This is a genomic window from Martinezella calliandrae (genome assembly GCF_030272695.1).
Classification (GTDB): domain Bacteria; phylum Pseudomonadota; class Alphaproteobacteria; order Rhizobiales; family Rhizobiaceae; genus Rhizobium; species Rhizobium calliandrae.
This window is the reverse complement of sequence record NZ_JARFYN010000006.1, coordinates 1-56582: the sequence shown is the minus strand read 5'-3', so window position 1 is coordinate 56582 and position 56582 is coordinate 1. Positions and strand designations below refer to the sequence as shown.

Below are 56582 nucleotides of genomic sequence, written 5' to 3'. Positions count from 1 at the left end.
CGTGATTATTATTGCCACATGCATACATTTTGATCTTTAAGCTTCAAGTACCTGCGGCAGAAAATCCGCATATATGGGCCACAACCAGATGTCGTTTTCGTCGGAAAATAGCGCATAAATAGCCTTTATTTTCCCGGAATTGCATGAGTTGGATAGGGTGGATGGCATGTGCCATTTTTGACCCTGAGGACACCGGCGGAATGCTTGCATTATCATATATTGTGACATAGGCTCGCCCTCATCCAGTCGCCGCTGCACAGCTTCGCGATGTGGGGAATCGCGCTGTTCGCTCGACGGTAACGGCCTTCGAACTCAATCGAAGATCCCAATAGGGTTTTTCGGACAGGGCCACGTCAAACCAAGGGGAACCCAACATGACCACCAATACTCTTGCCAGCCTAGCCACGGCCCTCGTTTCGGGCTCCATCAAGGTCGTCGACCTGACAGCGCCGCTCGGCCCCGAAACGCCAGTGCTCTACCTGCCGCCGCAATTCGGCAAGAACACGCCGTCGGTCAAAGTGCACCAGATTTCCGAATATAACCAGGACGGCCCCTTCTGGGCCTGGAACTGGCTGGAACTTGGCGAGCACACCGGCACACATTTCGATGCGCCCTGCCATTGGATCACCGGCAAGGACAATCCCAACAATACGACCGACACTATCCCGCCGCAGAACTTCGTCGCGCCGGTCAATGTTATCGACCGCTCGAAGGAAGCTGCCGCCAATCCCGACTATCTGTTGACGGTCGATAGCATCAAGGAATGGGAAGCCGAGCACGGCGCAATCGAAGCCGGCACCTGGGTGCTGCTGCGCACCGACTGGTACAAGCGCAACGGCTCAACCGAAACCTTCCTCAACGCCGACGAAACCGGCCCGCATTCGCCAGGTCCGACGGCTGAAGCGATCGAATATCTGCTGACCAAGGGCATCATCGGCTGGGGCTCGGAGACGATCGGCACCGACGCCGGCTCCGCCGGCGGCATGAACCCGCCCTTCCCGGCCCACAACCTGATGCACAAGAACAACCGCTACGGCCTCGCCAGCCTCTCCAACCTCGATCAGCTTCCGGCCAAGGGCGCGGTACTGATTGCCGCACCGCTGAAGTTCGTCAAGGGTACGGGCTCCCCGGTGCGCGCCCTGGCCTTGATTGCCTGACGAACTGAAAAGGGTCAAAGCGCGGGGACGCTTTGACCCTTTCTTGCATTCCTCTTTGCCCAGGGCGGCGGCATGAGCGACCATGACTACATTATCGTCGGCAGCGGCATCAACGCGCTCGTCGCGGCCGCCATGCTGGGCAAGAAGGGCCGCAAGGTGCTCGTCCTCGAGCGCAACGACTGCATCGGCGGTTGCCTGCGCAGTGAGGAGATCACCGAACCCGGCTTCATCCATGATGTCATGGCGACGACGATGGTGCTGTTCCTGACCTCGCCTACCTATAGTGCCATCGGCAAGGATCTGGAGGCCCGCGGCCTCGAATTCGCTCACGCGGTTCTGCCGACCGGCGTGCTGAGGCCGGACGGCTCGCACGTCATCTTCTCGAAAGACCGGCGCCGCAACATCGCCACCTTCGATGAGCTGTCGCTCGGGGACGGCCAGACGTTTCTGCGTGAGATGGATGCGCTCGGCGCCGATGCCCCCTTCCTGTTTTCGTTGCTCGGCGGCGCGCTGTGGTCGAGCCAGACCTTGAAGACACTCGCCAGGCAAGGGTGGAGCCGCGGCCTGCGCAAGCTCGCCGCTTGGTTCGGCAATGCCCTGACACCGGCCCGCGGCTACCTCGAAACCACCTATCGTTCCGAAGATATTCACGCGCTCTGGGCGCCCTGGGTGCTGCATTGCGGCCTTGGGCCAGAAAGCGCCTATTCAGCTGAGATGCTGAAGGTCATCGGCTTTGCTCTGGAACTCGCCGGTGCGCCCATTGTCAAAGGCGGCGCGGGTGCGCTGCTGACAGCCTTCGAACGGCTAATCACCGACAATGGCGGCGAGATCCGCATCGGCGCCGATGTCGAAAGCATCACCCCCGGTCCCGGCGGACGGGCCGGCGGCGTCAAGCTCGTCAATGGCGAAACGCTGAAGGCCAATGCCGGCGTTATCTGTTCGGTGACGCCGAATCAGCTCTACGAGCGGCTGATGAAGGACTGGCAGACGACGCTTCCGGCCGACATCAAGGCCAGCGTTGCCCGCTATCGTTATGGCAAGGGCAACATGCAGATCCACTACGCCCTGTCCGAACCGCCGCGCTGGAAGGCCGACGCGGAGCTTGGCAAGGTCGCGCTTCTTCATTTGACGCCCGGTCTCGACGGCGTTTCGCGCGCCGCCAATGAATGCGAACGAGGCCTGTTGCCGGCTGAACCGACGGTCTGCGTTGGCCAGCCCGCCTCTTTCGATCCTAGCCGTGCGCCAGAAGGCAAATCGATCCTCTGGCTACAGCTTCCCGAAGCGCCGCGGCATATCAAAGGCGATGCTGCGGACGAAATCGCAACACCGGCCGACGGCCGCTGGACGGAAGAGGTCCGCGAGCGCTACGCCGATCGCATAGAGTCGTTGCTCGCAAGCCATATCGAGAATTTCTCGGGAATAAAGCTCGCCCGGCGCTGCTACTCACCGGCCGATCTCGAAGCCATGAACGTGAACCTCGTCGGTGGCGACCCCTATGGCGGCTATTGCGGCATAGACCAGTTTTTCCTCTGGCGCCCCTTCAAGTCGTCTGTTAACCACCGCACCCATGTCGAAGGCTTATACCATATTGGTGCTTCGGTGCATCCCGGCCCGGGGCTCGGTGGAGGCTCGGGTTTCCTGCTTGCATCATCGTTAAAATAATAAGGTTCCACAGGGAGATATCGTCCAATGGAGGAGCGGTTTTCAGGCACGGTTTTAAGGCGGCGCAGCCAGGAGAACACCGAGACGCGTCCGACCATGGGCGAAATAGGGCTCAACCACTTCGCCCCCTATCTGATGAACCGGCTGATGGCCCGCTGGAACGTCAACATGTCGGAAGAGCTACGCGAATATGACATGACGACCGCGAAGATGCGCGCGCTCGCCGTCCTCAGCGTCTCTTCCTCGGTCACCATCAACGAGCTCTCCGTCTTTGCCGTCACCGAACAATCGACGATGAGCCGCACGCTGGATTCCCTGGAGCAGCAGGGCTTCATCCGCCGTCAGCCTCGCATCGAGGACATGCGCATCCGCGACGTCTCCATTACCGAAGAAGGCCGCGCCGCCTTCGAAAAGGTCTGGCCGACCATGTACGATCTGTTTCTGCAGATGTTCGATGGGGTCGAAGAGACGGAATACCGGGCGTTCATCTCGACGCTGCACAAGGTTCTGCACAATATCCGCAAGCATGAGATTTGAGGGATCGACGTCACTGAGGAGCAAATATCCGGATTGTCCTGTGCAATTTCACGCTTTCGCGCAGGCTACCAGAAAGCCGCAAGACTGTCCGCAATTGTCGCGTCCCGCAACGAGCGTCGAATGCGTCAGGCAGATATTTCCGGTTCGTCAAATGCCCTGAATGCCATGCTGCAAAGAGAATTCTATAATGTTGCAACCGTCTTTAGCGCCCCATCCAGCGCCATACCCTTCTCATCCAAAAGCGCCGCCTGTCTCAACCGACGCATCCATGCTGCCCCATCATCACGATCGCTCAGCATCGACAGCGCAGACATCACCCGATCGAACTTGGAAAGACCGCGTGCATATGTATCGGAATAGCCCTTGACCAGACGACGGTTGTTCAGCACCTCGACGGCGAGGCCGTAATTCGTACCGAGCAGGCTGGTCGCGGCAGCAAGCCAGGTTTCGCGATGCTCGACCTCACGCATATGGCGCAACGTGCCGCGGCGGGTCCGACGCAGAGCTGAGACGAAATATAGGCCGAGGAACCAGAAGAGCGTGCCCGTCTGCACCCGGCGGCCCTTGTTGACGATGCGATCGAGACGCTCGAAGAGCTTGGGCCGGCTCTCGATCCAGAGGCCGAAGCCTTTCGGCAACGTGCCGCAGACCTCTTCCATGCGCGGATGCATATATTCGGTCATATAGACGATCTGGTCGTCCTTGGCGCCGACTTCCTTACGCACACGCTCGAAGCGCGAGGCGCGCACCTTCAGATCGGCGACGCGGATGACATCATCATAGGCCATGGCGACTGCGGTATATTTCGCCGCCTGCACAGTAAAAGCAAAATCCTTGGCCGCGCCACCTGCTTTGCGATCGAGCGCGTGGAGTGCCGCAACGCGGGTCAGGTACTCATCGGCATAGGCCGGGTCCTGGTAATCCGTGAGCTTCTTGACGCCGGCAAACAGTAGCGGCCGTGCTTCCTCTGGAAACTCGGCGCGGATGCGTCGGACCAGACGATCAAGTGCCGGATGACCGGCCATTTCCGGCAGGGCATCGAAGTGTTTCGGTGGCGTAGCAGAAACAGCATCGCGCGGCTTGTCCTTGGCGCGATCGAAGGCGGCATTGAAAGCCCTGAGGCTGGGTTCGATGCCTTTGCCGCCGGCGCGAATCATCGCTTCAAAGGCCTGCTTGGCGAAAGGCAGCGCCCCCGAGGCCGCGAGTGCACCGAACATCGAGGCGGAAATCACACTGCCGTTCTTGACGGCCAATGTCTCCATGTCGAAGGCGATGGTGCGCTTGGCGGCAAAATCCGTAGCGTCGACCACCACTTCCGGATTGCCGATGCCATCTCCAGGCTTTTCCTTTTCGCCGACGGCGAAAGAACGGTGCGTCGAGGCGATCAGAACGGTCTTGTCGGGCGTCACCAGGCCGCGCAGCACAGATCGGCCGGCTTCCATCAGCTCGGCGGCCATAACGACATCGACATCGCCCGGCGTCGGCATCAGCGAGAAGATCGGCGCATGCCCATCGCGCGCCGGCAGCATCTCGATATAGTAAATCGTGGCGCCGGTGCGTTGCGCGACGCCGGGAACAGAGGTGGTCTGCGCCATCCAGCCTTCGGCTTCGGCAAGGCCGACGATCCAGTCGGCCAAGACACCGCCGCCCTGCCCACCCATCGCGAGGATGGCCAGTGACAGCGGCTTGTCGGTCGACAGACGTTGGGTGCCGATATCGGTCATGCTGACATGCTCGTTCATATCGATCCCTCAATCCGCAAAAACGATGCGGCCAGCTTGGCGGCGGGCCTGCAGCCAGCCGATGACGGCGGCGCGCGTGCGGGCAAGGAAGCGATCCCAGCCAGTGGGATTGTGGATGATATCGGCGCGATAGAAGGAGGGACAGAGAACCGCCGCCTCCGCTACCTCGCCGCAATTGCCGCAGCCGACGCAATTATTGTCGACCGCCGCCACCGGATCGTCCTTCAGCGGATCGTCGGTATGTTTGACCGACAGCGACGGACAGCCGGAAAGACGGATGCAGGCGTGATCGCCGGTGCACACATCCTCATCGACGCCGAAGCGCTCCTTGACCATGCGTTGGCCGTCCTTCACCGCCTTGGCGAACTGCGGCTTCACGCGCCGCTGCTTGTTCAGCATGCATTCCGAAGAGGCGACGATGATCTTGGGGCCGGACTCCTTCGAGGTCAGCGCCTCGCGCAAAGTGTCGCGCATCTTGCCGACATCATAGGTCCGATCGATCTGGCGAACCCAGGTGGCGCCGATGCCCTTGACGGCGTTGACAATGGAATTGTTGGTCTTGCGGCGCGGGTTCAATGCACGCGAGGACGGGATATCCTGCCCGCCGGTTGCAGCCGAGTAGTAATTGTCGACGACGAGGATGACGCCGTCTTGCTTGTTGAAGATGGCATTGCCGACTGAGGTCGCCAGCCCGTTATGCCAGAAGCCGCCATCGCCCATCACGGAGATGGCGCGCTTGTCGGCGGCGACATTGAAGGCGGAAGCGGCGGCGGGGCCGAGGCCATAGCCCATCGTCGTGCTACCGATGTTGAACGGTGGCAGGATCGAGAACAGGTGGCAGCCGATGTCGCCGGAGATGTGATGTTGGCCGAGTTCGTTTTCGACCAACTTCATCGCCGCAAAGATTGGTCTTTCGGGACAGCCGATGCAGAAGCCCGGCGGGCGCGGCGGCACGACTTCAGTCAGCGCCTTGACTTTCGGGTCGTCGAGAACAGGCGTCGGGTCCGGCAATGGCGGCTGGTTGCCGAGCAACACGCGCTGATGCGCCTCGAGGAAGGCCTTGATGCCCTTCGTCAGCACCGGCGGGGTATATTCGCCACCCATCGGCAGCACGTCTTTGCCCGAAACCTTGGTTTGGATGTCGCGGCGACGCAGGATGGTGTTGAGCGATTGCTCGATATATTCCGGCGCCCCCTCCTCGACCATCAGCACGGCCTTCTTGCTCGCGCAGAACTCAGCCATCTGATCGTCGACCAGCGGATAGGCGACATTGAGGATATAGAGCGGGACGACGGAGTTGCCGTAGACATCGGCAAGGCCGAGCTGCTGCAGGGCGCGCATGACGCCGTTATACATGCCGCCCAGCAGGATGACGCCGACGTCGCCTTCGGACGGACCGAAATATTCGTTGAGCTGGCGCTTCTTGATGAACTCGACGGCGGCCGGCCAGCGCTTCTCCAGCTTCTCCTTCTCATGAAGGAAGGAGGCCGGCGGCAGCACGATGCGGTTGACGTCGCGCACCGGATTTTCCAACGCCTGCTTGAGCGTGTATTTCGGCCGCTTGTTGTCCTTGGCCTCGAACTGGCCGTGAACATGGCAGCTGCGAATGCCTACCTGCAGCATGACCGGCGTATTGGAGGCTTCCGACAGTTCGAACCCCTCCTCGACCGCCTGCACGATCGACGGCAGGTTCGGACGCGGATTGAGCAGCCACATCTGCGATTTCATAGCATAGGCATGGCTGCGCTCCTGCATGATCGAGGAGCCTTCGCCATAGTCTTCGCCGATGATGATCAGCGCGCCGCCGGTAACGCCGCCGGAGGACAGGTTGGAGAGCGCATCGGAGGCAACGTTGGTGCCAGCCGTCGATTTCCAGGTGACGGCGCCGCGTACTGGATACATGACAGAGGCCGACAGCATGGCGGCAGCGGCTGCCTCCGAGGCCGAGGTCTCGAAATGGACGCCCAGGTCTTCCATGACATCCTTGGCATCGGCCAGTACGTCCATGAGATGGGAAATCGGCGATCCCTGATAACCGCCGACATAGGAAACGCCGGATTGCAACAACGCTTTGGTGATCGCGAGAATGCCCTCGCCGCGGAAGGTGTCGCCCTCCCCGAGCTTCAGATCCTCGACTTCGCGCGCAAACGACCGTTCGGCCATCGAAGTTACCCCTTTGCCCTGTCGGGCTTGTTCTTAAATCATTTGCAAAATCATATTTTGAACCTCGTCCGACTGTCAATGAACAAATCAGAAACTCCGCAATCCATATAAAAGCCCGAGACATATACAGGTTGAGGCCTGGGAAAATACCATCCTGGGTCATAAATGACGAACGTACATATATGCGTATGCATAAATTATAGGCGCCTTCCTCGGGACCGCCATCTGCAAGCTCGCCGCGAAATCTGCGAAATGCCCAGAGAAAGCGCTTGCCGGTTCAAAAGCCTTATTTTAAGATTAAAACATTCCGACAATAAATCGCCAGTGGTAGGCGGGCTTCATGCTTTTCTACCGCTTAACAGGGGAACGGAGTGACCATGACAACGCTTACTCGGCGCGAGGCATTGAGCTTCGGCGCAGCTGCTTTCATTACTGGGGTTCTCGCGGGCAGGACGAGCGTCGAAGCCGCTGAAGCCGGCACGCTAACCATCGCCTTCAACGTCAATTTGCCCTCTTTCGACCCGACCACCGGTCCATCGGCGGTCAATCCGACGATCCAGGCGATCTATCGCTCGGTCTTCGACCAATATATCGGCCAGGGCCCGGATCTGAAATTCCAACCGGGATTGCTTACCGCCTGGGGTTGGAATGACGACAAGACCAAGGTCTGGATGGATGTCCGCGAAGGCGTCACCTGGCACGATGGCTCCAAATTCACGCCAGACGACATCGTCTGGTCGCTGGAGCGCGCCGCCAAGCAGGAGACCGGCAACCCGATCCAGTTCATCTGGTCGACGGCCAACAATTATAAGGTGGAAGGCAATCGCATCACCGGCGATGTCGTCCGCTTCGAGCCGACTTACTTCAAGTGGATGGCCTTCTTGACGGGCTATGTCCTGCCGAAGGACTACTACAGCAAGGTCGGAGCGGAAGGTTTCGAAAAGAAGCCCGTCGGCACCGGCCCGTACATGGTCGACGCCTATGAGGGCAATTCCTACCTGCGGCTGAAGGCCAATCCCAAATATTTTGGCGGCAAGCCCGCCTTCGACACGGTCATCTTCAAATTCGTGCCGGATACCACGAGCCGGGTAGCGGAAATCGAATCGGGCTCGTCGGATGTGACGCTCGAAATTCCCTACGAGGATTTCGACCGCCTGAAGAAGAAATCCGGCCTTGCCGGCGTCGCCACGCCCATCTCCGATATCGGCATGATCTTCATCACCAACGTCGATCCGATGCTGGACAAGAACGTCCGCCTCGCCGCCAATATGGCGATCGACAAGGAAGCGATCATCAAGCGCCTGCTGCGTGGCTACGGCAAGCCGCTTTCGACGCTTGAAGCGCCGGAATACGAGGCATACGACGCCTCCATCAAAATCCCCTACGATCCGGAGCAGGCCAGAAAGCTCCTGGCCGCCAGCGGCTATTCGCCGGAAAAGCCGGTGAAGTTCAGCATCAAGACGACCCGCGGCTTCAAGCCGAAGGATTACGAGATGATCCAGGCGATCGTCGGCATGTGGCGCAAGGTCGGCATCGACGCGGACATCGAAGTCTACGAGATCGCCAAGCACTACGAGCTGCGCGCCGCCCATCAACTCGGCCCAGCCGCTTTCTACAACTGGGGCAATGCCATCGGCGATCCCACGACCTCCACCGGCTTCGCCATGTTCGGCCCTTCGCCGCACTCGGCCTGGAAGACCAAGGACGTCGACGACATGCTGGGACCGCTCTGGGTGGAAAAGGACGAGGCCAAGCGCATTGCCGGCTGGAAAGCGGCGATCAAATATATCGCAGAGCAGGGCTACGTGATCCCGCTGCTGCAATATGTCCAGCCGATCGTCTATAAGTCGAGCCTGAAGGTGACGCCGAACGTGTCGGGTGCGCTGCAGCCGACACTGGTGTCGAAGGCTTGATCTCGGCTCCGCACTTGAGGCTTTGCCCCTCACCCTAGCCCTCTCCCCTTTGCCGGGAAGAGGGAACGATCTTTGTTCCCTCGCGCGAACACGTCGTTAGGCGTAGGCTGTAACTGCCTCTTTACCCCTTCTCCCAGTCACTACGGGGAGAAGGTGGCCGACAGGCCGGATGAGGGCCTTGGGTTCTCCGCCGGCGGACGGCGAATGCGATCGGAATTCACAACGGATGTTAGCAGTCTCCATTCTCAATCGCCTGATCATGGCCGCAGTGACGCTGTTCGGCGTGGCGTTGATCGTCTTTGTGCTGCTGCGCGTCGTGCCGGGCGATCCGATTGCGATGATGATATCGCCGGGCGCAACGCCCGCCGACATCGCCGCGCTCCGTGCTCATTACGGCCTTGATGCCAGCCTTCCGGTGCAGTTCGGCATCTGGCTCAAATCGGTTCTATCAGGAGATTTTGGCACCTCGATCTCTTTGAAGCGCGAGGTCCTCTCCTTGCTCGGCGAGCGTCTGCCGGCAACGCTGGAGCTTGCCTTGGCGGCCCTCGTTCTTGCCGTTCTGCTCGGCGCTACAGTGGCGGTTATAGGCACGCTTGCCCGACGCACGCCGATCGAGCCGGTAATCGACAGCCTCAACGGTCTGTTTCTCGCCGTGCCGGATTTCGTCTGGGCGCTCGCCCTCGTGCTGGTCCTCGGCGTTCTCTTTCCACTCTTCCCGCTATCCGGCCGCATCGACCCAGCCGTCGACGCGCAATTTACGACGCCCTTCTTTCTCGTCGAAAGCCTGGTGACCCTCCGCTTCGAAATCTTCGCCGATATCGCCGCCCACATGGTCATGCCGGTGCTGGCGCTCGGCCTGCCGCTCGCCGCCATTATCGCCCGTGTGCTTAAGGCAACGCTTTCGGAAGCAATGGTGCAGGACTATATCTTGCTCGCCAAGCTCAAAGGCATGTCTGACCTGCGCCTGGTGCTGCAAGAAGCGCTCCGCAACGCCGTCGGCCCGACAATCGCGCTCACGGGCGTGCAATTCACCTTCCTGATAGGCGGCACCGTCATCGTCGAGCGCATCTTCGCCTATCCCGGCATTGGCAACATGGCGATCGACGCCGTCATCAATCGCGACCTGCCGCTGATCCAAGGCCTTGTGCTGGTCTTTGGCGCCCTTTTCATTCTCATCAATCTGGCTGTCGACCTACTCGTGGCCGCCTTCAACCCGAGGCTCGCCCATGGGTGATGTCGACGCGACTGCCTCCGCCAAACCACCGTCTCGCACCGCCAGACGGCGACACGCGCTGCTGTCGGAGCCGAAGGTGATCTTCGGCGGCGGCTTCATCCTGGTCCTGATCATTCTGGCGATCTTCGCTCCCTATATCGCGCCGAGAGATCCGCTGGAGCAAGACCTGATGTCCGGCACCCTGCCTCCTGTCTGGCTCGACGGTTCCAATCCGAGCTTTCTTCTTGGCACGGACGACCTCGGTCGCGATGTGCTGTCTCGCGCCATCTTCGGTACACGCATCGCTCTGACCGTCGCCTTCGTCGCGGCGGGGTTGGCAGCGCTGATCGGGACGCTGCTTGGCCTCTTGGCCGGCTGGTATGGCGGCTGGATCGACAAGCTGATCTCCCGCCTCGTCGATATCTGGATGGCCTTTCCACCGGTATTGCTGTCGATCCTGCTGGTCGCCGTTTTCGGTTCCGGCGTGCATTCGGTCATCGCGGCCATCGTCATCATCGACTGGACACGCTTCTGCCGGGTCATACGCTCTGAAACGCAGGCCCAGGCCCAGATGGACTATGTCACCGCCGCTCGCACGATCGGCTTCTCGCGCGCAAAAATCCTGTTCAGCGAAATCCTTCCGAATGTCGCACCGGTGCTGATCGCTCTCGTCAGCTTGGAAATGGGCATCGCCGTCATTGTCGAAGCAATCCTTTCCTTCGTTGGCCTGTCGGTTTCTTCGGATACGCCGACCTGGGGCGGCATGATCGCCCAAGGACGGCAGATCATCTATGACGGTTGGTGGGTACTTGTCGTGCCACTCATCGCCCTCTTCGCAACGGTGCTCGCCTTCAACCAACTCGGCGACGGCCTGCGTCGCGCCCTCGATCCGGTGATGCGCCGATGACCGAACCGCTTCTTTCCATCAAAGCGCTGAGCGCTGTATCTGACCGCGACAACGGCGCACCGATCCTGCGGGACATTGCGCTGGCATTGGAGCGCGGCGAAGTGCGCGGCCTAGTCGGGGAAAGCGGCGCGGGCAAATCCACGATCGCCAAGGCCCTGCTCGGCATCCTGCCGCACACCGTGCGCGTTACCAGCGGCTCCATTCTGTTCGAAAGCCGTGATCTGCTGAAGCTGCCCGCAAAGGACCTTCGCGACATCATGGGCAACGAGATTTCCCTGATCCCACAGGACCCGCAGACCGCGCTCAATCCCGGCCGCCGCATCGAAGCGCAATTGACTGACGGCTTGCGGCTGAAGCGCGGACTGTCCTGGCACGATGCCAGGCTGCGGGCTCTGAAATTGCTGGAGGAAGTCCATATCCACGATCCCGAACGCGTAATGCGCGCCTATCCGCACGAACTCTCCGGCGGCATGCGCCAGCGCATATTGATTGCCGCCGCCTTCGCGCTGGAGCCGAAGCTGGTGGTCGCCGACGAGCCGACCACGGCCCTCGACGTCACAGTGCAGAAACAGATCCTGCGGCTGATCCGCGGCCTGCAGGAGGCGCACCGCACCGCCGTCATATTCGTCACCCACGATCTCGGTGTCGTCGCGCAGATCTGCGATACCGTCACCCTGCTTTATGCCGGCAAAGTCATTGAGGAAGGCCGCACAGCCGACGTGCTCGGCAACCCCCAACACATTTATACGAAATCCCTCATCGCCGCCGGCCCGCGCTATGACCGGCCCGACGCCGGGCTGACGCCGGTGCCGCAAACGGTCTTTGAACAATTGCGCCGTGAAATCGGCATTCGGGAGGGCGGAAGATGAGTCAGTCCGACATCCTCCTTTCCGCAAAAGGCATCGACGTCACCTACGGCGCAAAACGCCATCTGTTTGGCCCGCCTGGCGTTGGCATTAAGGCGCTGCACAGCGTCGATATCGAAATCCGCCGCGGCGAAACCGTCGGCATCGTCGGCGAAAGCGGCTCCGGCAAGACGACGCTTGGGCGGGCGCTGCTGCGGCTGATCGACCTCTCGACCGGCACGATCCATTTCGATGGCAAGGACATCACCCATATGTCGGACACGGAGATGCGGCCGCTGCGCCGGCGCATGCAGATGATTTTCCAGGACCCGATGGCCTCGCTCAATCCGCGCCATACGATCCGCCGCATCCTGGTCGAACCGCTGCTGCTGCATGGGCTGGCAACAGACCGGCAGGCTGCCGAGCGCCGGATCGACGCGATCCTCGACCGGGTGACGCTGCCGCATGCCTGTCTCGACCGCAATCCGCATGAACTTTCCGGCGGCCAGCGCCAACGCATCGGCATCGCCCGCGCAGCCCTCCTGGAGCCGGACTTCGTGCTTGCCGACGAAATCGTCTCGGGCCTCGATGTCTCGACACAGGCGCAGGTGCTAAACTTGCTGAAGGAGCTTTCCCGCGATCTGGGCCTCTCCATGGCCTTCATCAGCCACGACCTCTCCGTCATTCGCGCCGTTTGCGACCGCGTCTATGTGATGCGCCAGGGCCGAGTAGTGGAAGAAGGCGACTGCGAGCGTGTCTTTGCGGCGCCCGCCGCCAGTTATACCCGCATGCTGCTAGACGCCATTCCGCTACCGGAAATCGACCCGAAGTGGCTCGGCCGCGAGAGCCTGATGGCGGAAGCGTCCGGAGCTTGAATCGTCACCCGAAGGGGGCGCAAAGCTGGCACCTGAGCCGCAGGTACCAGCGAGAGGGCAACAAGAGCGGCATAAAAAATGGAGAGTCACTATGAAATACCCTGTGTCAGCAGTGACTAAAATCGCCGGGCTGCCCGGTCTTCGTGGTCACGACCATACGGGGCTTACGGTGCCAGATATGAAGCAAGCGATCGATTTCTTCGAGAATGTACTCGGCTGCCAAGTCATAATGTCATTCGGACCGTTTGCTGGTGATAAGGGAACGTTCATGACCGATCTGCTCGGTGTCGACCCCAAAGCTGAAATAAAACAGATAACACAAGTGCGGTGCGGCTTCGGATCGAACATCGAATTGTTCGAATATTCAGCACCCGATCAGCGGGACCTCAAGCAGAAGAACAGCGACATCGGTGCGTTTCATATCTCGCTCTACGTTGACGATATTGATGCGGCCAAGGCTTATCTGGACAGCAAGAACATTGAAACGCGGCTAGGGATGTTGCCAATCACCGATGGCCCGGCAGCTGGCCATTCCATCCTTTACTTCCAGGCACCATGGGGTTTGCAATTCGAGGCCATCAGCTATCCCAAGGGCATGGCTTATGAAAAAGGTGCCGAAACGCTGCTTTGGAATCCGAAAGAGCCGGGCAAGTGAGACGAGGCAGGAAAACGTCGCCTGACGGTATCTTTAGCTACGCAGGCGGAAGCGCTGTATCTTGCCCGATTCAGTTTTCGGCAAAGCGTCCACGAAGAGGATCGACCGGGGATATTTGTAGGGCGCGATCACTGCTTTGACGTGATCCTGCAGCGTCTTTGCCAACAAATCCGAGCCCATGATGCCGGGCTTCAGTACCACATGCGCCTGAACGATATGGCCACGATCCTCGTCCGGCTTGCCGATGACGGCGCATTCCAGCACGTCGGCATGCGATAGAAGCGCCGCCTCCACTTCCGGCCCGGCAATATTGTATCCGGCCGACAGAATGATATCGTCGGAGCGCGCGGCGAAATGAAAATAGCCGTCTTCATCCTCGATGAAGCTGTCCCCGGTCAGGTTCCAGCCATCTCTCACATAATCGACCTGACGGTGATCGGCGAGATAGCGGCAACCGATCGGGCCGCGAACAGCAAGCTTGCCGATCGCGCCGCGCGGAACTTCGTTCATATCGTCGTCCACGACGCACGCCTCATAGCCGGCGAGCGGCTTGCCAGTGCAATTGGGCCTCGCGTCGTCAACCCGATTGGAGATGAAGATATGCAGCAGCTCGGTCGAGCCGATACCGTCTAGGATCGGCTTGCCGGTCTTTCGGGTCCACTCTTCGAAGATCGGCCCCGGCAGCGTCTCGCCGGCGGAAACTGCAATCCGCAGCGAGGAAAGATCTGCCCCCTCCTCCATCGCGGCCAGCATGGCGCGGTAGGCGGTCGGTGCGGTGAAACTGATCGTCGCGCCGTATTCCTGAATGATCTCGACCATGTTCTTCGGTGAGGCGTTTTCCAATAGCGCCGTCGATGCCCCGAAGCGCAGCGGGAAGACGACGAGGCCGCCAAGCCCGAAGGTAAAGGCGATCGGCGGCGAGCCGATGAAAACATCCTCCGGCGTCACCTGCAGGACTTCCTTGGCATAGGCATCGGCGATGATGAGGATATCCCGATGGAAATGCATCGTGGCCTTGGGAACGCCCGTCGACCCCGAGGTGAAGCCGAGCAGCGCCACATCGTCCCGCCCTGTCTTGGCTGCCTCGAAGCGCACCGGCTTGTTGAGGGCGATACGGTCAAGTTCGGCATCGTGATTGGCGGTGCCGTCAAAGCCGACGACCTGCCTCAGAAACCGGCTGTCCTTCGCAGCCGCAACCAGTTCTTCCAGCAGCCTTGTGTCGCAGAGCGCGAAGGAGATTTGCGCCTTGTCGATGATCTTAGAAAGCTCGCCCACTCTGAGCATCGGCATGGTATTGACCGCCACGGCGCCCACCTTGGTCACTGCCAGCCAGCAGGCGATCATCGCCGGATTATTGCCCGAGCGGATCAGAACGCGATTGCCGGGCTTGATACCGAAATTCTCGACGAGCGCATGAGCGATGCGATTGGTCCAGTCCGCCAGTTCCTTGTAAGTACGGCGGCGGCCATTGCCGATCAGCGCCACGTGATCGCCGAAACCGCGCTCGACCATGCGGTCACTGAGTTCGACACCCGCATTCAACCATTCGGGATAGTTGAACCCGTCCAGCAAAATTTCCGGCCATTCCCCCACCGACGGCAGGTTGTCGCGCGTGAATGTATCGGTATGACCGGTCGGTCCAAGCATAGTTCGCTCCCGCATTCCTCTCGACCCAATTCGCCAACCCACGCCGATCTCCCGGTGGCATGTGTAGCATTGCGGAAAATGATTGCACCGAAGATGCAAATCTTCAAGCAAGAAATTTTAAGCATAAAACAATATTCACTTCGCATTGATTTAAAAGCATATTTTGATCCCATCGCGCCATCGGGATCGTTTTCAGTGCCGAGACTTCCGCAAGACAACTCTTGACGAATAGCAGCGACAAGATATTTTAAACTTAAATAATTCGAGTGACCCCCACTTCGGTGTCACAGGAGGAATAAGCGATGAAAATCGTCTGCATCGGCGGCGGCCCCGCGGGGCTCTATTTCGGGCTTCTGATGAAGAAGCTGCATCCCGAGCATTCCATCAAGGTTGTCGAGCGCAACCGCCCCTATGACACTTTCGGCTGGGGCGTGGTCTTCTCCGATGCCACCATGGTGTCGATGCGCCAATGGGATCTTGAAAGCGCCGCCGAAATCGAAGATGCCTTCAACCATTGGGACGATATCGAAGTGTGGTTCAAGGGCACGCGCCAGCGCACTTCCGGTCACGGCTTCGTTGGCATTGGCCGCAAGAAACTCTTGAATATCCTGCAGAAGCGCTGCGAGGCTCTTGGCGTCGAACTGATTTTCGAAACCGATGTCACGTCCCATCTCGATTTTCCGGACGCGGACCTGATTATTGGCTCGGATGGCCTGAACTCACGGATTCGCAACCACTATCCCGAAGTCTTCCAGCCGGACATGATCACGCGGCCGAACCGTTATATCTGGCTCGGCACCAATAAGCTCTACGACGCCTTCACCTTCGATTTCCGCAAGAGCGAGCACGGCTGGTTCCAGGCGCATATCTACAAGTTCGACGACAAGACCTCGACCTTCATCGTCGAGACGACCGAGGAAGCCTACCTTGCCCACGGCCTCGACAAGATGGATCAGGACGGCTCGATCTCATTTTGCGAAAACCTGTTCTCGGAAGTGCTCGACGGCGCCGCACTGATGACCAATGCTCGCCATCTCCGCGGCTCGGCCTGGTTGAATTTCAACCGGCTGATCTGCGGCAAGTGGAGCCATTTCAACGGCAATTCGCACGTCGTGCTGATGGGCGATGCAGCCCACACCGCTCATTTTGCTATCGGTTCCGGCACCAAGCTCGCCATTGACGACGCCATCGAACTGACGCGGCAGTTCCAGCTTCACGGGCACAGCAAGGACAAGATACCGGCAGTCCTTGAGACCTATGAGGAGATCCGCCGCGTCGACGTCGCCCGTATCCAGAATGCGGCGCGCAACGCCATGGAATGGTTCGAAGTGGTCGGGCGGCGTTATGCCGACACGCTGGAACCCGAGCAGTTCATGTACTCGATGTTGACCCGCTCGCAGCGCATTAGCCACGAGAACCTTCGCCTGCGCGATAAAAACTGGCTCGAAGGCTACGAGCGCTGGTTCGCAAAGAAGTCCGGCCTTGCTGTCGGCAACGACCGCTGCCTGCCGCCGATGTTCACGCCCTATCAGTTGCGCGACGTGACGCTCGTCAACCGCATCGTCGTTTCTCCGATGGCGATGTATTCGGCGGAAAACGGCGTGATGAACGATTTCCACATCATCCATCTCGGTTCTCGCGCGCTCGGCGGTGCCGGCCTGGTATTTGCAGAAATGACCTGCGTCACGCCGGATGCCCGCATTACGCCCGGCTGCCTTGGTCTTTGGAACGAAGAACAGGCGGCACAATGGAGGCGGCTTGTCGAATTCGTACACACAAACAGCGCCGCCAAGGTCGGCATCCAGCTCGGTCATGCCGGCCGCAAGGGCGCGACGAAGGTCGCTTGGGAAGGCATCGATCAGCCGGTTGCCGAAGGCGAATGGCCGCTGATCTCAGCCTCCGCCGTCCCCTATCTCAAGGACAGTCAGGTCCCGAAGGCCATGGACCGTGCCGACATGGATCGCGTCAAGGCCGATTTCATCCGCGCGACCGAGCTCGCAATTACCACCGGTGCCGATTGGCTGGAGCTGCATTGCGCCCACGGCTATCTCCTGTCGAGCTTCTTGTCGCCGCTCACCAATTTGCGCGATGACGAATACGGCGGCAGCCACGAAAACCGCGCCCGTTACCCCTTGGAGGTCTTCCGGGCCATGCGTGCGATCTGGCCGGATTACAAGCCCATGTCCGTCCGTCTTTCCTGCCATGACTGGACGGACGGCGGCAACACGCCGGAGGATGCCGCAATCTTCGCGGCCATGTTCAAGGACGCCGGCGCCGACTTGATCGATTGCTCATCCGGACAGGTGTCGAAGGAGGAAAAGCCGGTCTATGGTCGCCTATTCCAGACGCCGTTCTCCGACAAGATCCGCAATGAGATCGGCATTCCGACCATAGCCGTCGGCGCGATCTCGGAGGCGGACCACGCCAATTCGATCATCGCCGCCGGCCGAGCCGATCTCTGCGCCGTCGCCCGCGCGCATCTGGCCGACCCTGCCTGGTCTCTGCACGAAGCCGCCAAGATCGGCCTGACCTCGATCCCCTGGCCGAAGCAATATCTCTCGGGCAAAACGCAATACGAAACCAATCTTGCCCGCGCGGCCGCTGCCGCGCCGGCAAAGTGAGGAACCGATGACGACGACCGGCAAACTCGCGGGCCGTCATGCCCTCGTCACCGGCGCCGGCAGTGGCATCGGGGCCGCAATCGCGCGCGCGCTCGCTGCCGAAGGTGCACGCGTGACGGTGGCTGGGCGGAAAAGAGAGAAACTGGAGGCCGTCGCCGCAGAGATCGGCGCGAATGCCATGATCGTTGATGATTTCGATGTCACCAGCGCCGAAGCGATTGCCCGCGGGCTGAACAGTGCCCGCGAAAAATTCGGCCCTGTCGATATTCTCGTCAACAACGCCGGCGAAGCGCCGAGCGCACCCTTTGAGAAGACCAGCCTGGACATGTGGAACCGCGTTTTGACGGTCGATCTCACCGGTGTTTTCCTGGTGACGCAAGCCACGCTGCCCGATCTCAAAGCCTATGGGGCCGGAGCTCGCATCATCAACATCGCCTCGACGGCGGGCCTGACCGGCTATGGTTATGTTTCGGCCTATGTCGCGGCCAAACATGGGGTCGTCGGCCTGACGCGCTCGCTGGCGCTGGAACTGGCAAAGACTGGCATCACGGTCAACGCCGTCTGCCCCGGTTTCACCGATACAGCGATCATCGAGCGCTCGATTGCGACGATCGTCGCCAAGACGGGACGTACGGCAGAACAGGCGCTTTCGGATTTCACCAAATTCAATCCGCAGGGACGGCTCGTCAAACCCGAGGAGGTTGCCGACACCGTTCTATGGCTCGCGTCGCCGGCGGCGGCATCGATCAATGGACAGGCAATCGCGGTTGCCGGTGGGGAGGTTTTATCGGGATGAGCGATCGGGATATGACGATGCAGGGCCATCTCAAGCCCTTCAAGGACTACAGGGCGCAACATTTCCTCTGGGAAGTCAGCGATGACGGCCGCCTCGCCACGATCCGGCTGAACCGGCCGGAACGCAAAAACCCGCTGACCTTCGACAGCTATGCGGAACTGCGCGATCTCTTCCGCGACCTCGCCTATGCCTGCGACGTTCGCACCGTGGTGCTGACTGGAGCTGGCGGCAATTTCTCTTCCGGCGGCGATGTCTTCGAGATCATCGAGCCGCTCACCCGCATGGCAATGCCTGAGCTTCTGGCCTTCACCCGCATGACCGGCGATGTGGTTAAGGCTATGCGCAAATGTCCGCAGCCGATCATATCTGCTGTCGACGGTATCTGCGCTGGCGCGGGCGCCATTCTGGCAATGGCCTCCGATATGCGTCTGGCAACGCCGGAAGCCAAGACGGCCTTCCTGTTCACCCGCGTCGGTCTTGCCGGCGCTGACATGGGCGCTTGCGGCATCCTGCCCCGCATCATCGGCCAGGGCCGCGCCGCCGAACTGCTGTTCACCGGCCGCTCGATGACATCAGCCGAAGGCCATGCCTGGGGCTTCTACAACGGCCTGCATGCCAGCGCCGATCTGGAAGAGGAAGCCGTCAAGCTTGCCCGTTCGCTGGCCGACGGACCATGGTTCGCGCATTCCATGACCAAGACCATGCTGAACCAGGAATGGGCGATGGGTATCGACGAGATGATTGAATCCGAGGCGCAGGCCCAGGCCGTCTGTATGGCGACCCAGGATTTCCGCCGCGCCTTCGAGGCCTTCGCCGCCAAGCGCAAACCTGAATTCCAGGGGAATTGAGGCGATGTCCGCTGCATCAAGCCTAAACGGTCCAACCCGGGACCATCTGGATTGGCCGTTCTTCGACGAACGCCACCGGGAATTTTTGGCTGACATGGACGCTTTCGCTAAGTCCTCAGCCATGGCCGATATCGATCATGGCGATGTAGACGGTGCCTGCCGCAGGCTGGTCAAGGCGCTTGGCGAAGCCGGCCTCATCGCCGCCGCGACCGGGACATCCGATAGCGAACCGCTGATCGATTCCCGCCTCGCCTGTCTCGCCCGAGAAACGCTCGCTTGGCACGACGGCCTCGCCGATTTCGCCTTCGCCATGCAGGGTCTCGGCACCGGTGCGATCGGACTTGCCGGCTCGGCGGAACTGCGTGCCGCCGTGCTGCCGAAAGTTCGCGCTGGCGAGTGGCTTTCCGCTTTTGCGTTGTCGGAGAGGGACGCCGGCTCGGATGTCGCGGCAATGACTTGCGCGGCACGTGCCGATGGCGACCACTATGTCCTCGACGGTGAAAAGACCTGGATTTCCAATGGCGGCATCGCCGATGTCTACACCGTCTTCGCTCGCACAGGCGAGGCGCCGGGCACGCGCGGCATTTCCGCCTTCATTATTTTCGCCGACGATCCGGGCTTCTCGATCGCCGAGCGCATCGAGGTGATCGCGCCGCATCCGCTGGCGACGATCCGTTTCGAGAATTGCCGCATACCGGCTTCGCGCCGCCTCGGCGCGCCGGGCCAAGGCTTCAAGATTGCCATGCGCACGCTCGATATTTTCCGAGCCTCCGTTGCCGCCGCAAGCCTTGGCTTTGCGCGGCGAGCGCTGGACGAGACGCTAGCGCATGTCCGCACGCGGCCAATGTTCGGCGCGACGCTCGGCGACCTTCAGTTGACGCAGGCCGCCCTCGGCGATATGGCGACCGGCATCGACGCGGCGGCCTTGCTCACCTATCGGGCGGCCTGGCGTCGCGACGTGCAGCACCTGCCGACGACGCGCGAGGCGGCCATGGCTAAGATGACGGCCACGGAAACCGCGCAAGCTGTCATCGACCGCGCCGTCCAGCTTTTTGGCGGGCGTGGTGTCAAGGTAGGAGAAATAGCGGAAAAACTCTATCGGGAGATACGCGCGCTTCGCATCTACGAAGGTGCGACGGAGGTTCAGAAACTCATCGTCGCGCGCGAACTTCTGAAAACAAATTGATGGGAGATACGAGCATGAGCCGCGAGATTTTCGATTGGGCCGATCCGTTCCGCCTGACGGAGCAGTTGAGCGATGACGAACGCATGGTGCTGGACACGGCTTACGCCTACGCGCAGGAGAAGCTCGCACCGCGCGTGCTCGAGGCCTTCCGACACGAAAAGACCGATCCGACGATCTTCCGCGAAATGGGCGAACTCGGCCTGCTTGGCCCGACGATTTCTCCAGAATACGGCGGCGCCGGCCTCGGCTATGTCGCCTATGGCCTGATTGCCCGCGAAGTCGAACGGGTCGACAGCGGCTATCGCTCGATGATGAGCGTGCAGTCCTCGCTCGTCATGGTACCGATCGATGCCTTTGGCTCAGAGGCACAGAAGCAGAAATATCTGCCGAAGCTTGCGACCGGCGAATGGATCGGCTGCTTCGGCCTGACCGAACCGAACCATGGCTCCGACCCCGGCTCGATGGTGACCCGCGCGAAGAAGGTCGATGGCGGCTACAGCTTGACCGGTGGCAAGACCTGGATCTCCAACGCTCCGATCGCAGACGTCTTCGTCGTCTGGGCCAAGACCGAAGACGGCGTTATCCGCGGTTTCATCCTGGAAAAGGGCTGGAAAGGCCTGTCCGCACCCGCCATCCATGGCAAGGTGGGCTTGCGAGCCTCCATCACCGGCGAAGTCGTTATGGACAATGTCTTCGTGCCGGAAGAAAACCTGATGCCGAACGTTTCCGGTCTCAAAGGCCCCTTCACCTGCCTTAACTCCGCGCGCTTCGGCATTGCCTGGGGTGCCTTGGGTGCGGCTGAGGATTGCTATGCCAAGGCACGGCAATACGTGCTTGATCGCAAGCAATTCGGCCGGCCGCTCGCCGCCAACCAGCTCATCCAGAAGAAGCTTGCCGACATGGTGACCGAGATTACGCTCGGCCTGCAGGGCTGCCTGCGCCTCGGCCGCATGAAGGAAGATGGCCATCCGCCGGTGGAACTGACCTCCATCCTGAAGCGCAACAGCTGCGGCAAGGCGCTCGATATCGCCCGCGCCGCCCGCGACATGCTCGGCGGCAACGGCATATCGGACGAGTTCGGCATCGCTCGCCATCTCGTCAACCTCGAGGTCGTCAATACCTACGAGGGCACCCACGACATTCACGCCCTCATCCTCGGCCGCGCCATCACCGGCATCGCCGCTTTTTCGAACTGAGGCCGGCCGTGGCGTTCAAAACCACCAGACCTCTGCGCTTCGGAGACTGCGATCCCTCGGGGATCGCCTACTTTCCATCGTATCTAAACATCCTCGTCGGGGTGCTGGAGGATTATTTCGCCTCGCTGGGTTTCCCTTGGAAGGTGCTGGTCGACGATCGTCGCATCGGCGTGCCAACCGTGCGGCTCGACGTGACCTTCGTTAGGCCCGGATTTCAGGGCGACGAGCTTGAATTCGTGCTGGCGGTGCTCGGTATCGGCCGTTCCTCGCTCGATTTGGAACATCAGGTCTCGGCGCATGGCCAAGTCCTGTGGACCGCCCGCCATCGGGTCGTTTCCACCTCTCTCGACACTCATCAATCGCTTGCATGGCCGGACGATATCCGTGCCGCACTGACCCCTCATCTGGAGACGACCAATGCACACCATCCTGCAACCTGAAGGCTGGGCCAAGCCGATCGGATATGCCAACGGCATGGCGGCGACTGGCCGCATGGTGTTCGTTGGCGGCCAGGTCGGCTGGAACGCCGCTTGCGAATTCGAAAGCGATGACTTTGTCGAACAGGTGCGTCAGACGCTGAAGAATGTCGTCGCCATCCTCGCCGAAGGCGGCGCCAAGCCGCAGCACATCACTTCGATGACCTGGTACTTCACTGACAAAAAGGAATATCTGGACAATCTAAAGGGTATCGGCCAGGTCTATCGCGAGATCATCGGCCGGCATTTCCCGGCCATGGCCGCTTTGCAAGTCGTCGCCCTCGTCGAGGATCGCGCCAAGATCGAGATCCAGGCGACCGCCGTCATTCCGGATTAGGAAGGGCTCGTCATGGCGGCATTGCGCTTTTCTGACACTATCTCGGCAACGCTTGCCGATGGCGTTCTCGTCGTCACCATCGACAATCCGCCCGTCAATGCGCTCTCGGTCGATGTCCGCGCCGGTCTGATGGCGGCGCTGGATCATGCCGAAAAGGACAATTCGATTGTTGCCCTTGTGTTGACAGGAGCTGGCAACACCTTCATCGGCGGCGCCGACATCAAGGAGTTCGGCAAGCCTCCCATCGAGCCGCTGCTGCCGCAAGTCATTGCCCGCATAGAAGATTTCTCCAAACCCGTCGCCGCTGCCATCAACGGTGTTGCCTTGGGTGGCGGCGTGGAAGTGGCGCTTGCCTGCCATAGGCGCGATGCCGGTCCCTCCGCCAAAATCGGCCTGCCGGAAGTCAAGCTCGGTATCGTTCCCGGCGCCGGTGGTACGCAGCGCCTACCACGCCTGATCGGCACCGCCGCAGCCACCGAACTGATCTCTAGTGGCCGCCTTGTCTCGGCCACGGAAGCACACAAACTTGGTATTATCGATAACCTGACAGAAAACCCGCTGATCGATGCCGCCATTGCCAGTGCCAAGAGCGCAGCCGATCTCTCCTTGCGCCGCACTGGCGCGCTGTCTGTTCCGCCTGAACCTGCGGAAGCGATCGACAAGGCAGCTACCGAAGCGCTTCGCAAGGCACGTGGTCAGCGTGCGCCCGCCGAAGCCGTCCGTCTCGTTCGCCTCGCCGCAGCGTCCTCTCTTGCAGAAGGGTTAGCTGAGGAACGCCGCACCTTCGTCGAACTGCGCGACAGCGAAGATGCCGCGGCACTGCGCCACGTCTTCTTCGCAGAGCGTGCCGCCGGCAAGGTCGAAGGCCTAGAAAAGGTCGCGCCGCACAAGATCGAAACCATCGGCATCGTCGGCACCGGCCTGATGGGCTCCGGCATCGCGGTCGCTGCGCTGAACGCCGACTATCGCGTCATTGGCATCGAACAAACCCAGGAAGGCGCCGACAAGGGCCGTGAGCGGATTACCGGCATCATGGACAAAGCCGTGCAATCGGGTCGCCTCGATATCAAAAGCCGGGACGATCGTCTTAGCCGATTGACGGTTGCCGCCAATGCGCAAGAGCTCGCGCCAGCCGATCTCGTCATCGAAGCTGTCTTCGATGATCTGTCCGTCAAGACCGAGCTGTTCCAACGCCTCGACGGCATTATTCGCGCCGACGCCATCCTTGCGACCAACACCAGCTACCTCGATCCGAATGTCATCGCAGCTGCAACTGCCCATCCCGAGCGGATCATTGGCTTGCACTTCTTCTCGCCCGCCAACATCATGCGACTGCTGGAAGTCGTGAATTGCGAAAACACGGCGCCGGATGTGCTGGCGAGCGCCCTCGCCTTCGCCAAGCGCCTCGGGAAGCTCGCCGTCGTCTGCGGCGTCACCGAGGGGTTCATTGGCAACCGTATCTTCTCCGCCTATCGCCGTGAGGCCGAATTCATGGTGGAGGACGGCGCGATGCCCCATGAGATCGACGCGGCACTGGAAGCCTACGGCTTCCCGATGGGCCTCTTTGCGGTCTACGACATGGCGGGACTCGAAATCGCCTGGGCGCGGCGCAAACGCCAAGCGTCAACTCGTGATCCCGCTGCCCGTTACGTCGTCATCGCCGATCGCCTCTGCGAAGCCGGCCGCTTCGGTCAAAAGGCCCGGCGCGGCTGGTATGCCTATTCCGATGGCAAGCGCACCGTCGACCCGGAAGTCACCGCCATAATCGAAACCGCCCGTGCTGAAAAGAACATTGCGCCGAAGAGCTTCACCGCAGACGAGATCGTCACACGCTTGCTGAAGGCCATGGCTGATGAGGGTGATGCGCTCCTTGCCGAGGGCATCGCCTCCCGCGCCAGCGACATCGATCTGGTGATGATCAACGGCTACGGTTTCCCGCCACACAAAGGCGGCCCGATGTTTTCGGCTGGGCGCCGGTGAAAGCCGTCAAGCAGCCGACGAAAGCAGCGTGAATAGCTCCTGCGGCCGCTTAACGCCGCGCAGCGCATAGCGGCCGACGGAGACGAGATCGTTGCTCTGGCTGGACGACAGCGCCTCAACGAAATTCGACGACATAAGGACGTTGCGGTCGGCCGAACGGCACATGGAGGCAATGCGGCTAACCTCGTTGACGGCCGGGCCGATGACGGTGAAGTCCAGCCGGTCCATGCTGCCGATATTGCCGTAGAAGACATCGCCGATATGCAGGCCGAGATAGACGTCCGTCACCGGCCTGCCCTCAATCTGCCGTTGGGAATTGAGATCGCGCAGCCGCTGGCGCAGCAGCGATTCAGCCATCAGTGCCGCAGCACAGGCGTCACCCGCATCGCGGGCCTTAAAGATCGCCAGCGTGCCATCGCCGATCAGTTTCAGCACATTGCCGCCGGCCTCATGGATCGAGGAAATCACAGCGTCGGCGTAGGCGTTCAGCATCGGAATGATTTCATCCGGCTCGGCCGTGTCGGAAATGCGGGTGTAGTTGGCGAGGTCGGAAAACCACAGCGCCGCCGAGATGCGCTCGGCCTTACCGCGCGTGATCTTGCCCTCGAGAACATGCCGGGCGGCATCTTCGCCCAGATAAACCTCGGCGATAGTGCGAGCAATGCGTCCCATGGCGGTGCATTTGATCGCCAAACCCAGGGCCGGTGTGAGCTTGCGCAACACATGCAGGTCCTCGTCGAGGAAACCCGCTTCGGCCGCGGTGGCGAAATGAGAATAGAAACAATCCATCTCGCCGATCGTGCCACCCTCTTCGAACCGGTGCACCATGGCGAGGTAATCAGTATGTCCATCAGTCTTCAGCGTATCAAGCCCGAAGAAATCGATCGGGTCACCAAAACCGATGCGGCGACGCACCTCGTCCCCGCCTGTCGTCAGCAAATGATAGAAGGAAGAGCGCAGCCAGTTCTCGGCGGCGATCCCCTGATGCGACGGGCCATATTCGAACTCGCGCTCGATCACCTGGTTGCCGTCCCAGCGGAAGGCACGACCTTCATAGACAGGATGGAGCGTATCCATCAGCGCCATGGCGCGATCGACATTGAGCCCGCGCTGGCGGCAGGCCTCGCAGAATCCCGCCAGGATGTCGGCTTCCCCCATGCCCTTGAGGCCGCTCTGCATGAGCCAGGAGGCGATTTCGCCAATGTCCTTGTCGTTCATGGATATCTCCGACCCCGGAATAGATTCGCTTTAATACGAAATAGGCGGCCTTGGAACGCAGCACAACGCAAATAGATGGTCCATCGAAACAAACGATCGCCGCCCCTGTGGCACAGAAGCGGCGATTTCAACCTTTAAAATGGTGCGGCGGGACAGATGGTTCAACCCTTCACATGTGGCTTCAGCAGATCTTCCAGCCCGATGCGGCGGAAAAGCTCGGCGCGAACGCGATCGGCAACGCCGTTGACGATTTCCGCGCCGTCCTCGGACGGATCGATATGGGTGCGAAACGGACGCGTGCCGAAAGGCATGTTGACGACATCGACGATAGCGACAGCGACCGCGGCGGCATCGGCGTCGGCGGGCTCCAGCGACGCCAGACCCTTCAGCGCCTGGTCCGGAACGCCGGCATAGGGACCAAGGTCATATTCGGCGGCACACGCCTTGTCGGCGGGCGAGCCGGAATGAGCAAAGTGGTTGGTGCCCTTGGTGAAGGCGCCGGGTACGATGATGGCGGTTTCGATGCCCCAACGGGTCAGTTCGGACGCGTATGAGACGGCGAGCGAATCCATGGCGGCCTTGGCTGCGAAATAGGGCGAGAGGTACGGCGGCGTGCCACCGCGGGTGCTGGAAGACGACACCCAGACCACCAAGCCCTTGCCCTTTTTGCGCAGATGGGGCAGCGCTGCGCGGTTGACGCGCTGGGTGCTCAGGACGTTGATGTCGTAGAGCTGGGCGAACTGTTCCGGCGTGAAGGCTTCCGCCGGGCCGAAGGACATATGGCCGGCATTGTGAACGATGACGTCGATATGTCCTTCCTGCCCGATGACCTTGGCGATGCCGGCTTTTACGGAAGCGTCCGACGCGACGTCGAGTTCGACGGCCTTGAGGTCCACGCCGTTCTCCTTGGCAAAGGCGGCGACCTCAGCGACCTGCGGCGCATTGCGGCCTTCCGTTTCGCGCATGCTGGCATAGACGGTGTGGCCGGCCTTAGCGAGCGCACGGGCAGTGAGAGCGCCGAAGCCGCTCGATGCACCGGTGATGACGATAATTTGTTTGCTCATGATCCTATTCCTTTTCGAAGTGGCTATGTTGCGGATGGGTCAAATGGGTTCAGAGCGGTATGAGGTGGTGGCGACGGGTCCTGTTGCGCCGCCACTTGAGAGCGCTCAGACCATGCCGCCATTGGCGCGCAACGTCTGGCCGTTGATCCAGCGGCCGTCGGGGCCTGCGAGGAAGGCGACGGCGGCGGCGATGTCTTCCGGCGTGCCCAGGCGTTCCAGCGGGTTCATCTTGGCCAGGCGGTCGATCAACTCGTCGCTCTTGCCGATGAGGAAGAGGTCGGTGGCCGTCGGGCCAGGAGCGACAGCATTGACCGTGATCGAGCGGCCGCGCATTTCCTTGGACATGATGCCGGTCAGCGTTTCGACGGCGGCCTTGGTGGCGGCGTAGACGCCATAGGTCTCAAGCTTGAGCCCGACGATGCTGGTGGACAAGTTGATGATCCGGCCGCCGTCGCGCAAGCGCTTGCCGGCTTCGCGCAGCGTATTGAAAGTGCCCTTCAGATTGATGGCCATGTGCCGGTCGAAATGGGCGTCGTCGGCATCGGCGATTTTGGCGAGCTGCATAATGCCGGCATTGTTGACCAGGACGTCGACGCCACCAAAAGCAGCTTCGGCTGTATCGAACATGCGGCGCACGGCTTCGGCGTCGGAAACGTCAGCCTTGGCTGTCAGCGCCTTGCCGCCCTTTTCCTCAATCTTGCGTGCCAGCTCCTCGGCCGCTGCTTCGCTGCCGGCATAATTGATGACGACGGTGAAGCCGTCCTTTGCGAGGCGTTCCGCAATCGCGGCGCCGATACCGCGGGACGCGCCTGTAACAATAGCTATTTTGTTGGAATTGTTGGTCATTGCCTTCATCCTTCGCTGCGATTGCGCCGTAGCGCGTTTCGATGAGAGGAAGATGCTCCTTTTCATGCGGCGGATAATCATGCATTATTTGACATCACTATCCGAAATTGACGAATAAAGAAAAGTGGACAGATTCGATGCCGTGGGGTGTTTTCGCGCATCGTGGAACGGCGCAGGATTGACGCAGGCCGCCGAAGACACCGGCCTGCCGCGCTGTCGGTGAGGGAGGCCGCTAAGCAGCTGGGGGCGCGCCTCAGCCTTGGCCTGCTGCAGCCAGCGACTAGGCATGTCAGTCTGACGCTGGATGGCGAGAGCTATTGGCGGCGCTGTCTGTGGAAACTATCCCTTGTGAGGATGCCGAGGGCGCCTTTGCGGGAGCCAAGCCGAAGGCATTCTGCGCTTTGATGTGCACTTCACTCTCGCCTGGCATTTCGTCTTGGCGAAACTTTCGTCTTTCCGGGGGACTTATCTGGAGATCGAGCTTTACATGACAGAGCGCCTGGGCCTGTTTCAGGTGCCGCGCTATCAGGCCGAATACGCCCTGAAATCCGACGAGCTCCCTCACGTCCCCAAGGGCTTTCGGCCGACGAAGACGCCCATCTCGACGCTTATCCCCATAGTCGCCAGCGCTCCCCTCGCGTGCTTGCCTTCATCGACCGGCTCGTCAAGGTTTTTGCCCGGCAAACCGCGGTGGAAAGCGTCGCTGGATGAATATTGCGTGGAACCGATCAAATAAATGAAATCGGCTCTTTGAATGCGTCGATAACGCTCCTACGTCGAAAGGAAATGTCTTGCCGGCGTTTGCCTGCACAGGCCGCCATGAACCAGTGATATCCGAGAGGGATGGACCCGTGAGTGAACAGAAGCAATTGAAGCTTGGGGCCTTCATGCGCCCTGTCAGCCTGCATACCGGCGCGTGGCGCTATCCCGGATCCTATCCGGATGCGAATTTCAATTTCAAGCATATCAAGAGTTTTGCGCAGGCGCTGGAACAGGCGAAATTTGATGCCTTCTTCATGGCGGATCATCTCGCCGTTCTTAACATGCCCATCGAGGCGCTAAAGCGCAGCCAGACCGTGACCTCGTTCGAGCCCTTCACGCTGCTCTCGGCGCTCGCGGCCGTAACCGAAAAGATCGGTCTCGTCGCCACGGCCTCCACCACCTTCGACCAGCCGTACCACATCGCCCGTCGCTTCGCCTCTCTCGACCATATCAGCGGCGGTCGCGCCGGCTGGAATATCGTCACCACATCCAATCCGGACGCGGCCCTGAATTTTGGCCTTGAAGAGCATATGGAGCACGGAGAACGCTATCATCGCGCACGCGAGTTCTACGATGTCGTCACCGGCCTCTGGGACAGCTTCGCTGACGACGCTTTCCTCCGCGATGCCGAAAGCGGCATCTTCTTCGACCCGGAAAGGATGCATGTGCTTGCCCACAAGGGCGAAGAGTTGAGCGTTCGCGGTCCGCTCAATATTGCTCGCCCGCCGCAGGGGTGGCCGGTGATCGTCCAGGCTGGGCAATCAGATGCCGGACGCCAGCTTGCCGCCGAAACTGCCGAAGCGGTCTTCGCCGCCCCTCGCAATCTCGCCGACGGCAAGGCGATCTTCGCCGACATCAAGGGCCGGATGCAGTTGATCGGCCGCAATCCGGATCACCTGAAGATCCTTCCGGCTGCCTTCATCGTCGTCGGCGATACCGTCGAGGAGGCGAAAGCCAAACGTGCCAAGCTCGATAGCCTCGTCCACTACGACAGCGCCATCGCCTCCCTGTCGATCGCGCTCGGTCATGATGCCTCCAGCTTCGATCCCGATGGGCCGCTGCCGGAAATCCCGGAAACCAATGCCAGCAAGAGCGGCAGGGAGCGCGTCATCGCGCTGGCCGAAGCGGAACAGCTTACCGTGCGCCAGCTTGCCCAGCGCCTCGGCGGCTATGCCGGCCTTGCCTTCGTCGGCACGCCACAGACAATAGCCGACGAGATGGAGCAATGGCTGTACGAGGAAGGCTCGGACGGCTTCAACGTCGTCTTCCCCTTCCTGCCGCAGGGCTTGCAAGACGTGACAACGCGCGTCGTTCCGGAACTGCAGCGCCGCGGCATTTTCCGACTCGAATACGAGGGCACGACCTTGCGCGAGCATCTCGGCCTTCCGCGCCCGCAGAACCGCTTCTTCCCACAGGTTTCCGAAGCGGCACAGTGAAAGACAAAAGCCGATGAGCCATATCACTCAGATCGATTACGACATCGCCTCCGACGCCGTCCGCGCCGAACATGATCGCGAAGTGCAGCTGCGCGGCCGCATGACCAATATGAAGCGGACGCTGCTGCATTCACCGGTGGCACACCGCGTCTATGCCGAATGGTTTACGCTGCGAGATGAACTGCGCCCGGCGCTGGACGACCGCGCCGTCTGGCTTTTCTGCCACGCGATTTCGCTGGAAAGCCGCGCGATCATCCCGGTCGGTTTCTTCCGCCGGGCACTGACCAACGCCGGCCTGACGCCGGAAACCATCGTGCCCACCGAAGACGAGGCGCTGCTGATCAATTTCGGCAAGGCCATCGTCAGGGATTCCAATGCCGTGCCGGAGGAATTATGGGACCGATTGAAGGCACGCTACGATGAACCGACACTCGCCAATCTCGTGGCTTTCGCCGGCATCATGATCGCCACGGCAATCTACAACAATGTAGTAAAGGTGGATGTCGATCCGGAGCTTGGGCCTTACCTCGAGGGCTTTGAGCTGCCGGCGTAATAATAAAAAGCCCCTCACCCCGTATTGACGGAGAGAGGGAGCGATACCGTCAAAACCCTTTGCCCCGCGTGCGGGCAGAAGGTGGAGCTGAACAATTGAAATTGAGCGAAGCGAACTGACAAAGAACGGATGAGGGGCTTTTCGGAATTGAATTACCCCGAAATCACCGTCTCGAATTTCGGATTTCCACGGATCGTATTGCTGACTGTGCAGATCTCGTCCTCGGCGGCGTGCGCGATGGCATTGCGGATCTCGTCGCCGAAATCACCTTTGATCGTGAAGGCAATGTTGAACTTTTCGACGCGCGACAGCCCTTCCGTCGCCTTCTCGCCAGTCACGACGGCAGTTACCTCCGTCAGCTTGTCGAGTACGCCGAGACTGCTCGCGGCCATGCGGGCGCTGAGCACGAGGCAGGCGGACAGCGAGGAATAAAGCAGGTCAAGCGGATTGAAGCCCGGTTGCGACGGCGAGGTGACGATATCGATCTCGCCGCCGGTCACGGACGTCACATGCGGAAGACCGGTGCGACCGACGGTTGCGGTCGCGCCGGTCTTTCTCGTCTTCACCTTCAACTCGGCCATATCGAAATCCCTCAGGTAAAAATATTGAAACTGCTCCGCAAAACATAGGGATTCATCTCACCCGACACAATCGCCCTTACCAGGCCTTGCGTGTTCGCGTCAGTTGCGCCACCACATGATCAGAAGCTCATCGCAGACAGGTAGATTTCGATATGACCGTTTCCGATCCCCGTGCCTTCCTCATCTCCCTCTTCGACGCAGCCGTTCGCGCCGCCGATCCGATGACCGGCATCCGAGCGCATCTGCCGGCAAAGCCGAAGGGGCGGACGATCGTCCTCGGCGCCGGCAAAGGATCAGCGCAGATGGCAGCAGCCTTGGAACAGTGCTGGGATGGCCCACTGGAAGGCCTGGTGGTGACGCGCTACGGTTTTGCCGCCCCTTGCCGCTATATCGAGATCATCGAAGCCGCCCATCCCGTTCCGGATGAGGCGGGCCTCGTCGCCTCCGGGCGGCTGCTGAAACTGGTCGAGGGACTGACGCAGGACGATCTGGTGATCGCTCTGATCTCCGGCGGAGGCTCGGCCCTGCTGCCCTCCCCGGCAGGCAGCCTTACCCTTGCCGACGAGATCGCCGTCAACAAGGCGCTGCTCGCCTCCGGCGCGCCGATTTCGGCGATGAACGTCATCCGCAAGCATCTGTCCACCATCAAGGGCGGCCGCCTCGCGACAGCAGCCTATCCCGCCAAGGTCGTCTCGCTGGTGGTATCAGACATTCCGGGCGATGATCCGGCCCTCGTCGCCTCCGGACCGACAGTACCGGGCGCCGGCACACGCGCCGAAGCGCTGGATCTCATCCGCCTTTACCGCATCGAACTGCCCGCCTTTGTCCTCGCGCATATCGAAAAGCCGGAAGCCGATGCACCCCGGCCGGACGACCCGCGCTTTGCGCGCAACGAAACGCATGTCATCGCATCGGCCGGTGTCTCTCTGGAGGCTGCGGCCGCTGCAGCGCGCGAGGCCGGCATCGAGGCGGCAATTCTTTCGGATGCGATCGAAGGCGAAGCCCGCGAAGCAGCCCACGTTCATGCTGCCATTGCCCGCGAGATTCTGAACCGCAATCGGCCCTTCGCCAAGCCGATTGTGTTGCTGTCCGGCGGGGAAACGACGGTAACGCTGACAGGCAAGGGCAAGGGCGGGCGAAACTCCGAATTCCTGCTGTCGCTGGCGATAGATATCGACAGCCACGTCGGCATTTACGCCATGGCTGCCGACACCGACGGCATCGATGGCAGCGAAGACAATGCTGGCGCCTTTGCCAACGCAGGCACGGTAGCCCGGCTGCGCAAGGCCGGGCTGGTGCCCGCCGAGATGCTGAGAAACAACGATGCTTGGTCGGCATTCAACGCAATCGGCGACCTGTTCGTGCCCGGCCCGACCGGGACGAATGTCAATGATTTCCGGGCCATCCTGATCGCTTAGGCACAGGAGCCGAACACATCACTGACCGGTTGAGCAATCCTCGCAGCGCCAATAAGCGGGCGCTGTCGATGCCCAGCGGAAAAAGTGACGGCGGCAATGTGTGCATTCGATTTCGACGACATGTGCCGTCCGAGCGATGACGAGCGCCTTCGGCTGGCTATTGCGTTCATTCTTCCATTGCTCGAGTTTCGTGACGATCATGTCAGTCCTCCACGCAATACTTCCGCCTGCGACAGGCACTTCCCTAAAGTAGACTGCACTGATGAAGAAAATATTGCGAGTGTGAAATGTTACTCATCCGAATTTTAAGCGGATCTAATAGGAAAGATGGATTGTGCGCCCCTCGCGTCTAATGCGCTTGGATTAACCCGACCGGCCAGACGACGACCCTGCTAATCTTTGGGGTGATGTGCCTTCTTCCATCAGCCCCCGATTCCAGGCATCCGGCTGCGACGGGCCGGGTAGCAGAAATTTCAACATTAGAACGCTCTTCAACACTGGACACAACGCCCGCGATAGGTTCCCTTAGCAAAATATTACCTCGGGAGGGACCATCCATGCGCCATTTCTACCAGCGGGCGATTTCCTCAGCCGCTGTCTTCGCCCTCGGGCTCTTTTCCATCACCACCGTTCAAGCGGCAGCGCCGCAGCCGGTCGAGGCCGAGCACGGTATGGTGGTCACTGCCCAACATCTGGCGACCGAAGTCGGCGTCGACGTACTGAAGAACGGCGGCAATGCCGTGGATGCTGCGGTTGCGGTTGGTTATGCCTTGGCCGTGGTTTATCCGACCGCCGGCAATATCGGCGGCGGCGGCTTCATGACCATCCGGCTGAAGGACGGCAAGACAACCTTCCTGGACTTCCGCGAACGCGCACCGCTTGCCTCGACCAAGACCATGTATCTCGACGACAAAGGCAATGTCGTCAAAGGCGCAAGCACGGACGGCTATCTTGCCGTCGGCGTGCCGGGATCAGTCATGGGATTCGAGACGGCGCGCGAGAAATATGGCACGAAATCCCGCCAGGAGCTGATGGCGCCGGCAATCCGTTACGCCAAGGAAGGGTTCACTCTGGACCAGGCGGATGCCGCCGAGCTGAATGAAGGCAAGCAATGGCTGGCACGCGATCCGGCTGCTGCCGCGATCTTCGTCAAAGAGGACGGCAAACCCTTCGCCACCGGCGACACGCTGACACAACCGCAGCTGGGCGCGGCCCTTTCCAGCATCTCGCAACAAGGTCCAGACGGCTTCTACAAAGGGGCGACCGCCGACGCCATCGTCAACGCCAGCCGCGACAAGGGCGGCATTCTGGCGAAGGAGGATTTCGACGCCTACAAGGTCCGCGAACTCGATCCGGTGAAATGCAATTACCGTGGCTATGAGATCATCTCCTCACCGCCGCCCTCTTCCGGCGGCGTGATCATCTGCGAAATCCTGAACGTGCTGGAAGGCTATCCGCTTTCCTATACCGGTTACGGCTCGGCAGACACCACGCATCTCATGGTCGAAGCCATGCGTCACGCCTATGTCGACCGCAATTCCGCACTGGGTGATCCTGATTTCGTCAACAATCCCGTCAGCAAGCTGCTGGATAAAGACTACGCCAAGAAAATTCGCGACAGTATCGATCCGTATCGCGCCGGCGTCTCGAAGGATCTGATGCCGAACGGCCTCGGCGAGAGCCACGAGACGACGCACTATTCGATCATCGACAACGACGGCAATGCGGTTGCCGTTACCTATACGCTGAACGGTTCCTTCGGCGCCGGCGTGGTGGCACCCGGCACCGGCATCCTGCTCAACAACGAGATGGACGATTTCACATCCAAGCCGGGCGTACCGAACCTCTACGGTCTGGTGCAGGGCGAGGCCAACGCAATCCAGCCGAAGAAGACGCCGCTTTCCTCGATGAGCCCGACCATCGTCGCCAAGGATGGCAAGCCCTTCATGGTGATCGGCAGCCCCGGCGGCGCGCGCATCATCACCATCACTCTCGAATCGATCGTCAATGTCATCGATTTCGGCATGGATATTCAGCAGGCGATCAACGCGCCGCGCATCCATCACCAGTGGCTGCCGGACAAAATCTATACCGAGCCCTACACGCTGTCTCCCGACACGATCAAATTGCTGACCGGCATGGGCTATAATGTCGAGGTCGGCGGCGATTGGCCGGTCTGGGGTCAGGCCGCCGGCATCCTTGTCGGCGGCAAAAGCCTTGGCGATATCGCCAAGGGTGACGGAGCCCGCTACAACGGCGCAATGGACAGCCGTGCCGGCTCGGGTCTCGCCGAAGGATACTGATCCTCAGGCGATCTTGGCGAGCTCGGCGAGCACGGTTTCAAAAGGCGTCGGCGCGACCAGGTGTTCGTTGACACCTGCGGGCTCGAAGTCGATCCAGCCGGAGTTGAAGCTTTCGATCATCTCGATGCGCGGCTCCGGCCATTCGGCGCCCTGCTCCCGGAAACGCGCTTCCCACTCAGCGCGCGCCACGGGTTTGGCGACGACGGTCCGACCGATGGCTTGGCCGATCAAGGTCGCGATTTCTGCCTGCGTGTAGCGCTTCGGTCCCTCAATCTCGATCACCCGGCGACCGGTCCAGCTCTCGGCCATCGTCCTTGCCGCAATGGCACCGATATCGACGGTGGCGATCATCGAATAGGGCTTGTCGAGGGGCGCCAGATAGCTCGGCATTTCCCCGGTTTCGCGCGCCGGCGCGATATCCCACAATGAATTCTCCATGAACCAGGTCGGTCGCAGAGTAGCGATGGGCATGGTTAACGGCGCAAGCGCTTCTTCCAGCATGTACACCTGGGTGATGAGCCCGAGACCGTAGTTGCGTTGACCGCCGATCGACGACAGCATCAAGACCTTACCCGGCTGCGCGCGCTGGATGGCGGCCGCTTGAGCCGTGGCGTCCCTGCGGGCCCCCGGGAAACCCGGCGCGGGCGTGAAATTCGGCGAAGCCATGACGAAGACGCCTCCGCAGCCCTCGAACGCCGTGCCAACGCATCGGCGTCATCGAAAGTGGCAACGGCGACCTCCGCGCCAAGCTCTTCCCATTCCGCGCCCTTGGCTCGGTCGCGAACGACAGCGCGGACCCTGTGGCCGGCTTTCAGGAGCGTACGAGCGGTCGTGCCACCGACCTTGCCGGTGACGGCCGTGATTGCAAACATGATCTTCTCCAATGCGACAGATGTGGTTAGGTGTTGGAAATCAGGCGGCTGGGACGGCGTCAATAATCGCCGGCATCCCCGCGGCGCAGGCGACGAATAGAACGCTTCCTGAGTGTGTTCATGGCGGGCCTTCGCTCTGGCTTCGGACACCTTTATGCAGCAGGATGGAACATGACTTAAGTGCGGATATGTCAGCTTATTCTTGACACAAAATCAGCAATCAAACACGCCATCTACCGCGGGAAAACAGGCTGTGGTCGATGCAACCAACGCTGATCGCTACCGTCTATTCATCTGGCATTCACCGGCTGTGTCATTCCTGCCCACCTGCGACGTTTTTTCCATTTTGATCAATGAGATTTGCCAATTTGGATATAGCCATTGCGTGCGAGCGGGAGTATACAACCCCCGTTCCAATCGGCCTTCGCGCTGTTACCAGACTTGCGGTTCTGTCTTTGGACCCCACCGCGCCATCGAGAGCGATCCCCGACAATGTCGGACCAGATTTTCCAGGCCGCCCCAACCCGGCGGGCCGCCCCTAGTTTTCGTTTTATCGCGCTTATCGTAGCAAGCGCCATGTTCATGGAGCAGCTTGACGCGACCGTGCTCGCGACAGCGCTGCCGACCATGGCGAGAGACTTCGGCGTCAGTGCGCCGGCGATGAGCATCGCGCTGACCTCCTACCTGCTCAGCCTCGCGATCTTCATTCCGGCGAGCGGCGCGATTGCCGATCGCTATGGCTCCCGCACGGTTTTCCGAACGGCCATCGCCGTTTTCGTCGTCGGTTCGCTCCTTTGTGCCCAGGCGCCGACATTGTTTTTTCTCGTGGTCGCCCGCCTGCTCCAAGGTCTCGGCGGCGCCATGATGATCCCGGTCGGCCGTCTCGTGCTGATGCGCAGCGTCGCGCGCAAGGATATGGTGTCCGCCATGTCCTGGCTGCTGATCCCCGCGCTCGTCGGCCCGATTCTCGGGCCCCCGATCGGCGGCATGTTCGTCACCTATCTCGATTGGCGCTGGATCTTCTACATCAACGTGCCGATCGGCATTATCGGTTTCGGCCTCGTCACGATGTTCATCGAAGATGTGAAAGGCCCGAGGAACGGCCGCTTCGATCTCTCAGGCTTCGTTCTCTCCGGTATCTCACTCGGCTCGCTGCTGTTCGGCTTCGAAATGTCGAGCCGCGAAGGCGAAGGCTATCTGGCCGTCTTCCTGATTTCCGTTGGCCTGCTGTTCGGCATCGCCTACCTTCGCCATGCCCGCAAACATCCATCGCCGATCATGGATTTCTCGCTGATGAGAGTGCCGACCTTTGGTGCATCGGTCATCGCCGGCTCGCTGACGCGCATCAGCCAGGGCGCGACACCCTTCCTCATTCCGCTGATGTTGCAGCTCGGTTTCGGCCTGTCGGCCGCCGCTGCCGGCCAGATCTCCATTGCGACAGCCCTTGGCTCCATGGCGATGAAGCCGCTGCAGCTCAAGATCCTGCGCAGGCTCGGCTTCCGCACCAGCCTGCTGATCTTCGGCGTGATCGGCACGCTCGGCTATGGGCTCTGCTCCATTTTCCGGCCAGACTGGCCACTGCCACTGATCTTCATCATCTTGTTCTTCTGCGGCTTCTTCATGTCGTTCCAGTTCACGGCCTATAACACCATTGCCTATGACGAGATCGAGCGCGACCGCATGAGCTCCGCGACGAGCTTCTATACGACGTTCCAGCAGTTGATGCTGTCGCTCGGCATTTGCGTCGCGGCTCTTGCTCTGCATGGCTCCATGTATGTGCGCGAACACGCGACCGCCGAAATGAGCGACTTCTCCGTCGCCTTCATCGTCGTCACCCTGATCGCGCTTCTCGCCATGGTCTGGAACGCTCGCTTCTCCAGCAACGCCGGTTCGGAAATCAGCGGACACCGCAAGAAGTCTCCAGAGGATGCTTTGAGCGGGCACTGAGTTGCCCACGCAAAGGCCCCGAAACGCTCGCTCGCAAGCGATTTGCGACTGGCTAACCGCAGCTCAATGCAGCCATCGAAGGTCAGAACTGTCGCCTGGAGCAAAAAACAAAAAAGGCCGGGCGAACCCGACCTCTTCCTCTCACCTTCTCCACGATCGATGCCAGTACATCCGTGGTCAAAGACCGGAAGTAAATGCCTTACAAGGATTGAAGCTGGTCAGCCGACATCTTGCCGGAACGCTTGTCCTGGACAAGTTCGTAGGAAATCTTCTGGCCGTCACGCAGGGTGCTCATTCCTGCGCGTTCAACCGCGGAAATGTGCACGAAGACATCCGTCGCGCCGTCGTCAGGCTGAATGAAGCCAAAACCCTTGGCAGCATTGAACCACTTTACAGTACCTGTGCTCATAGCGATGACCTTTCAATCACTCGAATAAAGATCGCATTCCAGGCAAATTGCCGGGGTGCTCCAGACCGATTTGAGAGGGAAGTTCGTCAGTGTCGCGCAGAGTGCGTCGAGGCAAAGTTCGTTCACCAATATCGATGCAGGATTTATAATGGTTGGCTGAATATGTCACAAGGAAAAAATCAGAAATATCGAAAATGACTAAATAATTCGCCCAAACCGCGCCATGCGGCATAAAATCATCGCTCATTGGCGATCAAAATAAGATAGTCTTTCCCCTGGTATTTTCGAGGAAATTTCGCCGCCCTATATAGGACTTGTACAAATCTATCTTTTTAATTCCCGCGTATCAGCGCGGTAATTACGTCTGATTTCTTGGAAACCGAAGGAATTCTATCGCCGTTACGAGCGCTATCCGGTACTGAATAGGACTTCCAGCCTTGCGGGCGCGGGTGATCTTCCGCCCAAAGCCCACAAGCAACGCCAACGCCGACACAAACCATGGAGGCCAAGATGGCGCCAACTAACAAAGACAACCTGTTCGGAGCCAAGAAGGCATCGCAGGCCAAGGCCAGCGGGCTCGACTCAACCGTCAAGGAAATCCTCGCCAACGAACAGATGATCCGCGAACGCAAAACGGCGCGCTTGCGGGAACTTCGCCTCGAAAAGGAGGCGCTGCAGCCGCCACCGGAGCCAAGGACCAAGACCAAACGAAAGGTCGTCAAGCCACCGGAATAGGCGCTTTCGGTGAACACAGCCTCAACGGAAGCCGCATTGAATTGAAAGCAGGTTCCGCTCTAAATATCGGCCAATTGCACAATCCATTCTGGAGCATCACATGGTCGCCGGCATTCACCACATCACGCTGATCACCCGCAAGGTGCAGGCGAATGTCGATTTCTATGTGGGTTTTCTTGGTCTGCGGCTGGTCAAGCGCACGGGAGGCTTCGAGGACGCGACACAATTGCATCTCTTTTACGGCGACGCGACGGGATCGCCGGGATCTCTGGTGAGCTTCCTTGTGTGGGAGGACGGCTCCCCGGGTCGCCCCGGCATCGGCCAGGTCGGCGAGATCTCGCTCGCCATCGACCCCGCTAGCATCGGATTCTGGCTGACGCGCGCCTTAAGCGCAGGACTGAAACCGGAAGGCCCTTCGGACGAATTCGGCGAACCGGTGCTGCGGTTGAAAGACCCGGATGGCGTCATCGTCAAATTGGTGGGCGCCAAGGATCTGCAATCGGCCGCGCCTTGGGCAAGCGATAAGATCCCGCAGGAACACGCTGTCAGACGCATTCGAGGCGCGACCCTGTTCAGCGAGACGCCTGAGGCGACAGAAAACCTTCTCGTGGAGCACCTCGGCTACCGGCCTCAGATGATCAAGGGCGCGATCAGCCGTCTCGTTTCCGAACCCGGCGATATCATCGACATCCGCGATGCGCGCGGTTTCTGGACAAGCGCACCGGGAACCGGCACGGTCGACCACGTGGCGTTTCGTGCTTCCGACGGTTCGGAGCTGCAGTCGGTGCGTACGGCGCTGCAGGCGGTCAATTCCTGGCCGACAGCGATGCACGACCGCAAATATTTCCGCTCGCTCTATGTCCGCGAGCCGGGTCGCATCCTGTTCGAGCTTGCGACCGATGCGCCGGGGATGCTGGTCGATGAAGACGAGGCGACACTCGGTACGCACCTGTTTGCACCCGATGACAAGCCGGAGCGGCTGGCAGAACTGAACGTCATTCTGCCGCAATTCTCGATGCCCGGCGAACCGCGCGTCATCTATCGCGACCTGCCCTTCGTTCACCGCTTCTTCACGCCGCCGGAGCCGGACGGTACCGTGTTCATTCTGCTTCATGGCTCCGGCGCCAGCGAAACGACACTCATGCCCATCGCCCATAAGATCGACGAGCAGGCGACATTGCTCGGCGTGCGTGGCCGGGCCCTGGAAGAAGGCGCGCCGCGTTGGTTCCGCCGTCTAACGCCGTTTACCTTCGATCAGGCCGATATCGCCAACGAAGCAGAGGCCTTTGCTGCTTTCATCGACGGCGTGACCCATGCTTACGGGCTCGACCCCGAGCGCATCGTCTATATCGGCTATTCGAACGGCGCGAACCTGATCAACGCCATGCTATCGTTGCATCCGCATCTCATCCGCCGCGCTGTGCTGCTGCGCTCCATGGCCGTTCTCGCAGAACCGCCGCCGGTGGACATGTCGGACGCCGATGTACTGATCATCGCCGGCGCGAACGACGAATACGGACCCTACGCGCAACCGCTTGCCGAACGGCTCCGCGCCGACGGCGCGACCGTGAACCTTCAAACCATCCCGCACGGCCACGAGCTGACCGACGCCGATGTGCCGATCATCCAGGCGTGGCTGAAGGTAAAACCGCTTCTCCCCGTTGGCGCGAAGGCATCGTTACAAGGATGACGGTTTACCCCTTGAACGTATAGGCAGCAATCGACTGAGATTTCATCTCGATCGAGAAGCCCGGCAAGCTCGGCGGCATATAGGCGGCGTCGCGGATGATGCAGGGGTCTTTGAAATGCTCGTGCAGGTGATCGACATATTCGATCACGCGGCCGTCCTTGGTGCCGGAGACGGCGACATAGTCGATCATCGACAGATGCTGCACATATTCGCACAAGCCAACGCCGCCGGCATGCGGCCAGACCGGCAGGCCGTATTTCGCGGCCACAAGCAGCACGGCCAGGACTTCGTTCAGCCCGCCCATACGGCAGGAATCGATCTGCACGATGTCGATCGCGCCTTCGGCGATGAACTGCTTGAACATGATCCGGTTCTGGCACATCTCGCCGGTCGCGACCTTTACCGGCCCTATCGCCTGGCGGATCTTGCGATGGCCGGCAACGTCGTCTGGGCTGGTAGGCTCCTCGATGAAGAAGGGTTTCGCGAAGGCAAGCTTTTGCACCCAGTCGATCGCCTGGCCGACTTCCCAAACCTGGTTGGCATCGATCATCAGATAGCGATCCGGGCCTATCACCTCACGGGCGATGGTGAGACGACGGATATCGTCCGCGAGATCACGGCCGACTTTCATCTTCACATGATTGAAGCCGGCATCAATCGCCTCCTGGCATAGACGGCGCAGCTTGGCGTCATCATAGCCGAGCCAGCCGGCCGAGGTCGTGTAGCAGGCATAGCCTTCACGCTCGAGAACGCCGATGCGCTCCGCCTTGCCGGTTTCGGACTTCTTTAGGATGGCCACGGCCTCGTCGCGGGTCAAAACGTCGGTCAGGTAGCGGTAATCGACGATATCGGCGATGCGCTCGGCATCCATCTCGGCGACCAGCCGCCAGACCGGCTTGCCGGCCTCCTTGGCGAGCAAGTCCCACACAGCGTTGACAACGGCGCCGGTGGCGAGATGCATCGCACCCTTCTCCGGGCCGATCCATCGGAGCTGGCTGTCGCTGGTCAGATGCCGCCAATATTTGCCGGGGTTTTCCAATACAATGGCAAGCTCGGTGCCGACGACCAGATGGCGCATCGCCTCGATCGCCATGCAGCAGATGTCGTTGCCGCGGCCGATGGTAAAGGTCAGGCCATGACCCTCGAGGCCTGGCTTGTCGGTATCGAGAATGACGTAGGCGGCGGAATAATCCGGATCGGGATTCATCGCATCGGAGCCGTCCAGACTCTGCGAGGTCGGAAAGCGTAGGTCGAATACGCGGAGATTGGTGATGCGCGTCATGGGAAAACTCCTTCTAATCCTGTCGGGCGATCTCTCGGATAGTCACCCGAGGCCGAACTCTTCCCAGATCGCCGCATTATGCTCGCCGACATGCGGGGCCGCACGTTCGAATTTCGGTCGTTGCCCGTCGATGCGAACCGGCGAGCGCGTCGTAAGCACGGAAATGCCGTCATCGCGGCCGACCGTCTGCAGCATGTCGAGCACGCCGAATCCCTCGTTCTGCAACAGTTCCGGCCAGTTCAGTACCTTGGCGCACCAGATATCGGCTGGCTCGAGGATTGCCAGCCATTCATCCACCGAACGGGTGCCGATACGCGCCGAGATCAGCGCCTTGATCTCGTCCCGAGCCGCAAACCAGCTTTTCGGATCGTCCCGATAGGGCGCGAGCTCGTCCATTCCGAGCAGGTCGGCAAGCTTCGAAATCGGGGTCATGGCGATGGCGAGATAGCCGTCTTTGGCGGGATAGACGCCGTAGGGTGCGGAGAGATAGGCATGGGCGCTGCGGAAACCGGACCGTTGCGGTAGCTTGTTGCCGCTGTTCATATGGACGGTCAGCACCTCCACCTGCAGGTCGACCAGCGCCTCCAGCAGGCTTGTCTCCACCAGCCCGCCTTTGCCGGTGACACCGCGGCGCACCAGCGCCGCCAGAATGCCCTGGGCCGCCGCCGCACCCGCCAGCATATCGCCGATCGCCAGGCCGAACGGCACTGGCCCCTGCCCTTCATCGCCGTTCAGCCACATGACACCGGAGCGCGATTGCGCCAGCAAATCCTGCCCCGGACGCGAAACCCAGGGACCCTCGTCGCCGAAACCGCTGATCGAGCAATAGACGAGCCGCGGATTGATCTCCTGTGCAGCCTGATAATCCAACCCAAGCCGCTCGATCACTCCCGGCCGGAAATTCTGCACCAGGACATCAGCCTTGGAGATCAACTTGCGCAGCGCTTGCATGTCGCGCTCGCACTTCAAGTCTATCGCCAGGCTTTCTTTCGAACGGTTGATCGCGTGGAAAATGGTCGAATCACCGCTCTCGCAATCGCTGAGATAGAGCCGCCGCGAGAGATCGCCGCCTTCCGGCCGCTCGATCTTGATGACCCTGGCGCCGAGATCCATCAGTCTCAAAGTACAATAGGGCCCGGACAGGAACTGACTCATATCCACGACCATCAGGCCGGCCAGCGGCAATTCCTTTTCCACCACCATGATTATTTCCGCTTCCCTAACATCAAGTCAGCCAACCGCCCCCACTTCGGCAGACGCCTCCGCCTGTCGAACTCCCTGCGTCCGACGTTCGATTTTCTTATGTGAATAGTATTTTCACATATGGATGATTTTTGCAAACGAAAAGAGGGGGCGTGACCGGGCGCGCCATTCGGCGAAGTCCCCGCGAAAATGCGCTATAGCTTTCGCATCAATTTGGATTGTTGAAAGGAGACTTGAGATGACGACAGTCAAATTGCTCGATGACGCGGAAGTCGAGGCGATCCCGGCGGTCAAGGCCGTATTCGATGATATCCGTGCCGTCAGAAAATCCGATTTCGTCAATAACTTCTGGCGTGGTCTGGCCAACGATCCGGCGCTCTTGAAGCGCACCTGGGAGGGGCTGAAGTCAGTGATGATGGCTGACGGTGCGCTCGATCCGCTGGTGCGCGAGATGATCTATATCGCCGTTTCCACGGCCAATGGATGCACTTACTGCGTTCACTCCCACACCGCCGCCGCCAGGTCAAAAGGCATGACGGACGCACAGCATGGCGAAATGCTGGCCGTCATCGGCCTTGCCGGACAGACGAACCATCTGGTGACCGCCATGCAGATCCCCGTCGATCCAGAATTTGACGTCAACCGCAGCTAGAGCTGTAGGTAGCAGATGCCATCCAAGACAACTCCCAACCAAAACGCACTGCTGCGAGCAACGCGGAGTTGTTGAAGTTCCAAGGCAATGAAAGATTGAAGTCGGCCCCGGGGGAGGCAGAAACGTCTGAGCTGTTGTTGAGGGAACTGTCCGCAATAAGCTCCCATTGTCCTGTCGTTACCGCCGGTCACCGGGACTACGACCTCTGTCGGAAAGTCTGGAATGGCGTTGTCGATAAGCGTCAGTGGCGATCATCCAACCGCAAAATGTGGATCATGTCCGGCACGCGATACATGCGGCGGCGGCGGCGCGGGTCGGTGGCCCGCCTACGGGGATAGAAACGATGTGCTAGTGACCTTGTGTCAGCACTGGAGAGGAGAGTCCGTCTGAATTTGGTGGTGTCTAATCCCATCACATAACGTGGGAACCCGTCGGCGAAAACCGACGGGTTCCTCAATAAATCATGCGCTATTTCTTAGCGGTCCGACTTTTCCGCTGCCTGGGTTTCCGCAACGACAGCGGCGACATTGACACCGTTGTTGACGACCAGGAGGCGTTTGCGAACGAGAACGCCCATCACTCGGGCTGCGGTCGAAAAGGTCATCGTGTCCAGAGGACCTTCGCCTTCCCAAGGCTTTGTCAGCCGTTCAGTGACAGCAGTGACGATATTGTTGGGTACGATATCAGTGCATTCACGCATGGCTTCGAAAACGACGCTGACGGGAACAACCTTCCCTTCGAACATCACGATCGGTTCGGTGACTTCTGTGTCCCATTCCTCGAAAGCATAGAGCGCTTCCCTGAAGAGCTGTTGCAAAGTAATGGGGGCATGACCCTCATGAAGGGGCGGCAAGGCATTGCTCATGTCTGTCTCCTTTCAAGTGGAAGTCCGGCGCATAATCTGAAAATGTATTCGGCCTCCGGTGGAGAGGCCTACGCGCTGCTTCTGCATCTGGCGCGCGCCCCGAACAGATTTGATCGGACAAGCGACGCGGCAAACGATTTATTCGCGACCGGCGCAACGCGGGATAAACACGAAATGTTCCCGCCGGTCAATTAACTTGATCGAGTCTATAGATTAATCTCGACTTGAAAAGCCTCTTTCGAAACTTTCTGTAATTCCCTATATTTTTGAATGGTTTCGCCATAGGCTAATGTAGCAACTCATCTCTGGAAGCGACGCGAATCCCTTCCTCGGCAGTGAAAGGATAGCCATGAGCAACGATCATGGGCACGATCACGACCACCATCACGAGCCGGTTGACTGGCGTGAACATGGCGTCAAGATCATCCCTTCCGATGCGCTCGATCCGAACACAGCGCAGACGCCAGGCATGAATCGGGCCACCGCTATCAATCACGCCCGCGCGGGTGCTGAGAAAATCTGGGCCGGGACGGTGACGATCCACGCCAACGCCAAGACCGGCGCCCACCATCACGGCGATCTCGAAAGCATCATCTATGTCGTCAAGGGCAAGGCGCGCATGCGTTGGGGCGAAAACCTGGAATTCGTCGCCGAAGCCGGCCCCGGCGATTTCATCTACGTGCCGCCCTTCGTGCCGCATCAGGAGATCAACGCCAGTCGCGACGAGACGTTGGAATGCGTGCTGGTCCGCTCCGGCCAGGAACCCGTCGTCGTCAATCTTGATATCGAACCGGTCGAAAAGCCGGAAGAAGTGCTCTGGAAAGATCCAATCCACCGCTGATATGCACAATTTCAATGCATCCAAAATTGCCGGCGCACAATAATAATCTACTATCTCTATAGAAAATTAGTTCTCGATCAGCCGCGGGTCAAAAAGAGTTTTTCAGAACTGCGGCGCACAACAAATGATCCTGCTTCGCGTGACCTACGACCGTCTGAGATGATCCACGCCGTCAACGAGACGATGCGTCTCAATCACATGGAACAGGATTTCCCATGACGAAAAAGTCTTATGAAGGTCTCGCTGCGCTGCGTTTCTCGCGCCGGACCGGCCTTGCCGCGCTCATCGCCTCCGCTATCGCCATCTTCGGCCTGACGGCAGCCACTCCCTCCTTTGCCGCCGACAAGACGATCAAGGTCGGCATCATGAGCGGTGAAGACGAAGACGTCTGGCGCGTGGTGGCCACGCAAGCCGCCAAGAAGGGCCTGAAGATCGAAGCCGTCGTCTTCAACGACTATACCCAGCCGAACGAAGCGCTGGAACGCGGCGAAGTCGACGCCAACGCCTTCCAACACCAGCCTTATCTCGACAACCAGATCAAGCAGCACGGCTACCATATCGTCCGTGTCGGCTATACCGGCGTCTGGCCGATCGGTCTCTACACCAGGAAATACAAGTCAGTTGCCGATCTGCCGAAGGGCGCGGTCATCGGCGTGCCGAACGATCCGTCCAACGAAGGCCGTGCCTTGCGCGTGCTGCAGAATGAGGGCGTCATCAAACTCAAGGACGGCACCGGCATTCTCGCTACCACCGGCGACATCGTAGAGAACCCAAAAAATATTGACATCAAGGAGCTCGACGCAGGCATTATCGGCCGTTCGATCGATGATCTCGACGCCGCTGTCGTCAATACCGACTGGGCGCTGAAAAGCGGGCTTTCGCCGAAAGACCGCATTGCCCAGGAGCCGATCGACGGCAATCCCTACCGCAACTTCATCGCCGTCAAGCAGGGCAGCGAAAACGAGGTCTGGGTGAAGACGCTGGTCGCCTCTTATCAGAACGATACGGTCAAGGCCGAGTTCGACAAGGTCTACAAGGGTACGGGGCTCAGCGCCTACTAACTCCAATTCAGCGCCGGGGGCAGCGCTGAGCACCAAGGCGGCCTGGGCATTTCTGCTCGAGCCGCCTTCGGTGTTCCAGCAGATCAGCGCCCGACGCCGCAAAGCCGAGAGAAGATTGACATGAATTCCTTTGTTTCCGCCACGGCCATCAAAGGACATGCCCCGCCTGGCACGTCGGAGAGTGACGAGATCGTCCGCCTTGTTGATGTCAGGCGTCGGTTCGGCACGAACCCCGCCCTCGACGGCATTTCGCTGACGGCCCGCCGTGGCGAAATCGTCGGGATCATCGGCCGCAGCGGCGCCGGCAAGTCGACGCTGATCCGTTGCCTCAACGGACTGGAACGGGCCGATAACGGCGAAATCTATATCGAAGGATGTAATATCGCCAGCCTGTCGGAAAACGAGCTGCAGCCGCTGCGCCGCCGCATCGGCATGATTTTCCAGCATTTCAATCTGCTTTCGGCCAAGACCGTCGAAGACAATGTCGCACTTCCCTTGAAGATCGCAGGCGTCGCCAAGGCGGGGCGCTTGATGCGAGCCCGGGAGCTGCTCGAACTCGTCGGTCTCGCCGACAAGGCGAAAGCCTATCCTTCGGTGCTTTCAGGCGGGCAGAAGCAGCGTGTCGGCATCGCCCGGGCGCTGGCCGCCCGCCCCGCCCTCCTCCTTTCCGACGAAGCAACTTCCGCTCTCGATCCCGAAACCACGCGCTCCATCCTGGCGCTACTGAAGGAAATCAACCGCAAGCTCGGCCTGACGATCCTCCTCATCACCCACGAGATGGAAGTGGTGCGCTCGATTGCCGATCGTGTGGCCGTTATCGATAAAGGCCGCATCGTCGAGGAGGGCCCGGTCTGGCAGATCTTCGCCAACCCGCAGACAGAAATCACCGCGAGCCTTTTCAGCACCATCCGCCCGCAGCTTCCTGAGCATATCGCCGAGCGGCTGTCGCAGATCCAGGGTGTCGAGGCGATCCTGCGTGTCGATCTCGCCGGCCCGGCCGCGCAAGGCGCGCTCTTCGCCGAACTTTCCGCGGCGCTGCCGCATTCCTTCCGCCTGGTTCATGGCGGCATCGATCATATTCACAACCAGCCCTTCGCTCGCTTCTTCATCGCGGTGCCGACACGCGATGCAACGCTAGCGGCGCAGGTGACTGATTTTCTGACGGCCCGGTCTGCCCGGGTGGAGGTTTTGGGCTATGACAACTGACATCATCCTCCGCCTGCTCTGGCGTTCCTTCTGGGAAACGATCTGGATGACCGGAGCATCCGGCCTGATCTCGCTCATCATCGGCCTCCCACTCGGCCTTGCCCTGGTCGTTACCGGGCGCGACGGCATCGCCGAACAGCTCACCGCCAATCGTGCCCTCGCCGCGCTGGTGAACGGCTTTCGCGCCGTGCCTTTCCTCATTCTGCTGATCGCTATGATTCCGCTGACGCGGCTGATCGTCGGCACCGCGCTTGGCACGACCGCGGCGATCGTGCCACTCACCATAGCGGCGATCCCCTATTACGCCCGCATCGCGGAGGTCTCGTTGCGGGAGGTCGACCGCGGCCTGATCGATGCGGTTCGGGCCATGGGCGGCAATCGCTGGACGATCATTCGCGAAGTGCTGGTGCCTGAAGCACTGCCCGGCATCGTTGCGGGCTTTACGGTGACGTTGGTGACCCTGATCGGCGCCTCGGCCATGGCCGGCACTATCGGCGGCGGCGGTCTCGGCGACCTGGCGATCCGCTATGGCTACCAGCGTTTTGAGACCGGCGTGATGATCGCGGTCGTCCTCATACTGATTATCCTCGTCTGCGGCCTGCAATGGCTCGGCGACCGCCTCGTCGCGAAGCTCGATCATCGCTGAACCAATCTGTCAAATCCGATGACGGAACGCGGCCGCCGGATGGCTTGACGGCAGCCGCCCATCGCCTCGGCCGAACAGCTTCTCACGCAACGTTCCCTCGGCATAGTCCGCCTTGAACAGCCCACGCTCCTGCAACACGGGGATGACGAGATCGACGAAATCGCGCAAGCTCTCCGGCGCAACTGTCCGCGCCAGATTGAAGCCGTCGATGCCACCGTCCTCCACCCAGGTCTGCAAGCGATCGGCAATCTGCTCAGGCGAGCCGACGATCGGCTTCTGCCGGCTGCCGAGCACCATCTGGTCCATGATCTGCCGTGGCGTCATCGCCGGTTTGCCGCTGCTCTTGCCACTCACCGCCGCAAGAGCGGCCTGCTGCGCATTCGTCGTCGTCTGTTCGATCGGCTCGTCCAGGCCGAACTTGGAAAGATCGATACCGATCGAGCTGGAATAATGCGCGAGCGACGCCTCGACGTTGGCATGGCGGCGATAATCCTCCAGCTTGTCCTGCGCCTCCTTCTGCGTTCGCCCAACGACGACGCTGATGAGATTGACGATACTGAGATCGTCGGCGCGCCGGCCGAAGTTGACGACCCGCTGCCGAAGCGCCTGCGTCATCGGCCTCGCGCCCTGCGGCGTCGGGCTGGCGATGAAGACACATTCGGCGTGCCGCGCGGCAAAATCCTGCCCACGGGCCGAAGCACCGGCTTGCAAAAGCAACGGCGTACGCTGGGGCGACGGTTCGCTCAAGTGAATGCCGTCCATCCGATAATGGCTGCCTTCGTGGCGGACGACGCGCACCCTGGATGGATCGGCAAACAGACCGCCGATCTTGTCCCGTTTGACCGCATCGTCGTCCCAGCTTCCCTCCCAGAGCTTGTAGACAACCTCGAGGTACTCTTCGGCGGCATCATAACGCGCATCGTGATCCGGCTGGCGCTCCATGCCCATGCTGCGAGCGGCGCTATCGAGATAACCGGTGACGATGTTCCAGCCGATGCGGCCCTTCGTCAGATGATCGAGCGTCGACATCCGCCGTGCAAAAAGAAAGGGTGGCTCGTAAGTCGTATTGACGGTGACGCCGAAGCCCAAATGCTTTGTCACATAGGCCATGGCTGACAATGGAATGATCGGGTCGTTGACCGGTATTTGCGCGGCCGTCCGGATCGAGGTCTCAGGGCCGCCCTTATAGACATCGTAGACACCGACAATATCGGCCAGGAAAATGCCGTCGAGCTTGCCGCGCTCGGCCGTGCGCGCGAAATCCACCCAGTAATCGAGGTCGGTATAATTCAGCGACGTATCGCGCGGATGCGTCCAGAGGCCGTGATTGATATGCCCGACGCAGTTCATATCGAAGGCATAGATCTGGATCGGCTTCATGGCTTGTCCTCAATATCTGAAGTATGCGACCATTATCTCCATGATTTCTATATATTTACAATCGGCAAGGTAAACCACCCGCGGTCGCAACGGATGGGCATCCGTAGCAAGCCGCGGCTTCAGTTCCTGCTGACCGGCTTGGAGCGCATCCGCGATACGGTCTCGCGCTCCGCGCGCTTGCAGCGCATCGGCGGCAGGCCGCGATCCATCAGGTCCATGTCTTCCAACACCATGTCGCCCATTTTCTTGAAGGCGCTATCCAGGGCGCCGGCGCGGTGGGCCGAGCGGATGAAGCCTTTGAGGCCACGGACTGGATGGTCCTTGCCGAGCGGTTCCTCCGGATAGACATCGCTCGCCGCGACGATATGGCCGGAAGCAACCGCAGCCATCAATGCTTCGAAATCCACGACATCGGCGCGGCTAAGCAGGATAAAGGCCGCCCCCTTGCGCATGCGCGCAAAAGCCTCCGCGCCGAGGAAACCCTTGTTTTCGCTGGTGACGGAGGCGACGACGAAAACGAAATCGCTGCTCGACAGCACCTCGTCGAGGCCAGCCGGCTGGACGCCATGTTCCCTGAGGATCGAAGGCGGCATCCAGGGGTCGAACACTCTGATGTTCGCTCGAAAGCCCGACAGCACCCGGTTCAGCGCCTTGCCGAGATCACCGAAGCCGACGATACCGATATCGCTGCCAGAGAGCAGCCGCGCCTTTTTATTGCCGTCACCGCCCCAAAGTTCCCTGCCCTCGCGAAAATCGAGATCGGCATCGACGATACCGCGTGCCAGGCTGAGCGCGAACCCGAGTCCGATTTCCGCCACCGGTTCGGCGAAGACTTGTCCGGTGGTGACGACATGAATGCCGCGCTCGAACAGAACGTCATAGGGCATGTTGTTGATGAGATTGCTTTCGACATTCAGGATACAGCGCAAGCGCGGCATGCGGTCGAACGTCTCCTTCGAAAGCGGGGGCTGGCCGATGATATAGCGCGCCTCACCAAGCACATCGTCGCCAAGTCCAGCAACATTCTCCGGGTCCGCCTCGACGATCCGATATTTCGAATGGAGGAGCGATAGCGCATCCTTTGTGAAGATAAGCTCGAGCGAGCGCGGCTCAGGTGCGCTTATGGCCAACGGCCTGTTGTCGGTCGACATGATAGTCTCTCCCTATTCCCGGGACGATCCAATATCATTCGGCCGGTCAAATCAATCAGACCTCTTCTTCTTCCCCCGGCATGCCCACAGAGAAGGCGCAGATGCGCGAGAGATAGGTTTGTGGCAGGCCCGTTTCGGCGCCCCAGGCATTGAACTGATCCTGGATCAGGCGCAGGTCCTTCTTGGTCGGTTTCGTCTCCGAGATCGGCAAACCGGCAAGGCGCAGGCAGACCAGCACGTCATGGCTCATGACGAAACTGTCGCGCCCGATCGCGCGCAGGAAATATTGGCCGCTCATGCCGCCAAGACGGTTGGCGCGCTTGTCGAGGACAGCCAGCAGGTCGATGTGATCCTCCACCGGCCAATCAGCAAAGAAGCGCCCGGCGCTGCCATGCTCATCGGCAAGCTGGCGAATGAATTGCGCGTTGTCCCGCACCGACATGATCTTGGCGCCGTTGCGCACGATGCGCGTGTCGGAGGTCAGATCGTGCCAATAGTCGTCAGGCGCGAGGTTGAGGAAAGCCGGGTCGAAACCGGCAAAAGCCGCTTCGAAACCCGGCCATTTGGAATCGATGACATTGCGCACGAAACCGGCATAGAAGACATAGCGCGTCATTTGCGATAGCAGCCGATCATCCGGTGTGGCGCGCAACACAGCATGATCGGGCGCCTCCGGCAGAAGCGCCCTCAGCCCCTCCGCCCCGCCCTTGCGCTTTTCCGCCCGCTCCAAAATCTCCGCGAAACTACCCATCCGCGCACCTCCTTCCGCTGCATCTCAAGTCTTTGATGATCTTGCGCCTCTCCGCAAGGGATCTCTTTTGCAGCGTCACCGGAATTAAAAAGGCCGGAGCGATGCCCCGGCCTCCCCGTTCCCGCAGGAAAACAGCCCCTATTCTGCGGCCACTTCCGCCACCGGCCGGCGGGCAATGGTCGCCTGTGTCAGCAGGAAGGCGGCGACCGCGCACAGTGCAATGCCAGCGGCCATGGGCAGGGCAGTGCCATCGAAGAACAGGCTGGCAATGACCATGGCGATGGCGGCGGTGACAAATTGTAATGTACCCATTAGTGCCGAGGCCGTGCCGGCAATCTCGCCATGATCTTCCAGAGCCAGCACCGCCGTCGTCGGGATGACCAGTCCGAGGAAACCATAACCGACGAACAGGAACACCACCATGATCGGCAACTGGTTAAAGCCAAGGCTCATGACCACCACCAGCCCCGCCATGGTAAAGGCGAAGGCGGTGACCGCGACGCGCATCACCCGCACCAGCCCGTAACGCTCGCCGAGCCAGCCGGTCAGCTGCGACACAGCGAAGAAGGAAACGGCATTGATCGAGAAGGCGAAGCTGTATTGTGTCGGGGTCAGACCGTAATGATCGATCAAGACGAAGGGCGAATTGGCAAGGTAGACTAGGAAGCCCGAGATGCCGAGACCACCGATGAAGGTCAGCGTCAGGAAATTGCGGTCGCCGAGCAGCAGGCGATAAGCCGCCATCGCGCTCCGCAAGCCGCTTTGGCCGCGGTCCTCCTTCGTTCTAGTCTCTTCGAGCTGCGTCGATAGCAAGATCAGGCCGATCGCGGCCGCGATGGTTACCGCCCAGAACACACCGCGCCAGCCATAGAAGGCGATGACGGCGCTGCCTGTGAGTGGCGCGAGAATCGGTGAAATGCTGAAGACAAGCATCAGCAACGACATCAGCCGCGCCGCCTGAACACCGGTATGCATGTCGCGCACGACGGCGCGGGGCACGACCATACCGGCCGCGCCGCCAATGCCCTGCAAGAAGCGGAAGGCGATCAGCGTCTCGATATTGCTTGTCGTCGCAGCACCGATGCTGGCCAACGCGAACAGGCCGATACCGAGATAGAGCGGTGCCTTACGTCCCCACATGTCCGAAAGCGGCCCATAGAGCAATTGAAAAACGGCAAAGGGAATGAAGAAGAACAACAGGCTCAGCTGGACGACACCGTTCTCGGCCGCGAGATCTTTGCCGATCGATGGCAAGGCGGGAAGATACATGTCGATCGCGAAGGGACCGATGGCCGAAAGCAGGCCGAGGATGATCGCATAGCGAAGGAAAGAAGTCGTCATGATGATGATCTTTCAGAAGATTTGCGCGTGAAGACCGGATTGCCTTCGCGCCGCGCCTCCCTGCGGGAGGCGTTAAAAACAGTGCGCTGGATGGCAATGGCGCCCAGACAAGGATTCCATTGCCTTCTCTTCGACGAACAAACCACCCGAAAATCGACGGGATGCCCGATGAATTCTCGGATTGCGTTTTAGGAACGCCACACGATCTTGGGAGGAAAGCGCGGCCCCGAATAATGTTTAACATACTCGTCCATTAATTTGGACAGGGATGTAAAAATAGACACTATTGTCCAAACCGTCAATGCGGATTATCTTCACCCCATGAAAAGCCGAAACGCCGCCACGCAGGCAAAGACAATAAGACCCGCCCAATGCCTGAAGCGTGTTCCCATCCTTGACGCTGCGGCGGAAGTCTTCTGCCGTGAGGGATTTTCCGGCGCGAGCATTGACGAGATCGCAGAGGAAGCGTGCGTCTCCCGCCAAACCATCTACAATCACTACCGCGAGAAAGAGACACTATTTGTCGCCGTTGTCGCCGACGTGACTGCACGCGCCAATACCGCCCTGTTCGCTGCGCTGGCCGCCTTCCCCGACAAGCCGGAAAACCTTCGAGAGGACCTGATTGCCTTTGCGGTCGATCTCAACCGCAACTGTCTTTATAATCAGGACGGAAAATTCCTGCGCAAGCTCCTCCAGTCCGAGGGTCCCCGTTATCCGCATCTTTTCGAAGCATGGCGCGAACACGGACCCTGCAAGATCGGCACGGCACTGGGCGCGATCTTGGCGCGCCTCCACCACCAGGGCCTCCTTGATATCCCCGACTGCGACCTCGCCGCCCGCCAATTCACCGCGCTGATCAACGCCGACCTGCAGATGACCACGTTGTTTGGTGAAACACCGACGGAGGCACAGATTCGAGGGTCGGCGGAACAAGCAGTGGATATGTTTTTGCGAGGGTACGGGGTTCGAGCGGAACCCGTTCTCTGAGCCCGACATTTATGTCGCATCCGACGCGGCCTTGAATTTCGTCTGTACCTTTACATCTCTCAGCCGTAGCCTGAGGGGCGTGGGTTGGAGCTGGCGACGATGAGCAACAGACGTTGGAATTTCCCGGTGGTGGTCATTTGCACGCGCACGGGGAAAAGCTATACCGTTGGCACCACGAAAGAGGCATTGGACATGCTGCTGAATGCGTGGCCGGTTGCCGAAGGCAAGGCGTTCATGATGGCCTTGCAAATATGTGCGGATGTTGAAAGCGGAATCAGACAGCCGCGTGAAGCGCGCAATAGCTTTCTTGCAGCAGCCAAGGAAGCCGGCGTACCGATCGAAACCACAATGGCAGGATAAGGTCGGCTGCATCACCGGACATTCCTTCTTGCGCCTCAACTTCATTTCTAACCCGAAGGCTGCCTGGAACGAAACCACCGCTATACCGTTTTGAAATGCCAAAACGAGAAGTGCGATGTTTCAAACCGCCCGGAGAAAGGCTGTCGTCGCCTGCCGAAAAATATCCGCGTCATCCAGACCGCGGCCCAGGCCACGGATTGCCTGAGTGCCGATTGGCCAATGCGCCACGCAAACGCCTATGGCCTTGCGCGTCTGCATCGATTGTTTTGAAGGCCGTACAACTGCAATCGAAACCCGCGTGGCTTTTGTCGCGGCCTGTCATGACGCAAAATGCCCTGATAAACGCCTGATGTAAGGCCGCGATTTCATGCCGAACCGAGGCCAAGCCGTCCCACCTGTCGGATATCGCCCCTCGCACCATCGTCGGTGCTCATCGACGTGACGTACGCTCCGGGTAAGCTTCTCTCCCTACGCATATAGGGGAGAAAAGCTTCAGTCAGCGCCACGGAAAGCACCAACGTATGAATGTCCCCTCACTAGACAGCCCGCAATTTGTGCAGTTTCTGGCCGTTATGGTCGAACAGATATTGGGGAATCCCCGAGGAGACGCGTTCAATCTCGATACAGTCGCGCGTCTTTCCGCCGCAGTTTCGTCTTCACAATACCTATACTCCCGTATGATCGGCGCAAAACGCCTCAACACAGCGGTAGAATTGATCGACTACGCTGTTTCCTGCGCTGCCGTTGAGGGCCTGACCTTGGAATTCGGCGTCTTCTCAGGGCGGTCGATCAACCGCATCGCGCAGGGCAGATCGGGTCCCGTATACGGGTTTGACAGCTTCGAAGGGCTTCCGGAGGACTGGCGCGATGGGTATGGCAAGGGCGCCTTTGGCCGCGCGGATCTTCCCGCGGTCGCGTCCAACGTCGAACTGGTTGTCGGATGGTTCGACAGGACCTTGCCGCAATTCCTCGACGCCCATCCTGGCCCGGTATCTCTCCTACACGTCGATTGCGACCTCTACAGCTCGACGCAAACTGTCTTGACGCAGCTGCGTGAACGCTTAGTGCCGGGGACGATCATCATTTTTGACGAATACTTCAACTATCCCGGCTGGGAGATGCACGAATTCAAGGCATTCAAGGAATTCGTGGAAAGTACCGGCCTCCAGTATGAGTATATCGCGCTCTACCCCAATCACCAGCAGGTGGTGGTGCGCGTTACAGGTTTCCACAACCGCCGCCCTTCCGCCTAGGCCGGACGGGACGCCCCAGTCCGCTCAGTGTTTCGACCCCGGTATCATCTTGATCGCCCAAGGTGTGCGGCTGCACGCCTACAATTTTACCGGAATAGCGCGCAAGTATTACGCGGGATCTGTTGTTGGGAAGTGGCGAGACTTAGCGGTCGTTAATTCAAAATTAAAAGCAAAAGAATAAAACCGTTCTTGGTCGCGAGAGTTCTGCTGAAGAACGCGATTCGCCCTTGAGCAAACGACTGGTCTGGGCGAACCGGGGTTGCAAGGCAAGACATTGGCGTCCATGGCGTAGGGATCAGGGCCATTGCATGGCTCTGGAAGCATGATGCCCTTCCAACGCGCCGGCTCGTCCGAGCCATGTTCCGTGTCAATTCATTCTCTTCCGACAGGTCGCCCGAATAGTCGACGCCGGTATGGGCGTCCGGTCAAGCGGGTAACGCTGCCAGCAAACGCGCGTCTAACGACGCCGCGATGGATTTGCTGGTCTTCTCGAGCGGCCGAAGGCTGAGGAGTGATTTTCGCAGTCAGCTAACACCAGGGGCGCGCGTCCATGACTTCAGTTATTTCTTCTCTGAGCATCAATCAGATTAAGGCACTTGCCACCTCAACGATCAAACAGCTGACCACGGACGACGTGGCGGCACTGAGCACCGCCCAGATCAAGGCGCTGAACTCAACGCAGATTTCCGCTTTTGTAACGCAGGATATATCCACCTTCACCTCCGAGCAGCTAGGTGCCGTATCGGCGACCGCCATTCTCGGCTTGAACCTGGATCAACTGGCCGTCCTGTCCACGGCTCAGCTGGGAGGCCTCTCCGCCGATCAGGTCGCCGCGCTCACCACAGCCGACGTCGCCGGCCTCTCCACCAGCCAGGTCGCCGCATTGGCGAGCACGCAGGTTGCCGCTCTCACCTCGAAGCAGATCGGCGTTCTCTCCACCGACGACGTTGCCGCCCTCTCCACCGACCAGATCGGTGCGCTGAAGACCGGCCAGGTCGCCGCCCTGAAGTCCA

At 60.2% G+C, this 56582-nt stretch carries 53 protein-coding genes and 1 pseudogene; 35 read left to right on the top strand and 19 right to left on the bottom strand.

Annotated elements, in window-relative coordinates; genetic code table 11:
• Positions 1 to 374 precede the first annotated feature (374 nt).
• From PY650_RS06230 to PY650_RS06220, 3 genes are all read left to right on the top strand, one after another.
• Positions 375 to 1157, top strand: coding sequence for a cyclase family protein (locus PY650_RS06230; protein WP_285878179.1), 783 nt, complete (start codon positions 375 to 377; stop codon positions 1155 to 1157).
• Positions 1158 to 1229: 72 nt separating this feature from the next.
• Positions 1230 to 2819, top strand: coding sequence for a phytoene desaturase family protein (locus PY650_RS06225; RefSeq protein ID WP_285878178.1), 1590 nt, complete (start codon positions 1230 to 1232; stop codon positions 2817 to 2819).
• 27 nt (positions 2820 to 2846) lie between these two features.
• Positions 2847 to 3356: a MarR family winged helix-turn-helix transcriptional regulator gene (locus PY650_RS06220; protein ID WP_285878177.1), complete on the top strand. Its 510-nt coding sequence runs from the start codon at positions 2847 to 2849 to the stop codon at positions 3354 to 3356.
• 182 nt (positions 3357 to 3538) lie between these two features.
• Here the strand turns inward: PY650_RS06220 and PY650_RS06215 are convergent, their stop codons facing one another.
• A complete protein-coding gene (locus PY650_RS06215; RefSeq protein WP_285878176.1) occupies positions 3539 to 5098 on the bottom strand; it encodes an indolepyruvate oxidoreductase subunit beta family protein in 1560 nt (519 codons plus the stop codon).
• A 9-nt stretch (positions 5099 to 5107) separates the two neighbouring features.
• Positions 5108 to 7261, bottom strand: coding sequence for a thiamine pyrophosphate-dependent enzyme (locus PY650_RS06210; protein WP_285878175.1), 2154 nt, complete (start codon positions 7259 to 7261; stop codon positions 5108 to 5110).
• A 377-nt stretch (positions 7262 to 7638) separates the two neighbouring features.
• On the opposite strand from PY650_RS06210, the gene PY650_RS06205 reads away from it, so the two are divergent.
• From PY650_RS06205 to PY650_RS06180, 6 genes are all read left to right on the top strand, one after another.
• Entirely contained in the window at positions 7639 to 9174 is a 1536-nt protein-coding gene (locus tag PY650_RS06205; RefSeq protein WP_285878174.1) for an ABC transporter substrate-binding protein, read from the top strand.
• A gap of 226 nt (positions 9175 to 9400) precedes the next feature.
• Positions 9401 to 10408: an ABC transporter permease gene (locus PY650_RS06200; protein WP_285878173.1), complete on the top strand. Its 1008-nt coding sequence runs from the start codon at positions 9401 to 9403 to the stop codon at positions 10406 to 10408.
• Positions 10401 to 11294: an ABC transporter permease gene (locus PY650_RS06195; RefSeq protein ID WP_285878171.1), complete on the top strand. Its 894-nt coding sequence runs from the start codon at positions 10401 to 10403 to the stop codon at positions 11292 to 11294. The genes PY650_RS06200 and PY650_RS06195 overlap by 8 nt, the downstream gene beginning before the upstream one ends.
• Positions 11291 to 12163, top strand: coding sequence for an ABC transporter ATP-binding protein (locus PY650_RS06190; protein WP_285878170.1), 873 nt, complete (start codon positions 11291 to 11293; stop codon positions 12161 to 12163). Before PY650_RS06195 ends, PY650_RS06190 begins: the two co-directional genes overlap by 4 nt.
• Positions 12160 to 13014: an ATP-binding cassette domain-containing protein gene (locus PY650_RS06185; protein WP_285878169.1), complete on the top strand. Its 855-nt coding sequence runs from the start codon at positions 12160 to 12162 to the stop codon at positions 13012 to 13014. Before PY650_RS06190 ends, PY650_RS06185 begins: the two co-directional genes overlap by 4 nt.
• A gap of 91 nt (positions 13015 to 13105) precedes the next feature.
• Entirely contained in the window at positions 13106 to 13669 is a 564-nt protein-coding gene (locus PY650_RS06180; RefSeq protein WP_285878168.1) for a VOC family protein, read from the top strand.
• Positions 13670 to 13702: 33 nt separating this feature from the next.
• Here the strand turns inward: PY650_RS06180 and PY650_RS06175 are convergent, their stop codons facing one another.
• Positions 13703 to 15316 carry an AMP-binding protein gene (locus PY650_RS06175; protein ID WP_285878167.1) on the bottom strand — a complete coding sequence of 538 codons (1614 nt, stop codon included), beginning with the start codon at positions 15314 to 15316 and terminating at the stop codon, positions 13703 to 13705.
• Between the two features lie 302 nt (positions 15317 to 15618).
• On the opposite strand from PY650_RS06175, the gene PY650_RS06170 reads away from it, so the two are divergent.
• Genes PY650_RS06170 through PY650_RS06135 form a run of 8 tightly spaced genes read left to right on the top strand, consistent with a single transcriptional unit; the run spans position 15619 to position 24756 of the window.
• Complete coding sequence (locus PY650_RS06170) at positions 15619 to 17937, top strand: bifunctional salicylyl-CoA 5-hydroxylase/oxidoreductase (protein WP_285878166.1); 2319 nt, start codon at positions 15619 to 15621, stop codon at positions 17935 to 17937.
• A 7-nt stretch (positions 17938 to 17944) separates the two neighbouring features.
• Positions 17945 to 18733, top strand: coding sequence for an SDR family NAD(P)-dependent oxidoreductase (locus PY650_RS06165; protein WP_285878165.1), 789 nt, complete (start codon positions 17945 to 17947; stop codon positions 18731 to 18733).
• Entirely contained in the window at positions 18730 to 19581 is an 852-nt protein-coding gene (locus PY650_RS06160) for an enoyl-CoA hydratase family protein (protein ID WP_285878164.1), read from the top strand. Before PY650_RS06165 ends, PY650_RS06160 begins: the two co-directional genes overlap by 4 nt.
• 4 nt (positions 19582 to 19585) lie before the next feature.
• Positions 19586 to 20767: an acyl-CoA dehydrogenase family protein gene (locus PY650_RS06155; protein ID WP_285878163.1), complete on the top strand. Its 1182-nt coding sequence runs from the start codon at positions 19586 to 19588 to the stop codon at positions 20765 to 20767.
• 14 nt (positions 20768 to 20781) lie between these two features.
• The gene (locus tag PY650_RS06150; RefSeq protein ID WP_285878162.1) at positions 20782 to 21963 is read left to right on the top strand and encodes an acyl-CoA dehydrogenase; all 1182 of its coding nucleotides are present in this window, start codon (positions 20782 to 20784) and stop codon (positions 21961 to 21963) included.
• A gap of 8 nt (positions 21964 to 21971) precedes the next feature.
• Positions 21972 to 22403 (top strand): acyl-CoA thioesterase, encoded by a 432-nt coding sequence (locus PY650_RS06145; protein WP_285878161.1) that lies wholly within the window; start codon positions 21972 to 21974, stop codon positions 22401 to 22403.
• Entirely contained in the window at positions 22381 to 22776 is a 396-nt protein-coding gene (locus PY650_RS06140) for a RidA family protein (RefSeq protein WP_285878160.1), read from the top strand. The genes PY650_RS06145 and PY650_RS06140 overlap by 23 nt, the downstream gene beginning before the upstream one ends.
• Before the next feature lie 12 nt (positions 22777 to 22788).
• Positions 22789 to 24756 carry a 3-hydroxyacyl-CoA dehydrogenase NAD-binding domain-containing protein gene (locus PY650_RS06135; RefSeq protein ID WP_285878159.1) on the top strand — a complete coding sequence of 656 codons (1968 nt, stop codon included), beginning with the start codon at positions 22789 to 22791 and terminating at the stop codon, positions 24754 to 24756.
• A gap of 6 nt (positions 24757 to 24762) precedes the next feature.
• Here PY650_RS06135 and PY650_RS06130 read toward each other — a convergent pair whose 3' ends face one another.
• From PY650_RS06130 to PY650_RS06120, 3 genes are all read right to left on the bottom strand, one after another.
• A complete protein-coding gene (locus PY650_RS06130) occupies positions 24763 to 25974 on the bottom strand; it encodes an adenylate/guanylate cyclase domain-containing protein (protein WP_285878157.1) in 1212 nt (403 codons plus the stop codon).
• A gap of 161 nt (positions 25975 to 26135) precedes the next feature.
• Positions 26136 to 27038, bottom strand: coding sequence for an SDR family oxidoreductase (locus tag PY650_RS06125; RefSeq protein WP_285878156.1), 903 nt, complete (start codon positions 27036 to 27038; stop codon positions 26136 to 26138).
• A gap of 105 nt (positions 27039 to 27143) precedes the next feature.
• Entirely contained in the window at positions 27144 to 27884 is a 741-nt protein-coding gene (locus PY650_RS06120) for an SDR family oxidoreductase (RefSeq protein WP_285878155.1), read from the bottom strand.
• Between the two features lie 487 nt (positions 27885 to 28371).
• Between PY650_RS06120 and PY650_RS37345 the strand changes: the two genes are divergently transcribed.
• From PY650_RS37345 to PY650_RS06105, 3 genes are all read left to right on the top strand, one after another.
• Positions 28372 to 28620: a hypothetical protein gene (locus PY650_RS37345; protein ID WP_432761493.1), complete on the top strand. Its 249-nt coding sequence runs from the start codon at positions 28372 to 28374 to the stop codon at positions 28618 to 28620.
• Positions 28621 to 28771: 151 nt separating this feature from the next.
• Positions 28772 to 30082, top strand: coding sequence for an LLM class flavin-dependent oxidoreductase (locus PY650_RS06110; RefSeq protein ID WP_432761498.1), 1311 nt, complete (start codon positions 28772 to 28774; stop codon positions 30080 to 30082).
• A 13-nt stretch (positions 30083 to 30095) separates the two neighbouring features.
• Entirely contained in the window at positions 30096 to 30635 is a 540-nt protein-coding gene (locus tag PY650_RS06105; RefSeq protein ID WP_285878153.1) for a carboxymuconolactone decarboxylase family protein, read from the top strand.
• 152 nt (positions 30636 to 30787) lie between these two features.
• Here PY650_RS06105 and PY650_RS06100 read toward each other — a convergent pair whose 3' ends face one another.
• On the bottom strand, positions 30788 to 31216 hold the full coding sequence (locus PY650_RS06100; RefSeq protein ID WP_285878151.1) for an OsmC family protein: 429 nt from the start codon (positions 31214 to 31216) through the stop codon (positions 30788 to 30790).
• A 152-nt stretch (positions 31217 to 31368) separates the two neighbouring features.
• On the opposite strand from PY650_RS06100, the gene PY650_RS06095 reads away from it, so the two are divergent.
• Positions 31369 to 32634, top strand: a complete 1266-nt coding sequence (locus PY650_RS06095; RefSeq protein ID WP_285878150.1) for a glycerate kinase type-2 family protein — start codon at positions 31369 to 31371, stop codon at positions 32632 to 32634.
• A gap of 18 nt (positions 32635 to 32652) precedes the next feature.
• Here the strand turns inward: PY650_RS06095 and PY650_RS06090 are convergent, their stop codons facing one another.
• Positions 32653 to 32835 (bottom strand): hypothetical protein, encoded by a 183-nt coding sequence (locus tag PY650_RS06090; protein WP_285878149.1) that lies wholly within the window; start codon positions 32833 to 32835, stop codon positions 32653 to 32655.
• 356 nt (positions 32836 to 33191) lie between these two features.
• Here PY650_RS06090 and ggt point away from each other — a divergent pair, with 356 nt between their 5' ends.
• Positions 33192 to 34937 (top strand): gamma-glutamyltransferase, encoded by a 1746-nt coding sequence (ggt, locus tag PY650_RS06085; RefSeq protein WP_285878148.1) that lies wholly within the window; start codon positions 33192 to 33194, stop codon positions 34935 to 34937.
• Between the two features lie 3 nt (positions 34938 to 34940).
• On the opposite strand, the gene PY650_RS06080 is transcribed toward ggt, so the two are convergent.
• Together PY650_RS06080 and PY650_RS37340 are read right to left on the bottom strand one after the other, a co-directional pair.
• The gene (locus PY650_RS06080; RefSeq protein WP_285878147.1) at positions 34941 to 35603 is read right to left on the bottom strand and encodes a Rossmann-fold NAD(P)-binding domain-containing protein; all 663 of its coding nucleotides are present in this window, start codon (positions 35601 to 35603) and stop codon (positions 34941 to 34943) included.
• Positions 35498 to 35809: an NAD(P)H-binding protein gene (locus PY650_RS37340; RefSeq protein WP_432761492.1), complete on the bottom strand. Its 312-nt coding sequence runs from the start codon at positions 35807 to 35809 to the stop codon at positions 35498 to 35500. The genes PY650_RS06080 and PY650_RS37340 overlap by 106 nt, the downstream gene beginning before the upstream one ends.
• A gap of 492 nt (positions 35810 to 36301) precedes the next feature.
• On the opposite strand from PY650_RS37340, the gene PY650_RS06075 reads away from it, so the two are divergent.
• Positions 36302 to 37756 carry an MFS transporter gene (locus PY650_RS06075; protein WP_285878146.1) on the top strand — a complete coding sequence of 485 codons (1455 nt, stop codon included), beginning with the start codon at positions 36302 to 36304 and terminating at the stop codon, positions 37754 to 37756.
• A gap of 199 nt (positions 37757 to 37955) precedes the next feature.
• On the opposite strand, the gene PY650_RS06070 is transcribed toward PY650_RS06075, so the two are convergent.
• Positions 37956 to 38165 carry a cold-shock protein gene (locus PY650_RS06070; protein WP_120705242.1) on the bottom strand — a complete coding sequence of 70 codons (210 nt, stop codon included), beginning with the start codon at positions 38163 to 38165 and terminating at the stop codon, positions 37956 to 37958.
• Positions 38166 to 38181: 16 nt separating this feature from the next.
• Entirely contained in the window at positions 38182 to 38412 is a 231-nt protein-coding gene (locus tag PY650_RS06065) for a hypothetical protein (RefSeq protein ID WP_285878144.1), read from the bottom strand.
• A gap of 263 nt (positions 38413 to 38675) precedes the next feature.
• Here PY650_RS06065 and PY650_RS06060 point away from each other — a divergent pair, with 263 nt between their 5' ends.
• Positions 38676 to 38900 carry a hypothetical protein gene (locus PY650_RS06060; protein WP_285878143.1) on the top strand — a complete coding sequence of 75 codons (225 nt, stop codon included), beginning with the start codon at positions 38676 to 38678 and terminating at the stop codon, positions 38898 to 38900.
• A 100-nt stretch (positions 38901 to 39000) separates the two neighbouring features.
• Positions 39001 to 40590 carry an alpha/beta fold hydrolase gene (locus tag PY650_RS06055; RefSeq protein WP_285878142.1) on the top strand — a complete coding sequence of 530 codons (1590 nt, stop codon included), beginning with the start codon at positions 39001 to 39003 and terminating at the stop codon, positions 40588 to 40590.
• A 4-nt stretch (positions 40591 to 40594) separates the two neighbouring features.
• Here the strand turns inward: PY650_RS06055 and PY650_RS06050 are convergent, their stop codons facing one another.
• Positions 40595 to 41872, bottom strand: coding sequence for an L-fuconate dehydratase (locus PY650_RS06050; protein ID WP_285878141.1), 1278 nt, complete (start codon positions 41870 to 41872; stop codon positions 40595 to 40597).
• 42 nt (positions 41873 to 41914) lie between these two features.
• Positions 41915 to 43075, bottom strand: coding sequence for a CaiB/BaiF CoA transferase family protein (locus PY650_RS06045; protein WP_285878140.1), 1161 nt, complete (start codon positions 43073 to 43075; stop codon positions 41915 to 41917).
• Between the two features lie 238 nt (positions 43076 to 43313).
• Here PY650_RS06045 and PY650_RS06040 point away from each other — a divergent pair, with 238 nt between their 5' ends.
• Complete coding sequence (locus PY650_RS06040; protein WP_285878139.1) at positions 43314 to 43727, top strand: carboxymuconolactone decarboxylase family protein; 414 nt, start codon at positions 43314 to 43316, stop codon at positions 43725 to 43727.
• A 475-nt stretch (positions 43728 to 44202) separates the two neighbouring features.
• On the opposite strand, the gene PY650_RS06035 is transcribed toward PY650_RS06040, so the two are convergent.
• Positions 44203 to 44592 (bottom strand): BRA0787 family protein, encoded by a 390-nt coding sequence (locus PY650_RS06035; protein WP_285878138.1) that lies wholly within the window; start codon positions 44590 to 44592, stop codon positions 44203 to 44205.
• Between the two features lie 349 nt (positions 44593 to 44941).
• Here PY650_RS06035 and PY650_RS06030 point away from each other — a divergent pair, with 349 nt between their 5' ends.
• The 4 genes from PY650_RS06030 (at position 44942) to PY650_RS06015 (ending at position 48346) form a co-directional block, all read left to right on the top strand.
• Positions 44942 to 45433, top strand: a complete 492-nt coding sequence (locus PY650_RS06030; RefSeq protein ID WP_285878137.1) for a cupin domain-containing protein — start codon at positions 44942 to 44944, stop codon at positions 45431 to 45433.
• Between the two features lie 215 nt (positions 45434 to 45648).
• Positions 45649 to 46494: a MetQ/NlpA family lipoprotein gene (locus PY650_RS06025; protein WP_285878136.1), complete on the top strand. Its 846-nt coding sequence runs from the start codon at positions 45649 to 45651 to the stop codon at positions 46492 to 46494.
• 120 nt (positions 46495 to 46614) lie between these two features.
• Positions 46615 to 47700: a methionine ABC transporter ATP-binding protein gene (locus PY650_RS06020; RefSeq protein ID WP_285878135.1), complete on the top strand. Its 1086-nt coding sequence runs from the start codon at positions 46615 to 46617 to the stop codon at positions 47698 to 47700.
• Positions 47690 to 48346 carry a methionine ABC transporter permease gene (locus PY650_RS06015; protein WP_285878134.1) on the top strand — a complete coding sequence of 219 codons (657 nt, stop codon included), beginning with the start codon at positions 47690 to 47692 and terminating at the stop codon, positions 48344 to 48346. The genes PY650_RS06020 and PY650_RS06015 overlap by 11 nt, the downstream gene beginning before the upstream one ends.
• Positions 48347 to 48355: 9 nt before the next feature.
• On the opposite strand, the gene PY650_RS06010 is transcribed toward PY650_RS06015, so the two are convergent.
• The 4 genes from PY650_RS06010 to PY650_RS05995 form a co-directional block, all read right to left on the bottom strand.
• Entirely contained in the window at positions 48356 to 49726 is a 1371-nt protein-coding gene (locus tag PY650_RS06010) for an LLM class flavin-dependent oxidoreductase (RefSeq protein ID WP_285878133.1), read from the bottom strand.
• Positions 49727 to 49845: 119 nt separating this feature from the next.
• Positions 49846 to 50877 carry a hydroxyacid dehydrogenase gene (locus PY650_RS06005; protein WP_285878132.1) on the bottom strand — a complete coding sequence of 344 codons (1032 nt, stop codon included), beginning with the start codon at positions 50875 to 50877 and terminating at the stop codon, positions 49846 to 49848.
• Positions 50878 to 50932: 55 nt separating this feature from the next.
• Complete coding sequence (locus PY650_RS06000) at positions 50933 to 51628, bottom strand: DNA-3-methyladenine glycosylase I (protein ID WP_285878131.1); 696 nt, start codon at positions 51626 to 51628, stop codon at positions 50933 to 50935.
• A 138-nt stretch (positions 51629 to 51766) separates the two neighbouring features.
• The gene (locus tag PY650_RS05995) at positions 51767 to 52969 is read right to left on the bottom strand and encodes a multidrug effflux MFS transporter (RefSeq protein WP_285878130.1); all 1203 of its coding nucleotides are present in this window, start codon (positions 52967 to 52969) and stop codon (positions 51767 to 51769) included.
• Positions 52970 to 53290: 321 nt separating this feature from the next.
• Here PY650_RS05995 and PY650_RS05990 point away from each other — a divergent pair, with 321 nt between their 5' ends.
• From PY650_RS05990 to PY650_RS05975, 5 genes and pseudogenes are all read left to right on the top strand, one after another.
• Positions 53291 to 53956, top strand: coding sequence for a TetR/AcrR family transcriptional regulator (locus PY650_RS05990; RefSeq protein ID WP_285878129.1), 666 nt, complete (start codon positions 53291 to 53293; stop codon positions 53954 to 53956).
• An 84-nt stretch (positions 53957 to 54040) separates the two neighbouring features.
• Positions 54041 to 54316 (top strand): DUF982 domain-containing protein, encoded by a 276-nt coding sequence (locus PY650_RS05985; RefSeq protein WP_285878128.1) that lies wholly within the window; start codon positions 54041 to 54043, stop codon positions 54314 to 54316.
• 90 nt (positions 54317 to 54406) lie between these two features.
• Entirely contained in the window at positions 54407 to 54586 is a 180-nt protein-coding gene (locus tag PY650_RS37335; RefSeq protein WP_432761491.1) for a DUF982 domain-containing protein, read from the top strand.
• Between the two features lie 302 nt (positions 54587 to 54888).
• Positions 54889 to 55569, top strand: coding sequence for a TylF/MycF/NovP-related O-methyltransferase (locus tag PY650_RS05980; protein WP_285878127.1), 681 nt, complete (start codon positions 54889 to 54891; stop codon positions 55567 to 55569).
• Positions 55570 to 56119: 550 nt separating this feature from the next.
• Positions 56120 to 56582 (top strand): annotated as a pseudogene (locus tag PY650_RS05975) (ice nucleation-like protein); the annotation flags it as partial.

Coding starts and splice junctions, on each gene's coding strand:
- PY650_RS06225 (WP_285878178.1), top strand. CDS start 1,230: ATGAGCGACCATGACTACATTATCGTCGGCAGCGGCATCAACGCGCTC.
- PY650_RS06070 (WP_120705242.1), bottom strand. CDS start 38,165: ATGAGCACAGGTACTGTAAAGTGGTTCAATGCTGCCAAGGGTTTTGGC.
- PY650_RS06025 (WP_285878136.1), top strand. CDS start 45,649: ATGACGAAAAAGTCTTATGAAGGTCTCGCTGCGCTGCGTTTCTCGCGC.
- PY650_RS06135 (WP_285878159.1), top strand. CDS start 22,789: ATGGCGGCATTGCGCTTTTCTGACACTATCTCGGCAACGCTTGCCGAT.
- PY650_RS06050 (WP_285878141.1), bottom strand. CDS start 41,872: ATGACGCGCATCACCAATCTCCGCGTATTCGACCTACGCTTTCCGACC.
- PY650_RS06055 (WP_285878142.1), top strand. CDS start 39,001: ATGGTCGCCGGCATTCACCACATCACGCTGATCACCCGCAAGGTGCAG.
- PY650_RS06080 (WP_285878147.1), bottom strand. CDS start 35,603: ATGGCTTCGCCGAATTTCACGCCCGCGCCGGGTTTCCCGGGGGCCCGC.
- PY650_RS06200 (WP_285878173.1), top strand. CDS start 9,401: ATGTTAGCAGTCTCCATTCTCAATCGCCTGATCATGGCCGCAGTGACG.
- PY650_RS06020 (WP_285878135.1), top strand. CDS start 46,615: ATGAATTCCTTTGTTTCCGCCACGGCCATCAAAGGACATGCCCCGCCT.
- PY650_RS06205 (WP_285878174.1), top strand. CDS start 7,639: ATGACAACGCTTACTCGGCGCGAGGCATTGAGCTTCGGCGCAGCTGCT.
- PY650_RS06010 (WP_285878133.1), bottom strand. CDS start 49,726: ATGAAGCCGATCCAGATCTATGCCTTCGATATGAACTGCGTCGGGCAT.
- PY650_RS06190 (WP_285878170.1), top strand. CDS start 11,291: ATGACCGAACCGCTTCTTTCCATCAAAGCGCTGAGCGCTGTATCTGAC.
- PY650_RS06125 (WP_285878156.1), bottom strand. CDS start 27,038: ATGAGCAAACAAATTATCGTCATCACCGGTGCATCGAGCGGCTTCGGC.
- PY650_RS06130 (WP_285878157.1), bottom strand. CDS start 25,974: ATGAACGACAAGGACATTGGCGAAATCGCCTCCTGGCTCATGCAGAGC.
- PY650_RS06090 (WP_285878149.1), bottom strand. CDS start 32,835: ATGATCGTCACGAAACTCGAGCAATGGAAGAATGAACGCAATAGCCAG.
- PY650_RS06185 (WP_285878169.1), top strand. CDS start 12,160: ATGAGTCAGTCCGACATCCTCCTTTCCGCAAAAGGCATCGACGTCACC.
- PY650_RS06150 (WP_285878162.1), top strand. CDS start 20,782: ATGAGCCGCGAGATTTTCGATTGGGCCGATCCGTTCCGCCTGACGGAG.
- PY650_RS06075 (WP_285878146.1), top strand. CDS start 36,302: ATGTCGGACCAGATTTTCCAGGCCGCCCCAACCCGGCGGGCCGCCCCT.
- PY650_RS37340 (WP_432761492.1), bottom strand. CDS start 35,809: ATGTTTGCAATCACGGCCGTCACCGGCAAGGTCGGTGGCACGACCGCT.
- PY650_RS05990 (WP_285878129.1), top strand. CDS start 53,291: ATGAAAAGCCGAAACGCCGCCACGCAGGCAAAGACAATAAGACCCGCC.
- PY650_RS06030 (WP_285878137.1), top strand. CDS start 44,942: ATGAGCAACGATCATGGGCACGATCACGACCACCATCACGAGCCGGTT.
- PY650_RS37345 (WP_432761493.1), top strand. CDS start 28,372: ATGACAGAGCGCCTGGGCCTGTTTCAGGTGCCGCGCTATCAGGCCGAA.
- PY650_RS06155 (WP_285878163.1), top strand. CDS start 19,586: ATGTCCGCTGCATCAAGCCTAAACGGTCCAACCCGGGACCATCTGGAT.
- PY650_RS05995 (WP_285878130.1), bottom strand. CDS start 52,969: ATGACGACTTCTTTCCTTCGCTATGCGATCATCCTCGGCCTGCTTTCG.
- PY650_RS06230 (WP_285878179.1), top strand. CDS start 375: ATGACCACCAATACTCTTGCCAGCCTAGCCACGGCCCTCGTTTCGGGC.
- PY650_RS06035 (WP_285878138.1), bottom strand. CDS start 44,592: ATGAGCAATGCCTTGCCGCCCCTTCATGAGGGTCATGCCCCCATTACT.
- PY650_RS06160 (WP_285878164.1), top strand. CDS start 18,730: ATGAGCGATCGGGATATGACGATGCAGGGCCATCTCAAGCCCTTCAAG.
- PY650_RS06110 (WP_432761498.1), top strand. CDS start 28,772: ATGCGCCCTGTCAGCCTGCATACCGGCGCGTGGCGCTATCCCGGATCC.
- PY650_RS06175 (WP_285878167.1), bottom strand. CDS start 15,316: ATGCTTGGACCGACCGGTCATACCGATACATTCACGCGCGACAACCTG.
- PY650_RS06195 (WP_285878171.1), top strand. CDS start 10,401: ATGGGTGATGTCGACGCGACTGCCTCCGCCAAACCACCGTCTCGCACC.
- ggt (WP_285878148.1), top strand. CDS start 33,192: ATGCGCCATTTCTACCAGCGGGCGATTTCCTCAGCCGCTGTCTTCGCC.
- PY650_RS06165 (WP_285878165.1), top strand. CDS start 17,945: ATGACGACGACCGGCAAACTCGCGGGCCGTCATGCCCTCGTCACCGGC.
- PY650_RS05980 (WP_285878127.1), top strand. CDS start 54,889: ATGGTCGAACAGATATTGGGGAATCCCCGAGGAGACGCGTTCAATCTC.
- PY650_RS06065 (WP_285878144.1), bottom strand. CDS start 38,412: ATGAGCGATGATTTTATGCCGCATGGCGCGGTTTGGGCGAATTATTTA.
- PY650_RS06015 (WP_285878134.1), top strand. CDS start 47,690: ATGACAACTGACATCATCCTCCGCCTGCTCTGGCGTTCCTTCTGGGAA.
- PY650_RS06060 (WP_285878143.1), top strand. CDS start 38,676: ATGGCGCCAACTAACAAAGACAACCTGTTCGGAGCCAAGAAGGCATCG.
- PY650_RS06005 (WP_285878132.1), bottom strand. CDS start 50,877: ATGTCGACCGACAACAGGCCGTTGGCCATAAGCGCACCTGAGCCGCGC.
- PY650_RS06095 (WP_285878150.1), top strand. CDS start 31,369: ATGACCGTTTCCGATCCCCGTGCCTTCCTCATCTCCCTCTTCGACGCA.
- PY650_RS06180 (WP_285878168.1), top strand. CDS start 13,106: ATGAAATACCCTGTGTCAGCAGTGACTAAAATCGCCGGGCTGCCCGGT.
- PY650_RS06220 (WP_285878177.1), top strand. CDS start 2,847: ATGGAGGAGCGGTTTTCAGGCACGGTTTTAAGGCGGCGCAGCCAGGAG.
- PY650_RS06000 (WP_285878131.1), bottom strand. CDS start 51,628: ATGGGTAGTTTCGCGGAGATTTTGGAGCGGGCGGAAAAGCGCAAGGGC.
- PY650_RS06215 (WP_285878176.1), bottom strand. CDS start 5,098: ATGAACGAGCATGTCAGCATGACCGATATCGGCACCCAACGTCTGTCG.
- PY650_RS06040 (WP_285878139.1), top strand. CDS start 43,314: ATGACGACAGTCAAATTGCTCGATGACGCGGAAGTCGAGGCGATCCCG.
- PY650_RS06105 (WP_285878153.1), top strand. CDS start 30,096: ATGAGCCATATCACTCAGATCGATTACGACATCGCCTCCGACGCCGTC.
- PY650_RS06120 (WP_285878155.1), bottom strand. CDS start 27,884: ATGACCAACAATTCCAACAAAATAGCTATTGTTACAGGCGCGTCCCGC.
- PY650_RS06210 (WP_285878175.1), bottom strand. CDS start 7,261: ATGGCCGAACGGTCGTTTGCGCGCGAAGTCGAGGATCTGAAGCTCGGG.
- PY650_RS06045 (WP_285878140.1), bottom strand. CDS start 43,075: ATGGTGGTGGAAAAGGAATTGCCGCTGGCCGGCCTGATGGTCGTGGAT.
- PY650_RS06140 (WP_285878160.1), top strand. CDS start 22,381: ATGCACACCATCCTGCAACCTGAAGGCTGGGCCAAGCCGATCGGATAT.
- PY650_RS06170 (WP_285878166.1), top strand. CDS start 15,619: ATGAAAATCGTCTGCATCGGCGGCGGCCCCGCGGGGCTCTATTTCGGG.
- PY650_RS06100 (WP_285878151.1), bottom strand. CDS start 31,216: ATGGCCGAGTTGAAGGTGAAGACGAGAAAGACCGGCGCGACCGCAACC.